Source organism: Maribellus luteus, assembly GCF_003576475.1.
Classification (GTDB): Bacteria; Bacteroidota; Bacteroidia; order Bacteroidales; family Prolixibacteraceae; genus Draconibacterium; species Draconibacterium luteum.
This window is the reverse complement of record NZ_QWGR01000001.1, coordinates 1-57,671: the sequence shown is the minus strand read 5'-3', so window position 1 is coordinate 57,671 and position 57,671 is coordinate 1. Positions and strand designations below refer to the sequence as shown.

Sequence of the window (57,671 nt, the reverse complement as noted above, 5' to 3'; positions counted from 1 at the left end):
ATGGCGTGCTGCAAAATCAATACAGGCATAAGCTCCTTTGGTCGTTAAGGTAACCTCTCTGATCACCTTGCCCGGCTTTATCCATGATGTATTTTCAATCTGGTTAGGCTCGTTGAGGTTTTGAATTAAATAATTGTTTTCGAGCAATTCCCCCGGACTACTTCCCACCATGACATACCTCCAGGGACTCTTATAATTGGCCTGTCTCAGATTTACCGTACCCGTTAAATCGATTTGAAGGCTATTCCCTTTGCCATTATTGATCCACTTCCCACGGGCATAATCCACCAGGGCAGCTTCTCCCAGAGCCAGAAATGTTGACTCATCTTGTTGGATCACCAGGGGTCTTTCTGCTGCTTTCTTTATGTCGCTGATTTTTATTTTTACAATGTGTCCCTGTGCTTTGTTAGTGGCCCAGGCAGAATGGTCACCGTTAAAATTAAACGTGGTTAATTCTTTTTGAATGATCCCGTCCTTTAAAGTTTCTGAATCGAACAAATAACGAAATGCAAAACCTTCGTCGTATAACCTGCACTCCAGCTTTACTTGTACATTTTCGGCATCCTTGTCCACAAGCGTCAGGATCATTTCATTGTAGTTATCCCGAATGGAACTTCTTTCACCATAAACAGGCTTCCACGATTCATCGGTCGAAGATCGCTCCACTTTTTCAATGGTGTATCCGTTCCCTACTACATCGCTCTCTAATGTAAACTTTCCGGCATCAGCCTGCAACAGGTTTTCATCATTCCTGGAAAGACCGATCTTAAGCTTTCCCTCTTCTACATACAGTTTGACCCTCAATTTCCCTGAAGGACTTTTCAATTCTGTGTTTCTATTCCCGCAGGCAAACAATGTTGACAACAGGAACAACATGAATAATAATTTAAATTGATTCATTTATCTCTATCTTTTTTATTCTCTATAAACTTGTCTATTATTCGATCGTTACGCTGGCTCCTTCAAAAGTTAGCTGCTACTAATCAATCAATCCTTTTAACAGATCAAAAGCAGTAGGATTTGCTTCCAAACGATTATTTAATTGTACCTGACAAATTCTGTACAGGCCTTTACCATGTTTCATTTCGGCAGCCGCAAAATATTCCCCTTTAATATCTTTCCAGGTGGTTTTACCTGTTCCCAAAATAGGCATCCAGCTTTTTTTTGCCACTATCATGGAATTCAAAAATGGTCTTACAGTGTTTTTAGATTGATCATACCAAAAATGAAAATCAAAGTCCTCATTGTTTTTTACCAATGAATGGCCCGTTTTAGGAGATACAAAATAATACTCGCCCATTATTGTTTTTTCAATCCCCACTTCACTATTACCCACTTTGTGTTTTCCTTCCGGTAGTTCAAGAAAAAGAAGGGTACTTCCATTTTCCACCAATTTATCCATTTGTGTTTTGTTCTCCAGGTAAAAAGAATGGTTTTCCACCACAATTGTTTGGGCTTCATCCATGGATTCGAGAACTACTGTGCCTATCTCGTTCAACAATTGTCGTACACGTCCATTATGAGAATCTGTGTATACTCCTTTTGCTGAGGGCTTCTGTGTTGGAAAAGCTTCCAGTTCAATCAATGATTCTGAGATTCCTTTGTCTTCTTCATTAAAAAGTGCCAGGCGCAGATCGTATTTTGTACGTTTTTTAACCTGTGGAAGGTCAAAATCTATGTAGCCCTGAAATTGTGATCCGTTTTTAATAAACTTAGGATCGGCCTGAGCTGAGTATATTACTTTACCATTTTTTTCTATCTGCCAGCGCAGTTCATATCCTTGAGGTATAGTGTTGGGATCGTTACAGATCCATGCCTCAACACTTGCTTTTTCTCCACCGTAATATTTGTAACGATCGGTACGCAAATTCACCATTACCGGAGCCAGCGCATCGCGATAGGCAAAGAAGGCTTTTTTGGGCGTACGGTCCACATCCATAATGGCTTTCATCCATCCGGCAGGCCAGGCATCAATAAACAGATGGATGGCAAAAGTAAGCATACGGTTATCACGGCGGAAGGCTTCGGTAACCAATCGTGTTGCCCAGGCCTGGTGGTCCTGACTGGCTTCGATCCAATCTTCCAGTTTATCTGGTGTTGGGTACCACATATAATGAAAACGGTGCGTTTGCGCTTTTGATACTTTATTCGGCATCCAGGCTTTGCTTTCATCTTGTGGCAACCAGCTTTCGGGCCAGTACTTTTTCATTACCTCATAACTATCGAAGGCTTCTGCTCCAAATTCGCCACAACCATATAACCAGCCCGGCTTTACCTTCATCCAATGCCCTTTGTGTAATTCTCCCAGACCTAAGCCATGCCCGTTGTACCAGGTATTGTAACAGTGATTATCCGGTAATCCGGGCGAAGGAGGATCGTAATCCCCATCACCGGCCTTTATCACGCGGTCGGGATTCCAGTGGTGTACCAATTGATCGCAGGCCTTGAACAACTTATAATAGTCTTCGGCATTGGGCATGTTTCGTTGCGGATGACCTTCGCCATTGGAGAAACGTTCGTTGATATAGGTTACCACCACATTGCTGGGGTGGTTGCGCACCAGGCGTTCCATTTCCCCTGCCTGTTTCACCGCTTCGTCCATAAGATGAGGACGTAAACTACCAAACAATGGCAAATCGGTTTGTAGCATCATTCCCAGTTGGTCGCAATACTCGTATATTTCGGGTTGAACCGGGCGTTGTGTCAAACGAATAAAGTTCATGTTACAGATCTTGGCCAGTAAAATGTCATCGATCAGTTGCTCCCAGTCTTTGTTCTTCACATCGTTCTGCAAAAAGCCCATGGTATTGGCGCCTCTTAAGCGGATCCGTTCTCCATTCAGATAAAAATGTCCTTTGGGCGTGTTTTTTGTATCCTGAGTAAACGTGCGCATTCCAAAACTGCTTGCCTGTTTATCCAGGAGATTTCCTTCTTCATCCTGAAGCTCAACTTGCAACTGGTACAACCAGGGTGTATCATTGTTCCATATTTTGGGAGACTTTACCGGAATTTTTACTTTAAAGAAGTTTACTCCATATCCAAGGTGTAACTTACTCTCCTGCCAGTCCTGTGGTTTTGCAAGGTCGCCCACACCGGGCACATAGGTTGTTGATGGTGTATATTTCAGGTTCTCAAATTCAGTGGCCTCAAAATTTTGACCGTATAAATTCAAGTCAAGTGTAATGTATTTAAAATCCGGATGGTAATTGTTGATCTCGAACCAAACTTCAGCGCTCTCCTCCTCTGGTAACGGACGAACAAAAATATCGTTAAAGTGTAGTGGGGCGCGCGATTCGATATAGCAATCCTGATAAATTCCCATTCCGGGCGGACAATGGTGCCATCCTCTTACGGGATCGTCCCATCCCAATCCGCTGGCTGCATAGATCTTATCTCCAATGCGTTTTTCTCCACCGCCATCAGGTGAGCCCAGTGTGCTAAAATCGTTTTTAACTTTTACCAGCAAGGTATTCGTGCCTTTTACTAAGTATTTTGTGATATCAAATTCGAAGGGAGCAAAAAATCCTGTGTGAGTTCCGGCAAGTGCACCGTTAACAAATACTTCTGCGATGTAATCTACACCCTTAAAACAAATAAACTGGTTTTCGTACTCCTGCATCTTTCCCGGCAACTCAAATTCCTTGTAATAGTAGGTTGTGGCTCTTCCTTCGGGTGGTCCGTAATGGGGAATCTGAACAGTTGTCCAGCTACCTTGGCCTTGAAGGGCTGATGCAAAATTTGTTCTGTCAGCTGCGGTCTCTTCTCTCCACTGAAACTCACTCAGCGGCAAACGTTCCCTAGTCTTTTCGATCTCTGGAGCATAGTTCTTCATAAAAGGGAGGAATTCCTTTCTCATTCTCGCCAGTTCTGCTTTTAATTCTTCTTCGGTATCCAGCTTCTCAATGGGAGAAAACCCTTTGTTTACCCTTTCCATTGCAAGAAGGTATTTCTCGGGTAAAACCGGAGGTAATTTGTCTTCCAGCAAATGCGTGCGTGTTGCCTGTACGCGGTTTCCTATTTGTGCAAAATGATCTTCTCCACCTTTTTTTTGTTGACCTAAGCTCGCCAAACCTGTAAAAAGAAGGAGTATACATACCAGCGATTTTATCTTTATTGCCATTCCTAATATTTTTTATTTCTATACTTAATAGTTTTACTATTCTTTCTGTGATCTATTTTTCCAAGAAACTAATCCGAAGTTTTTTCTATTCTTTTTGGTCTGGATTGACAGCAAGTAAAAATAATAACTACCTGTAGCAACAGCAGTATTTTACACAATATTCTTACCCGGGAAACAAGGTTTGTTTTCAAAACTAAAATTTCCTACTCAGTTAAAGTAGTTTCGAAAAAAAAGGGGGGGGGGAGAAATACTCCTCACCCCTTCATCTAACCAAACTAAATCTATCTATGCTTAAAAAACTATTCGTAACCTGGATTTTGTTCCAATACTGCGTCTTTGTTTGCTTCAATTTCACGCTGAGGGATTGGAAGTAACTCAAGGAAACCACCATCAGGATATGTTAAGTTTTGCACTTGAGTTGCATGGTGATACTTACGCAAGTATTCCTTCAACTTGCCCATTCTTAATAGTGTATTTACCCTAAATTCTTCACCATATAACTCTCTGGCACGTTCATCCAGAATTAAGTCTAAATCAACATCAGCAGCATCTACCGGATTTGCATTTGCACGTGACCTAACTACATTTATGTCAGCGGCAGCAAGTTCATTCCTACCATTTAGGTGGTGTGCTTCTGCTCTTAGAAGGTAGGTTTCAGCAACACGCATAAGATACACATCCTTCCATGTTCTTCCATTGTCGTGTTTTTGGCCCGAAGTTTTATCCACTTCTTGTCCATAATGAACTGCTTGGACAAACTTCATAAAGTATGGATATATAGACCTAAAGTAACTACTCCCCTGATCTATATAATCTTCTTTTTTAACCAACTGTCCATAATGATCACTTGCAGGATTGTTCCAATAAAAATCACGTTGAATATTGTACTTCGAGTTTCGGATATCTGTGTCCTTACTGTCTTTAAAGTTCCAAATATCTTCTGAGGCATATTTTGTAGGACGAATTACCCCTACCGGACGGCCCATTAAAGAGTCCATTAATAAATTTTGTACACCATCAGGAGCTTTTGCTCCCCAGCAGTATGGTCCCCACCATCTTTCGAATGTTAAAGGATAACCACTTCCTTCACCCAGGTAAACCAGGTTTGTATTCCAAATTGCTTCTTTATTCCCTTGACTTCTGTGAAAGTTTCCATCTCGGAATAAATCCCAATATACATCGCCCCATGGTTCTTGTTCTCCTTGATAGTCGTAACCATAGAAAGTAAAATCTTTGTACTTACCAAAACGTTCCGTCATTAATTCATAATTAGGATCATCAATTACTCCTGAAGCAGCTGTAACCGCTTCAGAATACTTACCCATAGCAATATATACTTCTGACAATAAATGATAGGCAGCACCTCTAGGTATTTGACCTCCTTTTATTTTGTCAACGGTTTTCATCCATTGTGTGGCAAAAGTAAGATCTTCAACACATTGTTCATATACTTCGCTTTGCGTTGAACGAACGTAATCAAACCTTGCCCCAGCAGTTTCTTCCAAGGTAATTGGAACTCCTCCCCACATATTAGCAAGAAAATGATAGGCAAAGGCTCTGATGAACTTAGCCTCTCCCACAATTTCATTTTTTTCTTCTTCTGAATTCCAAAAAACAACAGGATCATCGGCACGATTTATTATTGTATTTGCCCTAAAAATAAGGCTGTAATAGGTTCTCCACCATCCTAAAACTGTTTCGTCATCTGGTGTCATTGTATTCCACCTTATGGAATACCATAGTGCATCTTCTCCAAGACCTGAAACGGCAAGGTCAACATCCTGTCCAAAATGAACAAACTTTTGCCATTGATCGCTGCTACCAAAAATTGAACTGTGCATAGTAGAGTGCAAACTGGCCATTCCGGCTTCAAATCCCTCTTTTGTTGTAAATGAATTTTCAGGAGTTTGAAAATCCTTTGGTATTTCTGTTAATAAAGCATCTTCATCGCATGAAACGGCCACAAAGAATAGCAGAACACTAAATAATATATAATTTAACTTCTTCATGATTTACTAATTAAAATTTAATTGCTGTTGTAAAAATGAAACTCTGAAGAGAAGGAACAGCTGAATCATTAAGCCCTTGTCCTGTTTCCGGATCTAATCCAACCCAGTGCGGAGCATAGGTTGCCAAATTGTCGCCACTAACCGATAAGGTTAAACCTTTTATAAAAGATTTTGAGCTGATCCAATCGCTTGCATCATAGCTAACGGCTACTTTTTGCAGTTTAATAAAACTACGGTCGTAGTATTTTGTGCCTCTTACCGTTGCTTTACTGTTTTCATCAGGTCGCGGAAATTCCGCATCAGTATTATCCAATGCCCAGTAGTCATATACAACTTTATTTACATCTTCCCTATATGGAAACGGATCTCTTTGTGGCGTATTAGCTCCTGATAAGAACCAGTCGTTACCACCCCAAATGGAATATAGATATACCATTAGTGAGAAGTTTTTATATGTAAAATTGTTGTTTAAACTCCATCTGAAATTGGCCTTTGAATTACCAATATGCTGTCTGTCGTTTTCCGAAGTAATTTTATCATCGTACTCGCCATCTTCATTCGGAAGGTCTTCCAATTTGTAGGTTCCAGGATTCATTCCGGTTCTAATGGTTCCATTGTCAACATCTTCCTGTTGCCACATTCCAATTACACGGTAAGTATAAATCTGACCTAAACTCTTACCGATAAAGATATTGCTGGAAATCAGGTCGTCTTCAATTCCATCTCCATCATCATCTTCTCCGTAAATGGTAATAACTTTGTTTCGGTTTAGAGAAAATGCAAAATCAGAATTCCATTGAAAATCACCTTTTTGTACATTCACACTATGTAATTCAATTTCAATCCCCTTGTTTTCAATATCACCCAGGTTGTCTATAATACTAGATCCTCCGGTTATATAAGGTAAACTTAAACTAAATAACTGGTCGGTGGTGTTCGACTTGTACATATCAATTGCACCTGTTAAGCGATTATTTAACACACCAAAATTCAGCCCCAGGTTAAAACCAGTTGTTGTTTCCCAACTTAAGTCATTTAATGCAAAGCTTGTTATGCCTTGGGTAATACTGTATGTATCATCCCCTTCGTATAAGTATTTACCCGTACCAACTTTTGCTAAGGTACTATATGGGGTAATAGACTGGTTACCATTAGAACCATAAGAAGCTCTGATACCTAAATTATCTAAGAACGAAATATTTTCCATAAATGATTCTTTGGAAATATTCCAGTTTACCGCTACAGAAGGAAATACCCCCCATTTTTTGTTTTTACTAAAGGCCGAGAATCCATCGCGACGTACGGTTCCTGTAATCCCGTATTTTTCGTCGAAAGAATAGTTAACTCTAGCCATTTGTCCAATAGAACCTCTTTCTCCTCCACCGGTATCAATGGTTTGAACAACACCATTTCCCAGTTTATAATCGCGCAATACATCGTTATCAAACTGCGATGCTGAACCTCTAACAAATTCGTTATTATATTCTTCCCACGAATAAAGCAAGGTTGCACTAACACTGTGTCTATCTGCAAACAAACGATTATAGCTTAACATATTGTCAAACAACATATCTACATCTCGTCCAAAATATCTTGATCCTGTTGATTTTGCCAACAAACCTGTACGCGTATTTTTGTCCCAAAATTCATTTCTTTCCTGCCATCGCATAGACTTTGAATAGGTACTCGAGTAGGTTAATCCCTTTACCCATGGAACTTTTACAGTAGCTTTAACCACTGCATTTAGATTATGGCTGTGATCTACATCTGATGTTGCAATCATCCAAAAAGGACTTATATAAGATGTGGTTTGCTGAGGAAACTGAGTATAAGAACCATCTTCGTTATACACAGAAGCATATGGACTTATACCAACTGTAGAACTTTGGGCAGGTGATGACCCCGAGAAATCGCGAAAACTATACATGGTATTAATACTAAGATTTAACCAGTCTGTTAAATCGTTACTCATATTAATTCTTCCTGTAAAGTTTTTATACTTATCGTTAATAATTACCCCTTGTTGGTCTGTTAACGAAGTAGAAATATAGTAGCTACTGTTTTCAGTTCTGTTTGCAACACTAAAGTTGGCCTTCTTGTTAAATCCATTCTGACGAATCAAGCTGTATGGATCCGCCACGGTTGGCTTGTGGTCCGGAGTTGCCAAATAGTTGTCTCTCTCAACCTGATTCGCGAAATAATCAGCTACTTTGGAAGGATCAGCTTCGTCACCTCTTAATGCACGAATGTCTAGCATTCTTTTAATGTAACCTTCTGCATCATATACTTCCAAAGGTTTCATCTCGTTTATAATACCATAACTAAGGTTAGCATTAAATTGTGGTTTCCCATTAATCCCCTTACCTTTTTTTGTAGTAATAATAATAACACCGTTCGCAGAACGTGCACCATATACAGCAGCTGCACTAGCGTCTTTTAGCACCGTGAAACTTTCAATGTCTTCATTGGCGATATCTCCAATAGATCCATTATATATGGCATTATCAACCACAATTAAAGGATTATTTCCAGCACTTACAGAATTCTGACCTCTTACTGACAGACTTGCAACTTGCCCGGCACGGTTTGTAGATCCTACATTTAATCCGGGAACGGATCCTTTTACAGTTTCCAGAATGTTGTTAACTGGAACAGTTCGTAATTCACCTAAATCAGCCACAGCAATTGAGCCTGTAACATCTTTTCTCTTACTTGTTCCATAACCAATGGCTACTACCTCTTCCAGACCAATAACATCAGAAGCTAAAGTTACATTAATACTTGTTTGGGTACCAACTTGAACCTCCTCTGTTTTCATACCTATAAATGTGAATACAAGAATAGCTTCTTCGCCTGGCACGTTAATACTGTATGTTCCGTCAGTATTTGTAATTGTACCATTGGTTGTACCTTTTACCATTACAGTAACTCCGGGTAACGGAATGTTGGATTCATCCTTTACACTTCCGGTTACACTTTTTTGTTGAGCATAAATCATATTCATTCCTGCAAACAGGAAAAGAAACAGAATTAAAACTCCTTTTTTTAAAGATTTTTCCATAAAAGATTTGGTTTAAAAATTAATTTTATCGAATGCAATATAGATGGAGAAATCGTTGGGGACTGTTACTTTTCCAGGCTTGATTAAGACTATATCGGGACATGTAACACTAAATCGAAATATTGTGTTCCTTTTTCGGAAGCATGGTAAAAAGTAATTATTTCGATAATTTTACAGTACAAAATCAAATCGAATGACCAACAGAAAAAAGATAATATTGAGTGGTATAATCCTGCTGTTTTATCATTCAGTTTTTGCACAATTTCAATTTAAAAAGCTGACTACAGAAAATGGATTATCTATCGACAACATTGGTTGCATTGCACATGACAGCGGAGGCCTGCTTTATTTCGGAACCGATGCTTTAAATATTTACGATGGAAATTCGATTAAAGTATTAAATCCTTCAAACACAGAAGGATTTGGAACCCAAATTAAGTCAATAATTCCGGTCTCACCAACAAAAATGCTATTGGGGCTCGTCGACAAGGGACTGTTTCTCTATAATAAAGAGATAAATAAGATTCAAACAATACCTTTAAAATATAATTCAGATACCATAAATCTTCCGATACTTGCACTACATAACGACAATAAAGGCAAAATCTGGATAGGTACAGTCAAACAGGGGCTTTTCTCAATTAATGTAAACTCGCTACTTGAATATAAAACCAATTCTGTAATTAATTGTATAAAATACAGCCACAGCGACAACCACGAAATTACCTCATTATGTTCTTCGGAAGAAAAAATTTTGGTGGGCACAAGATTTAACGGCCTGCTGGAATTACCGCTTACTAATACAAATAATCAAGTTTTAAAACAATCAAATATTCCTCTTTCATCGCAAGGCATTTGGGTTGTAAAGTTATTTAACAACTCACTTTTTATTGGAACTGAGAATGGACTTAATATTTATGATTTGAGAAATAATACGCATAATATTTATTTCAGGAAACCAATTACACCCACCTTATCCAACAATATTATTAGGGCAATTTGCAAAGATAAATCAGGAACGTATTGGATAGGAACTCAGGAAGATGGCCTGTATTCTTTAAAATTCACAAACCATGTACCGGAGATCAATCATTATAAAAACATTCCTACCAATTCTAATACCCTGAATGTAAATAAGATTCTTGCATTACACATTGGTAAACAAAACAATTTGTGGATAGGTACCTGGAACGGGGGAGTAAATGTATTAAATTTTGAGGCCCAGCAATTTATTAATATCCGCAACAAAGGAAAAGAAAATGATTTGTCGGAAAACATGATATGGTCGATTATATACAAAGAAACAGGAAAATATTTGATTGGCACCCATGGCAGTGGAATATGTTCCTATGAATCAGAACAACGAACCTTTAAAGAGGAATTCCATTCTCAAACAATTAATTCGGTTGCAAACCTGCTTTTAGATAAAAAAAACAAAATACTCTGGACCGGCACATGGGGCAAAGGATTAAAGGCCTTCTCTTATCCTGAAATGATCCCGATACTTGGCAACATACTTGACACAGCTCTTTTTAGCAACGACAGGGTTTACCCAATGGTAATAGATAAAAATGGAATATTATGGATTGGTACGGTAACTCACGGTATTTTTAGTATCAACTTAAATAATCCGAAAAATCCTGTTAAGTTTTTTCGAATTAACAACTCCAATTCGGCTAATAATAAAGGAGAAAATGCCGAAGTACGATCTATTATTTTAGACAAAAATAATACACTATGGATTGGCAGTATAAAACATGGTCTTTTTAAGGCAACCGCTGATAACAATGGAAATATTACCAACATAAAGCCTATTTATAAGATCGTTGAAACAAACGAGGAATATGCACCTGTTCGTGGTATGTATTTACGAGATAATGGTGATTTATGGATTGGACAGGAAAATGGGAAAATTAAAATTTACAATATACATTCAGAATCTTGTAAAACTTTCTCAAATTCAACAAAGTATATTACGCAATGTTTTACCGAAGATAAAGATGGAAACATATGGTTAGGCACCTATACCGGTTTAATTAAATTTAATCAGAAAACAAAAGAACAGCGAATTTACCTCCCGGAAAACTGTTTTTACACCTTATTTTTTGATAAAGAATCTAATATTTTATTAGCAGGTTCCAATAAAGGAATCTTCACGTTCACCCCAAATCAACTGAAACAAGATCCATATTATCCTGAAATAATTTTCTCGGATCTAAAAGTATTTAATAAACCTGTTTTACCGGACGAAAAAATAAATGGAAAAGTATTACTAAAGAAATCAATTAACTATACGAACCAGATTTCGTTACCATATTCTTTAAATGTGTTTACAATAGATATCACTGCATTATCTTTTACATCGCAAGATGCTAACCTAATTTGTTATCAACTGGAAAATTTTGATGAATCGTGGAATAAACAAACAGGAGCGGCAATTTCCGTTAGCTACACTAATCTTTCGCCCGGAGAATATATTTTTAAAGTAAAGGCTGCCAATAAGGATAATGTTTGGAATCCGGAAATGCGACAAATTACCATTCAAATACTACCTCCCTGGTGGAGAACCTATTATGCTTATGGTGCATACTTACTTATTATTTTCATAATTAGCTATTTAGTGATTCGATTTATAAAATGGAGACTAAAAATCAGTCAGGAAGTAAAAGTTGAGAAAATAAAACAGGAGCAAAGTGAGAAACTCAATGATTTGAAGCTTTCGTTCTTTACCAATATATCCCATGAATTTAGAACACCCTTAACATTGATTATTGGTCCTCTTGAGGAGATCTTAAGAAAAGAAAATCGAGATTCAAAACTTCACAGACAGCTGAGCATGATGCAAAAAAATGCAACCATGCTGCTTGAACTGGTAAATGAATTACTGGATTTCAGAAAAGCAGAGAAAGAAAAAATCAATCTCAATGTAAGTCGTGTTAATTTAAACGATTATATTCTTCAGACAATTGGGCAGTTTGAAGGTAAAGCCGATCAGAAGAAAATTGCGATGGAGTTCCTTTCCAGGAAACAGAACATTGAACTTTGGGCCGATCAGAATCTGTTGCAAAAGATCATCTTTAACCTGCTTTCCAATGCTATAAAATACACACCTGAAAGTGGGATCGTGAAAGTAGCCATTGACGACAATGGGGGGCATATCCAAATCAGCATATCCGATAGTGGCCCGGGTATTGATAAAAAAGACCTGCCTCAAATATTTGAACGCTTCTATCAATCAAGAACCTCAAATAAAGAAGGTTCTGGCATTGGACTTTCATTGGTAAAAAAACTGGTTGAAATCCAAAAGGGTACAATCGAGGTGGACAGTAAGTTAGGGAAAGGCAGCGAATTCATTATTCAATTCAAAAAAGGAAACAAGCATTTTTCTTCTTCAGAAATGGCCCTTAATGATACGAATGCGGAAGAATCAGCCAACGAAATGCCGTTTCTTGAAGATACAACTGAGACAATGGGTGAAAAGACGGCACAGGCATCAAAAGACCGACACAGGATATTGGTAATTGATGATAATGACGACATAAGAACCTACGTTAAGAATAGTCTGGCACAAGAGTACAAAATAATTGACTACAACAATGCAGGAGATGGATTAACTGAAGCCCAGAAGGGAAAAATCTCTTTGATAATATGCGATGTAATGATGCCGGGAATGGATGGGCTGGAGTTTTGCAACCACATTAAATCCGACCTCAAAACCTCTCACATACCTGTTATACTTTTAACGGCCAAAACTTCAACCGAGAACAAAATCGAAGGATACGAGAAAGGTGCCGATGGTTATATCACTAAACCATTTAGCATGGGCTTGCTAAGAACCCGAATTGCAAACCTGCTAGCACAACGAGAGAAGCTTCAATCGCATATCCAGGCTCTAAATTTTGAACCTTCTCAAATTGCCCCAACTTCGATTGACGAGCAGTTCCTCGAAAAAACCATAGAGACCATTGAGGCCAATATATCAAATCATGAATATTCGCTTGATGAACTTTCTTCAGCACTTGGATTGAGTCATGATAATTTTTACCGCAAGATCAAGAATCTTTCGGGCATGAGCGCTGCCCAATTCCTTAGGATGATCCGTTTAAAAAGAGCCAAGCAGATGCTTGAAAATACCGACTATACCGTTTCAGAAATATTGTACGAGGTGGGCTTTACCAATCCCTCCTATTTTGCAAAGTGTTTTAAACAGCAGTTTGGGGTCTCGCCAACGGAGATTAAGAAATGAAGCAAGGCACATATTATTCTTTTCCTACTTGGTGTGCCTGTCAAGTGAATTCGATTCTACCCGGTGAAGCTGTTAGAGTTGGTTAGAATATGCGAAGGTGTTCTTTGCTTACACTTACTACCATAGTATAAGTTGCTATGATATCAATAATTTCAATATCGCGAATCTGCCCCACTCAAAAACAGCAGTTTAGCAAAACAACTGCCCTCATCCCAAATCGTAAACACCCCGAAATCAATTTAATCCAAATTGCAAAAGGAATCGGAATAAATGGAAGTAGCGCGATGGAGGCAAACCAATGGGCAAGTGTTTTTACTGCTTATTTGCAATGAATTTGCCTTTGGAAGAATGAGAAAGGTGTATTCATACAAATAGTATAATTCTCACAAATACTCTTGCCCATTGGTTTGCTGCGTTTATGCCGAAGTCTTTTGCAACCGCAGGCATGTTTGAGTTAAATTGAACACCTTTGTTTTTGATTTGGGGTTACCTTTAAACTAGAAACGATATTGAAGCTGTTACTGAGAAGAATCCGATTCTATATTGTTACTGATATTATTTGATGACAGTTCTTTTTTAGCTCTTAATTCATATTCTTCGATACCCTTACGGATTTTTTCAATTAGTTCCCTGTCTCTATGTACATGAAATATTGTTTCAAGATTGTGCAACCCAGTTGAATCTATTCCATGCTTCGCGTGAATATATCTGAATTTTATATCAATGTCTGCCAACCTTGAATTCTCAAATTTTAGTGCAAGCGCTGAAAAAAGGAGTAATACAGAAGCTATAATCAAGCTAATATTCCATAGTTTCAAATTACTGAAGCCAGTGTTTTTCTTACTCTTAATGCGATAACATTTCAATTTCTCAACAGTTAAACGCAAATGATTAACACTTTCCAAAAGCTCATTTTTAGTATCCTGACATTGAGGAGAAGCCTTTTGAAATTCTTTTTGGATTGAATAAATTATGGTCTTCTTCACAAGCCTCAAAAGCTCCTCGGCAGTAATTGGTCTACCTTTATCTTCGCTGCTAACCCGAGATTCTGGTTGGGCTGGGGCAACATGGTTCTTCTCCAACTTTTTCTCAATGGTAGAAATCTTACTTTTGATTTCTTCAAACATGGCACTAATAAAACTAATGTCCTTCATTTTTAAAATGATTTAATTATCGTCTAAAACCTTTCTTCCGTTTCCTTCGTCTTCGGGCTTCTTGTCTCATATGTTCTGCATAACCTTCATCGTAGTTAGATACATTTGGTGGATTAAACATCCCGCCCACTGTTGACAATGCTGCTCCAACAACAGATGAAAGCCCCGCTGCAACATCCTGCTTATTCCCATATCCAGGTTTTGATTTAATATTCTTAGCCCATTCATTTTGCTGCAAGCAATAGTTAATCTTGGAATAGCTAAATGCTCTGTCAACTTTAGAACCATTGAATTCATATCCGTTTTTCCCAAACCTTACTCCCTGAATTTTATCTGTGCTACCGTTTTTTACCAATTCAATGCTTATTCCCGATTTACGAAGCACAGCTTCTAATTCTTGCCAATTTCTGCATTTGGTGACTGCAGATTTGAGTACTCTATAAATTTCGTATTTGGTTTTATCGGGTTCTTTTAGCCGATGTTTATTTACATTCTCTTTTCCTGAAGAAATATACAGGCTGAACTTTTCAGTCAGTTCCCTGCAAACCTTAGTATTCCGCAATTTTTCATTTTTGTCAGAAATTCGGTTCCCATTATTGTCAATCCGGTTTATAACCAGGTGCAGGTGAGGGTGTCCGGCATCGAAATGACGAACCATTATGTATTGCGTATTTCCATATCCCATTTTACCAAGATATTCCTGAGCAACATCAACCATAAACTTATCGGTCAAGCGGTTTTTATCCAGTGCTGAAAAGTTGAGCGATATATGTGCCACCGGTTTTGAAACATTTGGTTTCATTTTACTTTGGGTGATAAAGTTTTTAACGATTGATGCCTTACCTTTTAACCTCACTCCTTTTCCGGCAAGCAAACGTGCATCTTTTTTATCCATCACATAGTTCACGGTGCCAGCAAAACCACTCCCCTGACTAATTTTAGCAATCATCTTCAATCAATGTAATAACCTTGTCTAACCTTTCATTCACAACCAGGTATTGCATGTGTACACCTGAATATCCAGCAGCATTTGCAGCACGTGCAATCTGGTTTATATTGTTCGCCATACCACTTAGCTGGCGAATATATCCTACCAACTCGGGGGTAAGTCGTTGCCTTACCTCACAGGTGCAAATACACTGACGAATAAATTCACTACGGTTAATCCCTGCAAAATTTGCTTTGGCTTTCAGTGAATAATATTCTTCCGTAGCCATTTTTACGGTTACTTTATACCCCTTCTTTTTCGAAGGTTCTTTAACTGGCCGTCCATTTGTATTTCTGTTTTTTATCGTTTTCATATCATTCCTTCAATTGTTAATTAATTAGACCGACGGGATATTTTTGCTTCGCAGGGCAAGGTTTTGGTCAGACCAAAACACAAACTTGCTCCCCTAAAAAATTAAGGGATGGTATAACTTCTAGTCTCTTCTGCTTTCACCGGGTAGAGTGATAAAGTTGAACATCGTTCTCAGGCGGTCGCCAATCATTCTTCCATAAAATTTTTCGCTCGAAAGTGTGTTCAAGGTAAAATTTGAAGTTCCATGAGTTAGTGTTCCCACATCACTTCTTAAACTCAATAATTCGGAAATTGGGCGAATAATATTTCCGTAATCCTGAATCGATTTTGATTCTCGTCCAAACTCATCAATAATCATTGGGCGTCTTACAAAGTGATTAACTGATTGTTTTCGAATTTGCTCCTGCAGCTCTACCGATTTGATAAACAATAATAGCGAATGATTCAAGCTAAATTTTCTCACGATATGATTGTGGAGCATTGAATATGTTTCAAGCAGAATGGTTTTTCCACATCCATATTTTCCCTGCAACAATATGCCTTTGCTCAAATCACCTGAAAAAGCAGAATCATGGGTTACATAATAGTAGAGCTGTTTTATTACTAGTTCATTATTTTCATCAATAACAAAACTTTTGCTTTGGCATCGTTTGTATAAACAGGCTGTTCCAAATTTGATTAACAAGTTCATAAAATCAGAATACGGGAATGGAAAAAGCAAGTGACGTTGCCGATTCTTTCCCTTCTCATTAGCGATAATTTCATTCGCATCATTTTGCAATGCCTCAACCAAATTTGGTTTAATCAAAATCGCTTCCTGAGTGTACAAATCCTTTCTTTTCTCCATTGGAATTAATCCTTGTGTTTTTGTCTTTAATACTATTATTGTAAGGTGAGAGTCTAGGTTTGGGCCTAGGTGTCAGAATCTGATACTTAGTTTTAACCCTATAACCACCACCAGAAACATAGCTGAGTAACTCCGCTTCTTTCAATCTTTCTCTGGCGGATTTCAAGACTTGTAACGAAATATTGGCATTAGCAACCATTCTTTTGTCCGCAAATTCAATCCATTCGGGCCAAAAAGAACGATTTGCCGTATGGATTAGAAAGAAATACAATCGGGTTTCGTTTCCGGTAAAATTCTTCTGTTCATCAATTCGCCAAAAATTCGCCAATAACTCAAACAGATTCATTTTCGCTTACCTTTAGGTTGCTTTTTAAAATCTGCCAATGCTTCTTTTTCAATTTCCTGCAGCGTTTTCTTTTTGCCATTGGTAATCCACTCCAATAGTTCATCTTCAAAAAAGTAGAGTTTCTTACCATTTTTATAACAAGGGAGTACTCGCTTACGGACAAGCGTATAGACAGTAGGCTTGGCCTTTCCAATAATTCGGCAGGCCACTTCAATTCCAATAGGAACACGTTTTTGAGGTGAAACAGGTGCCTGGCCTTTTTCTACCAGAAGTTTCAATTCTTCCACTTCACTAACCAGGTGGGCAACTGCTTTTGGAAGATTTTCAAAAGATATTTCATTTACATCCATAACGATTGTTTTTAATTGTTATGACGCAAATAAAAGATGTGTTTTAGCTGTGATTAGCAACACTGAAAAAACACAAAGGAAACACGAGAAATAATAATTGTTACTTGTTATTATTGTTCCGAGAGACTTTTTCGGATTTTAATGATGCCTTTTAATTCATCATCCTTTAGATGGCTTTTTATGGTATCAGTCTCAACATCCTTTAGAAAATTTACAAATACGCTTTTGAGAAAAAAAGCAACCTCTTCTTGTTTACCAACCTTGAAGTGCTTCCAGATATTCCATCCAAAATGATAAAAATCAAGATTCGACAATCCCTCAACATTTATAGGTTTAACATCCTGAAAAGATTTCTTCTCGGAATAAAGCTCTACATACTTACAAAGCAAATCCAGGTCTTTATCCGAACAATATGCAGCAAACTCTTTTTGAGTGTACCTGAGGGCAACGTCTTTTTTATCCTGCTCAGCTTTATCATTGAATTGCTGTTGCTCTGCCCTTATTTTTTCAAGTTTATCTGAAACATCTGATTTCTCATCGGGTAGTTTTAATTTTTTTCTCGGAAAAAACCACCTAACAGTGGCAGAATAAAGTCCATCAATTAATAGCGTAAGAATAGCATAAGCTAAAATGCCCAATAAAACAACTATCCAGAATACTATGCCGGCGGTAAAATCATCTGCTCCCATATTGATTACAAACATTCTTGCAAGAATGCCCAGCAATAAGCACCCAACGATAACAGCTGAATAAACTACGATATATTCAAAATATTTGGAGTTCATTTTCTAATGGCTACTATTTATCCGGATTCTGTATCTTATCAATTCTTATGGCTTGTGCCGCTTTATTTTTCTTTTCGTCCACCACTTTAGCATAAATCTGTGTTGTTTTCACATCAGTGTGCCCAAGCATCTTGCTAACGGTATAAATATCGGTACCGCTTGATAGTTGCAAGGTAGCAAATGTATGACGAAAGCAATGAAAGGTAATTTTCTTTTTAATCCCTGCTGCCTCAATCCACTGTTTTAACGGTCGTGAAATCCAAGAAGGATTGGGTAAATCTTCAAATACTAATTGTTCCGGTCTACCTGGCTCTCCGCATAACTGCAAAGCTTGTTCCGAAATGGGCATATATTCTACACCTTTAGTTTTTTGCTGGGTAAAATGCAGCTTTGCCTGATTGCCCTCAATACTAATCTCGCTCCATTTTAGCTTTTGAATATCGATATGTCTCAATCCAGTAAGCGCAGAAAAAAGTGCCGCACGTTTTAGCACATCACGTTCACAAGGCGTTGCTACAAGTTTATTTAGTTCTTCAACTGTGAGATACTCTCTACGCGATTCTTTTTCCTGAATCCCCTTAAGCTTAGCAGATAAATCACTTTGCAAATATCCATCAATAAAAGCCTGCTTTAGTACAGCTTTAAAAATGGAGAAATAGGTTGAGGCTGTATTTTGTGAGATAATTCCACTTTTATTACCTCCCTGAGGTGCCGACATTAGGTAAAGCCTAAAATTTTCTGCTAATGCAACATTTATTTGAGAAAACAAAAGTGTATCCCCTGCAAAAAGCTTTATTAATTCATTTGTGCGCTGCCAATTAACAATAATAGACGAAGAACTATTTCCATGCCGTTTAATCGTTACCTTTTCAAAATATTCGACAAAATTATGCTGTAAACGTTCTTTTTGTTCAGCCTGAGCAGTTTCCGTGTCACTGTACAAATCTGCATTGTCATATTCCCGTTGGCGAAGCTTGCGCACACCATCGGCATACAACATGCTTTCTCTATCCAGTTCGCTCTTGCAGATAATTACCCCATTATCATCACGCTTTGGTTTGTATGTTTTTTCACCGTTTGCATTGGTTCGGGCTGCTCTTTTCTTGTCCCATGTTACCGTGGTAATGCTTCTGTTTAAATATTCGCGAATGCGTTGAGGTTTGGTTTTACCCGGAACCAATACAGGATAACTTTCCAAGTATATATACCATTCGTTTCGGTCTTCAGCTTTACGAAGTCTTACTGTTACTTTAGTTTTTGATAATTGTTTCATGGGGTGTTAGATTTGTTAGTTGAAAATAGCGTTTCTATCTGTTCTTTAGGCACATATACATATTTCCCAATCTGCCTTCTGGGTATGCTATATTTTCGAATCGTTTTGTTAACAGTTGAAGGAGATACTCCAAATTTTTCGGATACTTCAGCTATATTATAGCATTCACTTTTGTCGTAGTGCATTTTTACCGGTTCTTCGTCGGGCTCTTCCGGTAAATTAACAGCAGTAAACATTGCCTCAATATGCACTCGACTAACCCTTGTCAAGCGTTGTCCTAAGTTATAAGCAGGAATTTTACCTGCTTTAATAAGGCGGCGAATAGTATCTTTTGAAATACCAAAAAGAACAGTTGCTTCTGAAACAGAAATAAATGGTCGAGATTGAATTTCGACAATCATATCAATCGACTCTTCCAGCAATACTTGTTTTTGCTCTGCCTCTTTTGCCCGTCTTTTTTTCTCTCTTCCTGATTTATTGACACAGTAGGGACTACAAAAGCGAGTGGCTACGGTTTTAGCCTCAAAAGGCTTCCCACATTGCTCACAAATCTTCGGTAATTTCAATTGACTTTTTGCCATACTTTCATCAGTTTTTAGCCTCGTTATGCAAAACAAGCATGCATAAGACCTATTAAGACCGTTTAAGGCGCACATTAACATCAAATAGCGCGCGGCACAGATATGGTACAAATATATGACAAAAAATAATGAGAAACCATTTAATTAAATAATTTCTCACAAATAAAAAACGCAGTAAGTCAGAAACTTACTGCGTTTTGCTAATTATTGATTATTGTTAATAATCGCTATCTATTTGACTTCCTCAAAATCCACGTCGGTTACTTCACCGTCGTTTTTCGGTTGGCTTTGTGCACCGCCGTCAGCCTGCGGACCTCCTTGCGGGCCACCTTGCTGTCCACCCTGTGCCTGCGAAGCATTGTACATTTCCTGCGAAGCCGCCTGGAAAACTGTATTCAGTTCGTTCATGGCTGTATCAATGGCAGCAAGGTCTTTGCTGGCATGCGCTTCTTTCAGTTTTTTCAGTGCATCTTCAATCGGCTGTTTTTTATCGGCCGGAATTTTATCACCGTATTCTTTCAGCTGCTTTTCTGTCTGGAAAATCAAACTGTCAGCCTGGTTAACTTTGTCAGCCGTTTCTTTCGCCGTTTTGTCAGCTTCTGCATTGGCTTCAGCTTCCGCTTTCATTCTCTTGATCTCGTCGTCGCTCAAGCCTGAAGAAGCCTCGATACGAATCGACTGCGATTTTCCGGTAGCTTTGTCTTTTGCGTTTACATGCAAAATACCGTTGGCATCAATGTCGAAAGTAACTTCAATTTGCGGAATACCACGTGGTGACGGCGGAATGCCATCGAGGTGGAACCTACCGATTGTTTTGTTACCTGAAGCGATCGGACGTTCGCCCTGCAGCACATGAATTTCAACAGAAGGCTGGTTATCAGCAGCCGTCGTAAAGGTTTCCGACTTTTTAGTCGGGATCGTTGTGTTGGCTTCAATCAACTTGGTCATTACACCACCCATGGTTTCAATACCCAACGAAAGCGGAGTAACATCGAGCAACAACACGTCTTTTACTTCACCGGTTAAAACACCTCCCTGAATGGCAGCACCTACAGCCACTACCTCATCCGGGTTAACACCTTTTGAAGGCTCTTTCCCGAAGAATTCTTTTACCTTGGTCTGAATAGCCGGAATACGTGTTGAACCACCTACCAGGATTACTTCGTCAATTTCGCTTGCCGAGATACCGGCATTTTTCAACGATTTACGGCAAGGTTCGATAATTGCATTTATCAGGCTGTCAGCCAACTGTTCGAATTTTGCACGGGTCAAAGTTTTTACCAAGTGCTTTGGAATACCGTTTACCGGCATAATGTATGGCAGGTTGATCTCGGTTTGAGAAGAACTTGACAACTCGATTTTTGCTTTCTCAGCAGCTTCTTTCAAACGTTGCAAAGCCATTGGGTCTTTGCGCAAATCAATACCTTCTTCGCTGTTGAATTCTGCTGCCAGCCAGTCGATAATTACCTGGTCGAAATCGTCACCTCCCAGGTGAGTATCTCCGTCGGTTGATTTTACTTCGAACACACCGTCACCCAGTTCCAGAATAGAAATATCGAAAGTACCGCCACCAAGGTCGAATACCGCGATTTTCATGTCTTTGTGCATTTTATCCAGACCGTAAGCCAACGATGCAGCTGTAGGTTCGTTGATGATACGACGCACTTTTAAACCTGCAATCTCACCGGCTTCTTTGGTTGCCTGACGCTGAGAGTCGTTAAAATAGGCTGGCACAGTAATTACTGCTTCGGTCACTTCTTGTCCGAGGTAATCTTCTGCCGTTTTCTTCATTTTCTGAAGAACCATGGCCGAAATTTCCTGCGGAGAATATTTCCGGTCGTCAATCTGGACGCGCGGAGTATTGTTGTCGCCTTTTACCACCTGGTATGGCATACGCGAAACTTCTTTTGTTACACGGTCGAAAGTTTCACCCATAAAACGTTTGATCGAAAAGATCGTTTTGGTTGGGTTGGTAATTGCCTGACGTTTGGCAGGATCACCTACTTTACGCTCTCCGTTTTCCACGAAAGCTACAATTGAAGGAGTCGTACGTTTTCCCTCGCTGTTGGGGATTACTACGGGTTCGTTTCCTTCCATTACAGAAACACAAGAGTTTGTGGTTCCTAAGTCAATTCCGATTATTTTTCCCATTGTTATATGTTTTAATTTTTATTGTTCTGAAAATTTTACGCTTCAGAATAATCAATCATTGTGCCATTGGGAAATCGGGAAAATTAGACGCAAAACTGACACATATTTACTTTTGAAAGAACTTTATTCTGTCAAATGCGGTGACAAAACGACAGAATCCGGAAACTGATTCGGTGAAACAGGGTTTAAAATATGGCGTAATTTAAAGTCAAATTATAAAGAAGACGATTCGTTTCTGCGTGCCCCCATTTGCTATTGAATATACCCGCATAATCATTATTTAGTGTCAACAGTCCTTCTACTCTCAGCCTTTCCGAGATATAATAGTAGGCATTCAAAGAAAACCGACATCTAAAACTATATCTATCCTTATCGAATATTTTATCTTCGTTAAAACTTTGATTTAGCAAATTAAAACTGCTGCTTAAACGCAAAAATGTTCGGGTATTGGGATAAAAACCCAGAGCTCCGGCTACATACGTTGCAGATAAATAATGCTTTTGCGGAAAGTTGAAAAGATTCTGCAATTCGTTGGTGTAAATATGCTGTACTCCGATATTGTAATCAGCTTGCCATTTTATAGAAAGAGGATTAAATGAAGAAAAACTCACGTCGTATATCATCCTAAAATCTTCTTCAATCCGGTCAACATCGTTAGGCTCGGAGTTAAAATCCAAATCGGCATACGAATATCCGGGAGTAATGTTTAAACTGATTCGGTTACCGCTTTCCCGCGGCTGCAAATCTCCGTATCGCCACATGTCAAGCAACCCGTTGAAATATCTTACATCCGAAACATCCACCACTCCCTGAGTTTTTAAGAGTGAATCAACCGCCGTCAAATCAGACTCCATTTTTCTACGGCTATCAAAAAAACGTTCATTTTTTAACTGCGATATCAAAGCGGCAAGTTCGTACAGTTCATTTTCGTTCAAATTCTTTTTTGTGAGTCCTCTTTTGTTCAACTCCTCAAGAATAAGCACTGCATGTCGAAAATCCTGAACTTGTTCAATCCTTCCCTTCCCTATCCCAAAAGTGAATGATTCTGCAGTTGATAAATACTTCCTATCATAATTGTCCTGAGTGTGATCAGTATACGAAAATTGAACAGCAGGTACGCCACGCACAAACCAATTCGCGTCATTCAGAAAATAATTCAAATCATATCTCCCTGAAAAATCAATTTTAAATGTACCGTTATCATATCCATCTGATCCGGTAGCTTTACGTTCTGAAAGCCCATAACTGGACGAAAACAGAACATTGGAAGATGACTGTATTTTAGTTGAGTTTTTGTAAAAAGTATAGAGCAAATTAGCTTTTCCGCTAACAGTATTATCCCGGGAGCGGGAAGTATCCTTCAGGAATTCATTGTCGTTTAAAATGTATACGTGCTGGAAGTCCCCGTTTGAATCGAAATAAAAATCGAGCTGGTGCCGCTTCATTTCAGGCAATTTGTATTTCGACAAATCAAAGTTTTCGTACTGGGCAAAAGCAAATTGAAAGGCAAAGAAAGTTGCGGCTAAAAGGAGTAACTTTTTCATGACATTAGTTTTATGGATTCGCGTTGAAAGCTCAAATCTTATGCCATTGAACAAAATGTAGAATCCTTCTAATATGGCCTCTTACTGCTGAAACCTAAAACAATAAGCATGAAGAATAAAAAACTTTCCTAATTTTAGCGCAATAATCACAAAAATTATGACGACTAAACCATTAAGAACTGAACCAGAAAAGAGATTGCAATCATTGGATGCACTTCGCGGTTTCGATATGTTTTGGATAACCGGCGGCGGTTACCTGGCAACCGTTATAGCTCAAATGACCGGCGCTGAATGGCTTGGAAACCAGATGCACCACGTTGAATGGGCCGGTTTTCGTTTCGAAGACCTGATCTTCCCCCTTTTTATGTTTATTGCCGGTGTGGCAGTTCCGTTTTCGGTAGGAAGTAAACTGGAAAAAAATGTTCCGAAACGAAGGCTGTTTATCAAAATATTTAACCGGCTACTTCTTTTGATTGTACTCGGGATCCTTTACAACGGAGTTTTCAAAAATGGTTTTGCTGACGGAAGAATTGCCAGTGTTTTAGGGCAAATCGGTATCGGCTATTTCTTTGCAGCACTGATTTACCTGTACTTTCCGGCTTTAAAAAGCAGAATTTTCTGGCTCGCTGGCATCCTCGTAGGTTTTGGTGTCATTCAGCTTTTGATCCCGGTTCCCGGAGTGGGCGCCGGCGTGCTTACTCCTGAAGGCTGTATCAACGGTTACATCGACCGCCTGTTTTTACCCGGGCGCCTGTACGGCGGAGTGTACGACCCCGAAGGCATTCTTTGCAGCCTGTCAGCTACCGGAGTAACTTTGATGGGAACCATCGCCGGAAACATTCTTCGTCATAAAAAAACAAGCGACTGGCAAAAAATTGGCTACCTGACAGCCACCGGTGTTGGACTGATTGTACTTGCACTTGCATTTTCAACCTTCTACCCGATCATCAAAAAATGCTGGACTTCAACTTTCAATATGATGGCCGGCGGAGTCAGCTTTATCCTGATGGCCTTGTTCTTTTTGATTATCGACCACTGGAAATTCAGGGGTTGGGCCTTTTATTTCAAAGTAATTGGGATGAACTCGATCTTTGTGTACCTGTTTACGCGGATCATTGACACGCAAAATCTCACCCAGTTTTTTGTGGGCTGGATTATAAAACCAATGGGCGATGCAAGTGCGCTGGCGCTGGCCATATCAACATTGACTGTTATTTGGCTGCTGCTTTATTATATGTACAAAAAGAAAATCTTTTTACGCGTTTAATAAGAACTTCGGTAAATACCCAGGCTAAACTCGGGGCCGGACACCATAAATTGCTCGCCGTCGGCGATGCGCCACGAGAAGTCGAGCCGGATACGCGATTTGGAACTAAGCTGGGAGAAATACCCCAGGTAAGGAACAAAATTATGGCTTAGTGTGCCTAAGTCTTTAAAACCGTTCAAATCGATACCGGGAACGTATTTCACGCCAAAATTAAACCGGCTTCTGAGTTGGGAGTAATAACTCCAGCCCAGGTCAATTTCTGCCGTCATCCAGTCGCGGTAAGAATTCTGAAATACCGGATGTAAACCGCCTTCAGAACTTGCCACCTTTTCATCTGGTTTTTTATACCGGTTGTAGGTAAGCATGGCGCTAAAATTACGGTTCCAGTTTACGTTTTTGTAGCGGGCATCTTCGTATTGAATGTATCCGCCCCAGATGAAATCCGGTTCCTGGTTAAAATACTTAAAGAACGGCCCCATTTCAAACCGTTTCCCTTCATAGCGCGGGTCAAATTCTGCATACGGCCAGTCGGCAAGCATGGCATCAGCTGGTTCCAGCAGAAACTTGCCATTCAGGAATTGATTGAGGGCAGCCATTTCTTTTTCAGTATCATGCCCTTTTTTAAAATCGCGGTCGTTTTTCATTTGCGCAATTACCTGTGCAAACTGAGCAATTTCATAATCCGAGAACAATCTTCCCGGGTAATATTTTTCCAGCAAAAAATGAGCAGCCATCAGGTGGTTCATTGGGCTCAAACGCCCGATTCCAAAACCTCCGCGCGCCTGGAAACCGTAACGAAAACGATCTTCGGTCTGCGTTCTGTCAATGTCAGTTACGGCACCCAGCGAATCAATGCTTGTTCCGTCAAGACTTTGACGGAAAACCTCGTATCTCCCCCATCCAGAAAACTCAAAAGCTGTATAGTTTTTGGCATCGTAATAATAACGGTACCGGTAATTTAAGTTGGCAGAAGTTCTTAATCCATACAAATACTGATCGGCTTTCAGGTTACTTACTTTCGAGCTGTCAATCCAGTTCCCGTAGGCCCCGAAAGGTCCGAGATCAAACGAAAAATTCAATTCATCCTGCCGGTAATCCCCGATATTCCAGAAAGTATTCTCAATTCTGTAGCCACCGTTCAAAGAAGTCTGGTCTTCATAAAACCGGGAAACATCCGTCCGCACTTCCTCCCGGTCCTTACCAAGCTGAAAAATCCACCCGTTATTCAGTTCCCGTTTTTTAAACGACACTACCTCTCTGTTGATATCCTGTGCTGACAAATGAAAAGATAAAAGAAGAAACGCTATGATGATCAGCATGCTTAAACCTTGACTGTATGGATTTTTCATTGTTTGTTGTTCATGTTGTAAGTAGCGCAAAGAAAATAAACCTTGCTGAATTTATAACTACCCGGCGGTTAATAAACGTTAACACAAAATGATTCAGTTACGATAAAATCTGCGACTTTTGTCCAACACAAAAGCTTTGTCTAATTTTGTATCCTAATTTTGAAAGAAACAAATATGTCAGTACATAACGAAATACGAAGAGTTACCACCCACCGCCTTTCTGAAATGAAACTGCGCGGTGAAAAAATTGCCATGTTAACTGCCTACGATTACAGCATGGCTCAACTGGTGGATGAAGCAGGAATTGACATTATTTTGGTGGGCGATTCGGCTTCCAACGTAATGGCCGGACATACGACCACGCTTCCGATTACGCTCAACGAAATGATTTACCACGGAGCATCAGTAGTCAGGGCGGTAAACCGCGCATTGGTGGTAGTTGACCTTCCGTTTGGAACCTACCAGGGAAATTCACGCGAGGCCCTGCATTCGGCCATCCGGATTATGAAAGAAACAGCTGCCGATGCTGTAAAACTGGAAGGTGGCGAAGAAGTGCTGGAATCGGTAAAACGTATTTTGTCGGCCGGAATACCTGTAATGGGACACCTTGGTTTGATGCCCCAGTCTATCCACAAATTCGGAACCTATACTGTAAGAGCCAAAGAAGAAGCCGAAGCGGAAAAACTTTTGAAAGACTCGAAACTTTTGGAAGAAGCCGGTTGCTTTGGTATTGTACTGGAAAAAATTCCGGCTTCGCTCGGAGAGCAGGTCGCCAGGGAAGTAAGAATTCCGGTTATTGGTATTGGTGCCGGTGGCGGCGTTGACGGACAGGTACTGGTTTTGCATGACATGCTGGGAATTACGCAACAGTTTTCTCCCCGTTTTTTAAGGCGCTACCACAACCTGGCAGCTGAAATCAAAGGTGCCGTGGGAAATTATATCAACGATGTGAAATCAACTGATTTCCCGAACGAGAAAGAACAGTACTAGTTTAGAGTTCAATGTTCAGAGTTTAAAGTTTAAAAAGCTCAAAGCTTGCGGCTCATAGCTTCTAATCATGAAAGTAATCTACGAGGACAACCATATTATTGCGATCAACAAAGCCTGCGGCGAAGTGGTACAAAGCGACAAAACAGGTGATGAAACGGTTATGGACCGGGTGAAACAATACCTGAAAGAGAAGTACAACAAACCGGGAAATGTTTACCTGGGGCTTCCTCACCGGCTCGACCGACCGACCAGCGGGATTCTGATTCTGGCCAAAACCAGTAAGGTATTGCCACGCCTTAACAATTTGTTCCAGACCCGCGGAGAAGTAAAGAAAATTTACTGGGCCGTGGTTGATAAACGACCGCCCAAGCACCAGGATACCCTGGTTCACTACCTGGCCAAAAACCAGGAACGCAACCGAAGCTATGCCTATACCGAACCCGTGGAAGGTGCCAAAATGGCCAAGCTTAGCTACCGGCATGTTGCCAGTATCGATCGATATCATTTACTGGAAGTGGAATTACAAACCGGCCGCCATCATCAAATCCGGGTACAGCTAAAGCAATTGGGGCTTCATATAAAAGGTGATTTGAAATACGGCTTCCCGCGTTCGAACCAGGACAAAGGCATTCATTTACATGCCCGAAAAGTGGAACTGATGCACCCGGTAAAAAAAGAAATGCTGACAATTGTTGCTGATCCGCCGGATGATCCGGTATGGAATGAGTTTATCAATCTTTTTCACGCGGGGCGATTCAGTCCAGTGCAACCGGCTTAAAAGCCAGCGGCAAAAGACTTTCGGCACCATTTAACACTTGTATACTGTTTTTTCCGTCCAGGATGATTCGTATCGGGTTTTTAAACCGAAATTCGGTTTCAACCAAAACCTGACGACAGGATCCGCAAGGTTGTGCAGGTTCAGCCAAAAAGCCATTTTTGTTTTTGGCAGTTACGGCAATCGCTTTCACTCCCTCTCCCGGATAAGTTGCATGTGCATAAAACAAGGCTACCCGCTCGGCACACAAACCATCGGTAAAATCAGCATTTTCCTGGTTGTTGCCGGCAATGATTTCTCCGTTCTCCAACAATACCGCGGCCCCCACATTAAAACGAGAGTAGGGTGCATACGCGTTTTCAGAAGCTTTTCGCGCTGCCTGAAGTAATATTTGATCGCTCTCAGGAAGTTCCTCTGACCGGTCAAATTCCTGAACAAGAATTTTGAGTTCTTTTATCCTCATCCTGCATATTTTGTTCAAATGTAACATTTTAAAAACAATATATACAGCGAAAGGCACCAAACTCCCTGCACAAGAACAACGGGAAAACCTCAGGAAACGCAAGGCATTAAAGGTATCGGGAGGTAGAACTAAAACGGTGTTTCAATCAGGAACCCAAAACGGAAACGGCTATTTTAACTTTGCCTCATCGGGCTTGATCCTTACCGCCAGATTTTTAGCTGACTCTCGCCTGAAAATAAGCATTGGCGCCGAAACTCCGAGCGATAGAGCTGCCAACACAAAAAAGGCTTTCAATCCGTTGTCAATGGTTTCTTCCATCAATTTCAGAAAAGTTTCGTGATCAATTTTCTCGGTTAAATGGATCACCCCCAGCATGGCACGGTAGGCAAATGCCCCCGGAACCATCGGAATAACAGCCGGAATGGCTAAAACAAAAGGCGGCGTATGCCGGTAATGAGCAGCAAAAAGACTGGCAAAGCCAACCAACACAGCGCCAAAAAATGACCCAAGAATAATTCCCCCACCGGCTGCCAGTACAATAAATTTTAAGCTACCACCAAATGCTCCCAGCAAAAAGATGGTAAAGATGGTTCTTTTGGGCACATTAAAAAGGATGGCAAAACCAATAGCTCCCATGCCCAGCCAAAACCAACGATCGATAAAATGTAACCACTCTTGCATAATCACACGTTTTTACGTTCAAATACCATAAATCAATACTGCCCCCAGCATTCCCAGGGCAATGGACAAGGAGATCATCAAACCGTTCACCCCGCGAACAATGCCGTTCATAATGTTCCCGTCGAGTAAATCGGAAAGAGAGTTGATCAACGGAACTCCCGGAATTAAATACAACACCGAAGTGGCAAAAGCATATTCAGGATTCGGGCCAATTTTTAGTTTGAGCGCCAAACCCGCGATCATCGACGAAACAAAAGCTGCAAAGAAAATGGCGAGATAGGGATTAAATGCTCTTTTGACGGCTTCCTGCCGAACATACAAACCAATAAAAGTAGCTACAAAAGTAACAAGCAGTTCGAGGTAAACCCCACCAAACACGCGGCAAAACCCAGCACCGGCAGCTCCTACCATTGCCAGAATTACGATTCGCGGATAATGCGGCAGCGACTTTAAACGGTCCAGTTCTTTTTTTACCTGGTCCATTCCCCAGTTCTCTTCCACAATCCGCCAACTCATCCGGCTGATACCGCTCACCATTTTAAAGTTGACCCCATGCGGAGAAGTCCTCTTCAAACGGCTGAAAAAATAGTCGCGCTCTTCGTTGTAGATGGTCAGCATCAGTGCCCGGTGGGTAATCAGCAGGTCCACATCGTAATCATACGCACCGGCAATCCGACTAACGGTCATGCGAATTCTGGAAGAATTGGCGCCGGAACTCATCAGCAACGAGCCAACCTCTAACAATATCTTGCTCAACTCATTAACTTTTTCTTCACCCGACTGATTCATTCTCGAATTAATTTGAAACCGCGAATTAAGTTAAAACAAAATGCTCACACGAAAAAGTAGTACAATTGTTTTCGAACATTAAGTAAGTTTAAAGTTCGATCATTCCAAATCACTCAAAAATACGGGCTACCAACATACGCATCCAATAAAGTATCCTTACTCACGTTCGTTTGTTTATAAATTCTATACAGAACCATTAGGAAATTCATTTACTGCATCTATTTTTAAGCGAATTTATTTTTGACACAAATGGCCATGAAATATTACCTGATAGCAATTATTCTACTATCCATCTCACTTTCAAGCTTTTCACAGAAAATAACCCGACAGGAATATATTAATCGTTACCAGCTATTGTCCATCGAAGAAATGAACAGAAGCGGTATTCCGGCGAGTATTACCATGGCACAGGGCATTCTGGAATCGGGCAGCGGTAATAGCGAGCTGGCAAAGCGTTCCAACAATCACTTTGGAATTAAATGTAAAAAGGGATGGAAAGGAAAAAAGGTTTATTACGATGATGACCACAAAGATGAATGTTTCCGGAAATATACTTCGGTTGAGGAGTCGTACATCGACCACACGAATTTTTTGATGGACAATCCGCGCTATGCTTTTCTTTTTCAGCTAAAACACACCGATTATAAAGGTTGGGCAAAAGGGCTGAAAAAAGCCGGATATGCAACCGCGCACGACTACGACAAACGACTGATAAAGATTATTGAAGACCATAAGCTGCACCGCCTCGATCTGAAAATGACCTTTAACGAAATCTCCAGCTTCGAACAGCGCAGCATGGGACGGAGCGGTATTTCCAATTCGCTTACCATAAATGCTTACCGCTCGCACGAAGTAATGAAGATGAACCGTGTAAAAGCAGTAATTGCACGCCAGGGAGATACTTTTGAAATGCTGGCGCAGGAGTTTGGACTCAACGACTGGGAGTTGTACAAGTTCAACGATCACCGTCCGGGCTATCGTCCGGTACCCAACGAGATTGTATATATTCAAGCCAAAAAAAGCAAATCGAAAGACAAAACCACACACCGGGTACAGGAAGGCGAAAGCATGCATTACATTTCGCAGATGTATGGAATAAAACTGAAAACATTGTGCAGAAAGAACGGAATGAATCCGGGACAAATGCCACAGATCGGGCAAATCGTTAAGTTGCGCTAGTGCTTTGACGTCGTTTTAATGCTGCGATACTTTGTAGGTAAAATAACGCAGCAACACCCGGTCGGCAAAAAGAATAAAAACGGCTAATAGATTGATTCCGGCTACCCAGGTAAGATTGGCAAGCAAGAAGTTCCACCATTTCTGCCAGTCGGCATCGAACCAAATGAGCACAATGCCTGCCGAAACCGCTGCTATTCCCACAATAGCGGCCAGGTAAATAAGGAATTCGCGTATGTATTGATTCCAGGCAAACCTGCGCCCCATTTTATGGGCCACAACTTCCACAAAGTTATCAGGCAAAAAGAAGCCCGGTTCTTCGGCAAGAACTTCCTCCAGTAATTTTTGTGAATCCAATGGTTTCTGTTCGTCAAACATAATCTGCAAATATATTGGTTTGTTCCAAACGGGCAATTTTTTCCATCTTACCCTTCAAAATCATACGGGCGCGGTTCAGGTAACTTTTTATCGTTCCTTCGGGCATACCCGTAATGTCCACAATTTCGCGGTACGAAAACTCTTCCAGGTGATACAGTGTAAGCACCGTTCGGTAATGTACCGGCAACGTTTCAATCAGCTTCAACAGGTGTTTCTTTATCTCTTCTTTTTCAACTACCTGCTGGTTCAGGCCAGTGTCGGCCTCCATTCCAATCAGTTTGGGTTCTTCGTTGTACGACAACTCCCCTCTCCGGCTTCTTTTTCGCAAATGTGTAATGGCCGTATTGTAGGCGATGGTAGCAATCCAGGTCGACAGTTTTGATTCGCCTCTGAACTTACCCAGCGTTTTAAAGACTTTGATAAACACTTCCTGGCAAATGTCCTCCATTTCATCCTGCTGCTGAACAATTCGCCCCACAACATGAACAACCAGTCGCTGGTATTTTGATACCAGAAACCGAAACGCATTGCTGTTTCCGTTTATAACCTGTTGAACCAGTTGTCCGTCTTCCATACTATCCCATCAGACGGGGCAAGGTATAAAAAGGTTGCAATTATTTTCATTTGCAACCCATTTTTACACCAACTGCCTTATTGCGAGGCGAAGAGGCACATTACCCGGACGTACAAGCGATTTGATCTCCGGCTGACCAAGCGGACAGGAGTTCAACTAAACGTTTTTGTATCCAAAATCATCGTCTCACTGATTTAACCTTAATTTCCCATCCGTTACAGCTGCATTTTATATATTTGCGCAAATTTCGATCAAAGGATCACAAAACGGAAGTGTTTTTTACTTCTGCCCCAAAAACAGGGGATTGAATCCATTTGAAAATGTAAAATTTGGTAGAAAAAAATAGATAAAATGAACTTTGTAGAAGAGCTTAGATGGAGGGGCATGTTGCATGATATTATGCCCGGAACTGAAGAACAACTGTTAAAAGAAATCACCAGTGCTTATGTGGGTATCGACCCAACTGCCGATTCACTGCACATCGGTCACCTGGTGGGCGTAATGATGTTGAAACATCTTCAGATTGCCGGACACAAGCCCATTGCACTCATTGGTGGCGCCACAGGGATGATTGGAGACCCATCGGGCAAATCGCAGGAAAGAAACCTTTTGGACGAGGATACTCTGCGCCACAACCAGGCATGCATAAAAAAACAGCTTGCCAGGTTCCTGGATTTTGAAAGTGGTGAAAAAAACCAGGCAATCCTGGTCAACAACTACGACTGGATGAAAGAATTTTCATTCCTTGCTTTTATCCGCGATGTGGGAAAACGCATCACCGTTAACTACATGATGTCGAAAGACAGCGTAAAAAAACGTCTGGGAGAAGAGTCAAAAGTAGGAATGTCATTTACCGAATTCACATACCAGCTTGTTCAGGGTTACGACTTCTACCATTTGTACAAAAACCTGGGCTGTAAACTGCAGATGGGTGGCTCCGACCAGTGGGGAAATATCACCACCGGAACCGAGTTGATTCGCAGAATGGACTCTGGTGAGGCTTTTGCCTTGACTTGCCCGCTGATTACCAAAGCTGATGGCACCAAATTCGGAAAAACCGAATCAGGAAATGTGTGGCTCGATGCAGAGCGTACTTCGCCTTATGCTTTCTTCCAGTTCTGGCTGAATACATCGGATGAAGATGCCGAACGCTACATAAAGATTTTCACCCTGCTTTCGAAAAACGAGATCGATGCATTGGTAGCTGCCCACAAAGAAGCACCGCACGAGCGTATGCTTCAGAAAAAACTGGCGGAAGAACTCACAATAATGGTTCACTCGCGTGAAGATTACGAGATGGCCGTTGAAGCTTCTCAAATCCTGTTCGGAAAAGGAACTGCCGACCAACTGCGTAAACTCAACGAAAGTACTTTCTTAGCTGTGTTCGAAGGTGTTCCTCAGTTTCAGATCAGTAAAGCAGAACTGGAAGCGGGCATCAATATCTTTGATCTGCTGGCCGAAAAAACAGAAGTTTTCCCGTCGAAAGGAGAACTGAGAAGGACCTTGCAGGGAAATGGGCTCAGCATTAACAAAGACAAGGTTTCTGATCCGGAATTGGTAATTAACGCAAATTACCTGATCGGCGGCAAATACATTCTGGCTCAAAAAGGGAAAAAGAACTACTACCTGATTATTGCAGGATAGTCATCAAAAAACAGCAGGACAAATACTAAAAACCATTCGGGTTCGTTGAAAATACACGATCGAATAGAAACCACTTTTTATGGATAGTTTTTTTAACAACCAGCGTATTCTTGAAATTATCTGGAAACGCAAAATGCACTTTGTGATCATCGGAATTGTTGCAATTCTTTTGTCTGCTGTTTTTTCCAGTCCCACTTTTATCCGGCCGAAGTTTAAGTCGGTGGCACGGGTTTACCCCACCAATATCTGGACATTGAGCAACGAGTCGGAAACAGAGCAAATGATCGAGGTACTGAATTCAAACGACATCAAATTTAAGATGTTCGAAGCTTTCAACCTTGCCGATGTATATGAGATTAACAAAGAGGATCCGAAGTTTATTACCTACATGCTCGACAAATACAGCAAAAATGTTTCGGTAAGCAAAACTGAATTTGAAACGGCTGAAATCAAGGTGATGGATTACGATCCGCAACGTGCTTCCAATATGTGCGATTCTATTATTTTGTACTACAACAAGAAAGTAAGATCGTTGCATAAACAGAAGGACAAGGAAATGGTGATCATTACCCAAAGTGCACTGGATAAGAAATATACAGAACTTGCTGGTGTTGAACAGCAACTGGATAGTTTGAGAACCGCTACGGGCATTATCAGCTTCAATGAGCAGGTTCCGGAGCTAACCCGGGGATACATGACTGCCCTGGCAAACGGAAGAGGCAATGCACCTGACACCAAAAAAATTGATCAGTTGTACAACAGCTTTTCAAAAGACGGTGCAAAGGCCACCCTTCTCGAAGCCAGGTATAACCGGACCTTGAATGTTATTGACTCCTTGACCATTTTGCACGACATGCATGTGACGGAGTATGAGAAGGACATTACTTACAGCCATGTTGTTGAATACCCTTTTCCTGCTGACAAGAAATCGTACCCGGTTCGCTGGCTGATTGTATTGTTGTCAACCGTTTCGGCCGTGTTCCTCGGATTATTGGTATTTCTGGTACTCGATTATCAAAAAGAATAGTGCGGGTGTTAAAAAGCAAGCAGATAAAGCTTTCTCTTTTTTACTTCATTTCCATTGGTTTTATACTTCTGAATCTTTGGTTTGTCGTAAAAAAAGACATGCTGTACCTGAATGCACTCCCGCTGGTAGCTGCACTCTTGCTGGCAGCGGTATATTCTTTCGACAAGATCATTTACCTCATTGTTTTTTTCTCGCCTTTATCGTTGCCGCTTAGCGAGTTGTCTTCGGGTTTTGGGTTCGACATGTACCTGCCCACCGAACCATTGATTTTTGGCTTGCTCATCATCTTTTTTCTGAAAATACTACAGGAACGAAAATTCGACAGACGGATACTTTTGCACCCCGTATCTTTGGTGATTTACCTGAATCTGTTCTGGATTCTGATTACCAGCATCACCAGTACAATGCCATTGGTTTCCTTCAAGTTTCTTTTAATGCGCATCTGGTTCCTGGCGGTACTTTATTTCCTTACCGCCAAGCTTTTTTCGCAGGGGAAAAACATGGAGAAATATGTTTGGCTGTATGTCATTCCGTTTATGATGGTGATTTTTTATGCCACATTTCGCCACCTGGTATATGGACTATGGGACAAGCAAGCTTCTCATTTTGTGGTAATGCCTTTTTTTAACGACCATACCTCTTACGGAGCGTCGCTGGCATTTTACCTGCCGTTCCTGCTTATGTTTGTATTCGATAAAAGCCAGTCGAAAAGGTGGCGGACTTTTGCCACGTTTGCCTTTTTTGTGGTTCTGATGGGTTTTGTTCTTTCATACAGCCGGGCAGCCTGGTTAAGCTTGCTTGCAGCTATCGGTGTTTGGGGAATATTGCTTCTGAAAATCCGCTTCAAAACCATTTTTATCACGGTTGTCACCGTTGGGACTCTTTTCTTTGCTTTTCAGCAGCAAATTTTAATGAAGCTGGAACAAAACTCGCAGGAATCTTCGGCCCACCTAGGTACGCATATTTCTTCGATGTCAAATATTTCGACGGATGCCTCCAACCTGGAACGCATCAATCGCTGGAGTTGTGCCATACGAATGTTCCAGGACAAGCCTGTCTTCGGGTTTGGCCCCGGCACTTACATGTTCCAGTATGCTCCCTATCAATTAACAAAGGAGCGCACCATTATTAGCACCAATGCCGCAGACGGAGGCAATGCACACAGCGAATACCTGGGGCCCTTGTCTGAATCAGGCGTATTGGGTCTGCTCACCTTTTTACTGATTATTGGAGTTGTACTATACACGGCTATCAACACGTATACACGCACAACCGATCCACGCTTAAAGAAGATTGTGCTGGTTGCCCTACTCGGCCTAATTACCTATTATGTTCATGGATTTCTCAACAATTTCCTGGACACCGACAAGCTTTCTGTTCCTTTCTGGGGATTTACTGCTATGATAGTAGCCATCGATATTATTTCCAGGGAAAATCCGATCCGAAAATCATCAATTAATTTAACTAACGCAGATTAGTTTAATTCAGAATTGAATGTCCGTTTTGTATCATGGTTATCAGTAACACGTCATGCTGAACTTGTTTCAGCATCTATTACTCAATAGGATCAGTGGTTTGCAAATGAGACCCTGAAATAAATTCAGGGTGACGCCCTAATTGTGATTGATTTCGGACATTCGGATTCAGAATCGTCAATGCTTCATTTTTCCTTTTTCCAAAATTATTGGGATTCTGAACAAAACCCATCTTCCGTTTAACAAAACAAAATGCAATATTATTTATTTATTCACTGAATTCCAGCACTATACATTATTAAATAGGACAGCGGGATAAATACGTTGCAGGGATTCGGGCAAAATGAAAAGGGCAGTTCAACAACTGCCCTCTTAAATGTTAACCCCCAAACACACAATAGGTCAGAACGACCTATGACACAAAGCTAAATAAATTTGAATACTATGCAAAGTTTTTTTTTATTTTTTTTGGTTCAGTCAGCAGTCAATTGCAGGACAGGAGTTTATCTAAAAAAGTGTTGTTAGGAAAAATCGAATGGTAAGCTTACTCTTCAATCAATAAGAAAAAAAGAGACGGTTTCGTCCAAATTAAAACAATACTGCACTTACACATCTCTTCAGGCAAGTGCAGCATTGAATTTACAGTTTTAGTAGCCTATATTTCATTTAGCATGCCTCGGACTGAGGCGACATCTCCATCGCTTTCTGATTTAAAAGCGCAACTGCTTCAGAATACGTTTTTACATCACGGTTAACCTGCAAAATGTGGTACACAGGATTTGGCTTATCGACCATTTCGCTATATACCGGGTAACGAGTTTGTGTTTTGGGAACGAGCTTTTCCGTGTCGTAATCAAAGAAGAACTCGTCGTGTTCTGCAAATACAAATTCCAGATCGGTTTTTTCAGGTCTTACGATACAAAACCGCGCATACAGTAGATACACTTTCCCGTCCGGCAATCCAAAAAACTTAACCGGAAGGTTCGTCGGAATATATGTCATGTTGGATTGGTGGATTAACTTGGCAATAGCTTTCATATTGAACAAGTTAAACAGATTTGCTAGGCCCCTAATTTAAACAAAAAAAATAGTCAGCAGTCCTTTTTATTAACAGAAAATTGTTAAAAACTGTCAATATCTTATGTTATACAACAGAAATAACCCCGGAGACTTACCAGACCTGAAACCTCTCTGCAACTTCGTAAGAATAAGGCGATAACCTCTTTTTACTTCCTGGCAAGATAATGAATAGCCTGTAGAATCAACTTCTGATAATCGGGGTCAGAATAAGTGCGCTTGTCATGTCCAGGCTGAATATATACAACCCGTGCATTTTTATACCGGTTTTCCCAGGCAACATACTCCATGCTTTTGGGATGCCGCGTGCTAAGTAGCGGCAATACCTTCTCATCAATTCTTACATTTCCGTATACTTCATCAAAAAAACGAAGCTCCCGAAAACCGCGGGTTACCGGCGTATAGTTTTCCACTTTACAATACACCCACACATCGTGTTCGTAGGTCGATTGTTCTCCGTCATCAACTCCTTTACCCTTCTCCACATATTTACCTCCAATAATTCTCTCGAACTCCGGCCACTCCTGATACGAGGCCAAAGAGTGATGCAAAAACAACAATGGTTTGCCTTGTTCCCCCATCTGGCGGTAAGCTTCCCGCTCTCCTACTCCAACCTTATCCCACATATCGTAAAACACGATCAAATCGAAATCTTTGGCAAGATCTTTCGCAATTTTCTGATTGGCGGCAGGCTGCTCAAAATGCTCGTACTCAACCTCACTCATTGCATCGAACAGCTGAAAAAACTGCAAAGTATCGTACGAATGACCACCGGTAACCAGCATTACTTTAATTGGCTGCCCAACAACAGAAAAACACAATGAAGCAAAAAACAGGATAAGTAAAGATTTTCTCATAATACTTCCTTTAACAGATAAACGTTTGGTTCAATGGAAATAAAAATAAGAAAATCAGACCAAAGCGGGCATCTTCTTCAGAAAATTACACAATTCATTTTTCACAAAATACTTCCTTATCCTTCCGCTGACTTCCTTAACACAATATTTTAGCCTATTTTTGGTTTAACCTATTGAAAATATTTTGCCATGAAAGAACTTTTAAAACCCTTTTTCTTATTCTGCCTTTTAACCATCACTTTTTATGCCTGCGACGACTTTGACGATGAAAAGGTTGACGGCAATGAAAACGAATACCTGGTAGAACAAGACCTGGTCACTAGTCATGACCAAGGCATTATCAATTTGACAATTAATTTTCTGGCCACACAAAACCCGGCCCTGAATGAAATCAAAGACAAGTTCACTTCAGGAGTAGATGTATATAAAATTACCTACAATACAACTTTTGATGGAGAAACGGTAGTCGCTTCCGGTCTTGTATGTGTTCCCAAAACACCGGGCGAATACCCCCTGATGAGTTTTCAGAATGGTACTAATACCCTGCACGACGCAGCGCCTACGGAAGCTCCAGACTCCGATTTATTTAAAGTGCTTGAAATGATGGCCTCTTCCGGTTTTGTGATTGCTATTCCCGATTACCTGGGCTTTGGCGCCTCCGACGATATGTTTCATCCCTACCTCCATGCCGAATCTACGGTTCAGTCGGTGATGGATATGCTTCGGGCGGTAAAAGAATTTGTGGAAGAGAAAGGCGCTGTTACGCTCAACAACGACCTTTACATCACCGGTTATTCGCAGGGAGGATGGTCGACCATGCAACTACAGAAAACGATTGAAACCCAATACTCCGGTGAGTTTAATCTGAAAGCCAGTGCCTGTGGTGCCGGACCTTACAACATCTCAACAGTAACTGAAGTTGTAACGACAGAAACGGAATATCCAATGCCTTATTTTCTGGCTTACCTGTATAACAGCTATGCAGAACTGAATATGGAAACTCCCATGGATTCGGTATTTATGGAAGTTTATGCCGATAAAATTCCAGGATTGTTTGATGGGAATCACTCAGGGGCTCAAATCAACGATTCACTGACCACCGTTGTTGCCGATCTTTTTCAGCCCAATTTTATTGCCAACTGGAAAACAGGTGCAACGTTTGCCTCGCTACGCGAAATGCTAAGCGAAAACAGCATTGAAGGCTACAACACCAAGGTGCCTACCTTGCTTCTTCATGGCACTGCCGACACCTATGTTCCGGCAATTTTAAGTTCTAATTTACACCAGCAATTTATGGACAAAGGTGTGAACGCCGAATTGGTTAAACTGGCACCGCTTTCCGGTTTAGACCACTCGGGTGCGATTATGCCGGCCGAGCTGGCTGCCATTGCCTGGTTTATTCAACTGCGGGATGGAGAACTTTAACAATCACATCAACCCTTTTTTTTCCAGCGATTCTTTCACCTCGTTGTGAAACTGCTTGAAATTGACTTTGATTTGTTTGAAGGTTCCGGAATACCCCGGTTGATCTCTCACTGCATCCATAATGGGATCGATGGGCAGAAACAAAACAATCCAATACTGAAAGTTCTTTTGCCCGGCAAATAACTTCAGCTGGTTCAATGCCTCCTCGTTTTGCCCGGTGGCGGCGTAATACGTGCTTAAATTCAGCGAACGATAAATGGAGCGGTCATTATCAGCGAAGTGCTTGTACGACGCTAAGAACTGTTCCGCTTCCTGTGTTTTGCCCAGTTGCTGACAGGTAAAAGCAATTTTGATGTCTTCCTGCGGATACACCGAAAGCTGCAACATCTTTTTTATCCCCAGGTATTTTTGATAGTATTTGTAAGCACTTTCATAATCACGCTGGTAATAACAAATCTTGGCCACTTCCTGAATAATATCGAGCCGCGTCGTATCTTTCCGCGCAGCCTCCAGCAACAGTTCTTTTGTTTGCTGCAGGTTGTTGTCGCGGGCAAATAAGATATACGCTTTTACATATTCCGAATACAAATTCCCCGGGAAATAATCGAGCGAAACATTGATGTACTTCTCCGCCTCATCCACAAAACCTGCCTGAATAAACGCATTGCTGATGTGCAGAAAATTAAAACTCATGGTCACCGGATCAAATCGGGCCGGATCGATCTGCAGACCACGCAAGGTGTACTCCAGGTATTTTCGGGTATCCGGCAGATAGTTGGCGTACAAATCTACCAGGAAAACATACACCAGGTCGTAATTCGGGTTGTACTCCAGGGCCTTTTCAAAATAAGGGACCGCCAGCTGGTATTCGGCGTGCGCCATGTAAAAAAGCGCTTTGGCAATCAGGCTTTGGGGCAATTGCGGATCAAGAAACATGGCCTGATCAGCAAAATAATTGATAGAATCTGCCAAAAGCCGCTCCGAATGATTTTGTTCCAAAAAATAATACGACATGGCCAGTGCGGCGTTTGCCCGGGCAAATTTGGGGTCGAGCACCAGGGCTTCCCGCAGCAATCCGATCGACTTCCGAAGGTTGCCTTTTGCCTCGGTTTGCCGGCTGAGCAAATCAATGCCCTGTAAAAAAAGATCATAAGCCTCCAGGCTCTCCGTCGGAATTTTCTCGATTCTGGATTGTTCTTCCGGAGTCACAATTACCTTGATCTCGTCGGTAATGTCTTTTGCAATCTCATTCTGAAGCGCAAAAATATCGCTGGTATTTCGTTGGTACTGCCGGCTCCAAACCTGGTTGTCGGCACTGGCTTCGATCAGCTGAACATTCAGCAGCAGCTTGTCTCCGATTTTTTGCCCGCTTCCTTCCACCAGGTAGGTCACATTCAACTCCTTTGCAATTTCCCGGATGGTCTTCGTGTGTTTCCGGTATTTCTCCGCCGATGTGCGGCTAATCACCCTCAGTCCTTCAATGCTCTGGAGTTTATTCAGCGTCGACTCCATCAATCCGTTTATGATGTACACATTGCTCGAATCGTTGCTATCGTTAATAAACGGCAATACCGCAATCGATTTTACCGGCTCCGGACTTTCGGCTCCGGGATCCAGAAAATAAACGATAACGACTGCCATCGTCACCAAGAGAAACAAGGAAACAAACAGTACCGGCATACGGAACTTGCGTTTCGGCTTCTCCGAAGTTTCTTCCTCCTCCTGTTCTGCCTGGTATGCGTCCATATTTCCCGGGGAGTATCCGTACTCTTCGCGAAAGCACTTGATGAAATACGACGGACTTCCAAACCCAACCCGGTACGAAATCTCGGACACCGAATAAGCACCTTCCTGAAGCATTTCCAGTGCCTTTCCCAAACGAACTTTCCGGATAAAAAGACTCACCGAAACTCCCTGCAGTTTCGAAACCTTGCGCAACAAATTCGAGCGGCTCATGCCTACAATCTGTGCCAGCTCGTTCACACCAAACTGTTCGTTCGAAAGATTCTCCTCCACAATCTGAGTAAGTCGGCTAATAAATTCTTCGTCGTTACGGCGGGAAGTCGGCATAGTTTATTCGTTTACAACCATCGAAATTAGGACTTTTTTCCTAGAAACGCGAACAAAAAAATCCGGCGCTTTTTCGCCACGAAAGCATCGCTTGCGTCATAATTTACAGGCTTGCGTCATAGCTTTTATTCGCGCGTAAAACTTCATACACCTTGCTGCATACCTGATTAGACCTGCGTCAGCATTTGCCGGAACTTTACATCATCAAAAATCGGGTGACCGGCAAAAACAAAACGATATAAAATGAGCATGAGAATGGAATTCAGACCAAGCGATATGATTATCCGTCACATCATGAACATGCGAATTCCATCTGTCGCCAAAAAAAATTAAAATTTAAACAGATGAAAACACGAATTTATTTCCTCGACAACCTGCGAACCTTCCTGATCCTGTTAGTAGTAGTTCTTCATTCAGGATTGGTTTATGAATCGGTACTTGAAAACAGCTGGATCGTGACTGATCCGGTAAAAAATAACAACATCGGACTGATTCGCATGTACCTCGACCTCTTTGTTATGTTCTGTATCTTTTTTATTTCGGGCTACTTTGTGCCTTCGTCAGCGCAAAAACAGAACAGCTTCAGCTTTGTACGATCAAAGTTCAAACGAATTATGGTGCCGTGGTTCCTGGCTGTTTTTACACTGATTCCGGCCTACAAATTCATCTTTCTGTATTCACGCGGGCTGCCGCAGGAAGAATGGTTCTCGTACTTTCATTTTTTTGAACGTGCCGGAAGCGACCTCTCTTCCTTTGCCAACAACCCGGTCCAAAACTGGCTTTGGTTTTTACCCGTGTTGTTCCTCTTCCAGCTGGCGTACCTTGCCATGTACAAAACCAGGATTCTACAGGTAAATATTTCACTGAAAACCGCTGTTGTACTCACCTTTGCAATCGGAGTTTTTTATGGTGTCACCATCTCTACCCTGGGTTTAAGCGGATGGTACCACTCCTTCCTGTTGCATTTTCAGCGCGAGCGGTTGTTGGTGTATTTTCTGGCCTTTTTGCTCGGAAGCCTTTGCTACAAGCTAAAAGTATTCGAACGCCCCACCCGAAACCGGAAACTGTACATCGCTTCGAATGTGGTTGTTACTTTCTCTCTCGGAATTTTTACCGCAGTGGCGCTGAATACATTTTTTAATCTGATTGATCCGCAACGCCAATACTATTTTATTTCTGAATTTGCCGACCGCGTACTTTATTTCAGTTCGGGCCTTCTGTCGATGCTCACCCTTCTTCACATCTTTCTGTATTCGTTCCAAACCAGCTTGAATAAAACAAACGCCGTTTTAAGCGAACTCAGTCGCAATTCGTACCCGGTTTACATTTTGCACATGGTGGTGATGGGTGTAATCGCCCTTACCCTTACCGGTCTTCCTATCCCTGCAATGCTGAAATTTCTGATTCTGTCTATCGTAACTTTTGTTGTTTCAAACATGATCATTTACACCTGGAGAACAACTTTACAAAAACAAATAAATATGAAAACAATTACCACCTTCGTTTTAGTTGTGCTGATTACGGGAGCTGCCTTTCGCGGATATCCCGAAGCAATTAACGCAGCAGAACCCCTTACCGAAACCCAGCCTCAAAGCCAAAGTTTGCATGCCGCCGTTATCAACAACGATCTGGCTTCTGTCGAAATGCTGATTCAATCGGGAGCCAACGTTGATGAGCGGGAACCGGCCAGTGGTTCCAGTCCGCTAATGACAGCCGCTTTGTTCGGACGAGCAGAGATTGCCCAAAAGCTTTTGGACGCAGGTGCCGACATCGATTACCAAAACAACGACGGTTCTACGGCACTTCACACCGCTGCCTTTTTTTGCCATCCCGAAATTACCAAAAGCTTACTGGCCGCCAGTGCCGACCGTTCCATTCGCAACAAGGCGGGATCTACCGCGCTTGAGTCAGTTCTGGTGCCCTTCGAAATGGTAAAACCCATTTACGACTACATGCAGAAAATTTACGAACCGCTGGGACTTACCATCGACCAGGAACGCATTCAGAAAACCCGCCCTGAAATTGCGAAGCTGCTGACCGAAGAATAGTGATCTGCACACAAATAAAAAAGGAGGTGAATTCACCTCCTTTTCTATTTATAGATTGCAACACGGTACACTACTTTTATACTCTATGCTTTTGAAATGTATCGCAGAAGCTTTGTGTCTTAATAGCTTATCCTGTTTTAAGATTTCAGAAAAATAGGATTTGTCCACGCAGTCTTTCCATTTTCATCGCTTACTTCGCACCTCACCCATCTTGGTTTCTTCTTGCTCAGGTCCCACTCCGCGCTTTGTAAATCCTCTCCTTCCTGAGCATGAAAAACTCTACCGTTACCGGCACCATCTATCCTGAAAGCGATCTTTTTTACCGACGAGCATTCTATTTTTATTTTCATATCCTCACCCAGTTGGAAATCTTTAATTTCAGGTCCGCTGGAGGCATAAAAACAACCGTTTTCCAATGCATCGAGAATACTGCTTTCATCCAATTTTTCAGCTTTTATCATGGTCCAGGCTTTTCCCACTTCTGAGCTCTGGTGTACATCGTCGGTTGCCAAACCCGATAAAACATGTCCCTTGTTCAGCATCTGGTCCCAGTACACATTCCCGTAAGCACTGTCATTCTCCTCGCAACTCTGGTTATACACCTCAACACCAAGGTACCCGTTTACTTCGGTCATCTCCTCGTAGGTATGACCGGTCCAGTACGGATGCGCATAAAATACTTTTGCCCCCTTGCTTTTGATGTCATTGATCATCTCCTGCGCGGGCAAATCGTTGTTGTATTCGTAAGGATGTGGTAAGCCCAGCCCCAGGAAATGGTGCGTTGGCGCTCCCGAGTATGTCTTGGGATGAAACTCAATACTGCTCAAAGCCATAAAGCCGGGTACTGAAAAACCGGATAAATCGTTGGTTTTCCGGTGGTCGGTAATGGCAACAATATCAAAGCCCTTGTCGCGGTATTGTTGAATACGTGTTGGGACATCCACATCTCCATCGCTGTTGGTAGTGTGCACATGAAGCGCGGCTTTGTACCATTTTCCTTTTGCAGCAAAAGGATTCGCCAGGTCTTTTTTATTGGAAACATTTACTTTGGGTTCTCCGGCAAAGGCTTTTGGAACCAGGGCACTTGCAAGCCCTACGCCTGCCAGGCTAAAAAAACTTCTTCGTTTCATGATTTGTTGGTTTTGATTATTTTATTGACTTAATGCCCTGAAAATAGTATAAAATGTTTAATCTGTGAACAAAAAAAAATATTACCAAACAACCCCGCGAGAGGACTCGCGCGGAAGCTGGGGCACTTCACACGGCCGCCTTCTTTTGCCATCCCAAAATTACGAAACGCTTGCTGGCCGCCAGCGCCGACCGTTCCATTCGCAACAAGGCGGGATCTACTGCGCTTGAGTCGGTTCTGGTTCCCTTTGAAATAGTAAAACCCATTTACGACTACATGCAGAAAATTTACGAACCGCTGGGACTTACCATCAACCAGGAACGCATTCAGAAAACCCGCCCCGAAATTGCAAAGCTGCTGACCGAAGAATAGTGATCTGCACACAAATAAAAAAGGAGGTGAATTTGCCTCCTTTTTTATTACGTGGATTGAATTACATAACTTTCTAGAAATTCAAATATGAAACTTGTATTTCCAACTCATTTATTTTCAGTTTAAAGTAAACTATTGATAATTTGTATTACCTGTTATAACTTCTTTGGTCTTACAACAAAGGTTAGGATTGCAAATCCGCTTCAGTAGGGGCTATGTTTCAGCATTTAGCCACTTGAAAATTCCAATGGTTTTTACAACGTTATCAACCAACATAAGAGTGCTTTAACGGATACTAGTTGACTTATTTATATTATAATTCAAGTGCTTCCCATGCACTACCGCTTTTGCAATACCGCTTTACCCTCTTGAATAAGTATTGTATCATTAACAGATAAATTTCTTAAAAAATTCTCATTGACTAGATTACAAATTTTACCCTGACTCCAACTAATCTGTTGGGGAGAATTGTGCCAATGAGCATGTATTAAAATTGGCACTGATATCTCATCATCTTCTATGATAAAAGGAAAGTTATATCTTTTTGGAAATTTCCAATTATCCAAAATTGGAGGTACGGGAGTAGTGACTCTTATCATCTCTTTAATTTTAGGAAATTCAGTTGTATTATAATAGTCGGCTATGTCGTCAGGTTTTTCCATATACTCTGTTCCAGCACTAGCTGTTAAAATCATTAACGGATCTAATCTAATGACTTCTGCATCTAATGTTTTACCAAATGTATTAATCGTGATCAATCGAGCATTTATTGTAGCTTTATCATCAGTAATTTGAATATTGCAGTACGAATCGGCATCAATAGGCATAGCTGAACTATTAAGGCAAAAAATAGTGGATAAGTCTGTTTCTTGTACAGGAATTTCAAAAAAAGTAGAAAACTGTTTTGATCTATTTATAAAATCAGTGATTTTCTCTCCATCCAAAACTTCACCAGTAGATGTAAACATATGTATTGCTCCCATGTTGGCATAAGTCGGTAATTGATAAGTACCTTCTAGAATAAAATCATCATCTTTCGAACATCTTGTAAATAATAATAGCCAAATTGACACTAAAATAAAAATTCGCCTTTTCATTGTCTTACTTATTGCTTTAGTCTTTATCTAATAATTATTCAATTTCTCATAGTAATGTCTTTAACCAAACTCCCATTCTTACGTACCAAGAAGAGTTCATCACAACCTACATCGAAATGCTGGATACATTTACTTCTCAAGTATTACTTTAATTTATACTCCTGAATGGGATGTATAAACTAACTTTTCCGACATCACTCATTTTGGGATAAAAAAGCTTCTATTTTTTAATTGCATTTGGAGTTGTTTCTGGCTTACGATGTATGGGAGTTGAGTCATCTTTCAATTTTTGTTATAGTTTTCTAAAGATAAACATTAAACCAATTCAATAAGTATATCTTTTAATGAAATGTAGAAAATCCGCTGGTGCGGATTTATAATCCGTACCTCAGCCACAGGCTGATAAGTTTATTTCAATTCTATCGAATTGCAAATCGGCGCGAGCTGGGGGCAACTTATTCATTTGCTTAGCACCAATTCCCAACACCCAACGTCAATCCATCTACCGAATTTAAAACCAACTTCCTTAAATTGTGCGACTTTCTCAAAACCAAGCTTTTCGTGCAGAGCCACACTTGGGTCGTTGGGCAAGGCTATTCCTCCAATTACAGCGTGAATATTGCTTTTGGCTATCCGGTTTAATAATTCCCGGTACAGTATTGTTCCAATTCCTTTTCCCTGGCTACCCTGTTTTAGGTATACGGTGCTTTCAACCGAAAACTTATAGGCACTTCTCGATTTCCATTCTGTGGCATAAGCATATCCCACAATTTCGCCGTTTTCTTCGTAAACAATCCAGGGGAGATTTAAATTGTGCGACTGAATTCTATCCTTAATGTCATTTTCAGTCACCGGAATTTCTTCGAACGTAATACAGGTATGGCTGATATAGTAGTTATAAATGGCTGCAAGCGCTTTCGAATCATTGATATGAATATCCCTAATCATTTTCTTATTTCGTTTTTAAGTTAGAGAATGCTGTTTTGTAAGTTTCGTTAACGGTAAACTGTATAAGCATCGGCATATTGCACGGCAAATTTCGTTGTTTCAATGCTTTTTCAAACACCCATGCGAAGAGACTCGCACGGAAGTAGGGTTTATCTGATAATCATTTTATCTCCGAGAATTACCTTTAATCGTTTTATTATGGTATTCATCTTTATTCGGTCATCCGCAGTTAATGCAATATATTCACAATCACCATTCCTTTCTATCTCAATCCCTTCATCACTGATCAATAGTTTGTCAACAGTGCGGTACGACCATGTATTCCACCAAAATTTCCTACCAAACTGAATGTTCGTTTTTTTAAAAAGAACCAGGTAGTTTTCAAAATGGAAGAAAGCTGCAGGTATAAACAGTAACCCTGTCAGCATCGTCACAGTAACTTCTCCTGAAAAATATGAATCTGATTCATTGTTAAACCCGACGACAAAAAGCATTAAACCACCTAAAAACCACAGCAGCGACACCCAATAGCCAAACCGTCTTTCTCCAATTTTTATAATCTTTCCGGTTCTAATATTATTAAATATATACAGCAGATTCAACGCGAGAACAATAAGAGCGACACATGTCAGGATCAATTGATAAGTTAAGCTGTTGTTGTATTGAAAAAGTATGAATTGAAGCAATGCATATGCAATGTATCCGATAACTGTATAGGTTTTATTCATAAGGTTGGTTATTATTATTTGGGATAATTTATTTACAGTACACTTATAATTCGTTTGTCGTTGTTTGTGTAACTTTCTGTTTCCCTTTTATATATTTTCCCGAATGTAGTGTAATGTGCTTTGCATTCTGTTCTGCGTTATTTTCAATGTATTGGGTAATGATTGATTTTTTGATTTCTAAAATAAACATAATTTCTTATCCTTGCTTTCAAGGCATCAAAAAGATTCCGCTGACTGTATGCCATTTCAGGCATGGTGAATCACCAAAGCTTGTCCGGATTTTCACTCACGCTTTGTCTGACAGACATGAGCTCACCGACCAGTTTTTCATCTTATTGACACGGTCAACGGGCCGCCGGAACAATTTCTCATGCCATTGACACAGTCAAAAGCTTGTCCGACGATTTTTTCGGGTCGTTGACACGGTCAAAAGCCCCACCGACCAATTTTTCATCTTATTGACACGGTCAACGGATTGCCGGAACAATTTTTCGGCTCGTGGTGAATCACCAAAGGCTGTCAGAATGATTTTTCATGCGTTGTCTGCTTGACACGAGCCAACCGAACAGTTTTTCATCCTTTGTCTGATAGACACGAGGTGAAAAATCATTTTTTCATGGCTTGTCTGGCTGACGAGAGGTGACAAATCAATTTTTTATGCTTTGTCTGGCTGACACGGGCTGACCAAACAGTTTTTCATCCTTTGTCCGGCTGACGTTTTAAGGAACCGTTCTCTTAAAAAAAGAACGGTTCCTACTTCATTGTAGAAAGCCTGTCCATAACGAATGAAAATACACCAACTTTTCGTCCGGAACTGCTACATGCGCTTTTAACCATCCATTCCGCCGGACGAGGATTCATCTACCACTCCCACCCCTGCACTAGGTACCGGGCTATTAAGCTCCGACATATTCAGCGTCGGGAAACCCTGATTCGATACTGAGGAATCGTTCTATAAAAAGAATGGTTCCCTGCTCCTATCTTGCCTCCCGGAACAGGCGCTAAGCGCGTAAAATAATCAATGCTTTTATTCTATGCCGCAAAAACTATCGCTTGCAAAAGCAGAATTACCACGGATGCAATCGTAGCACGCCCCATCAATCCCATAGAGATTGGCTTATAGTAACATACCAAATGACAACGGAAAACAGAACCCGGTACGCCTACCCGTCACAGACAAGGGTTCGAAAGAAACGGGGCTTTTAACTACTGAATAACGGAATCATCAGATGATCGCGGGCTAACACAGACCTTCAAGGTTTTCGAAACCTTGAAGGTCTTGTTTTTATTCCTTTGTTACACGGTTGCTACCGGTTTCGGGATACCAACTTCTGACTTCAAACTGCCGGCTTCCACCAGCTCCCCTTCCATCGAGAAATCGGAAGCGGAAGTGATTTTAACGTCCACAAACTGCCCGACGAGGTTTTCATCATCAGCCGCAAAACGAACGATCAGTTTTCCTTCGGTATGTCCCGACAGGAACCCTTCTTTCCGGTCGGCGCCTTTTACCAGTACGCGAACGGTTTTTCCCACCAAACTGTTGTTATACGGAAAGTTGTGTTTGCGCAGTTCTTCGGTAAGTATATGCAGGCGGCGCTTTTTCTCTTCGAGCGCAACATCATCGTCCCAGCGGTGACTGGTTGCTCCCGGCCGCGGCGAATAAATGGCGGTGTACGACATGTTGAATTTGAATTCCTCCATCGCCTTGCGCGTGTTGTCGAACTGCTCGTCGGTTTCGCCCGTGAAGCCAACAATAATATCAGTAAACAAAGTTGCCTGCGGAATAATGCGGCGAATGCTTTCCACAATGTGCCGGTATTTTTCCATGTTGTGCTTGCGGTTCATGCGCATCAGCACTTTGTCGTCGCCACTTTGCATGGGCAGGTGAATCTGCTTGGCCAGCACCGGGTATTCGGCAATTACTTCAATTACTTCATCGGTCATATCGCGTGGGTGAGGCGAAGTAAAATACACCCAGAAATCCTTTTTCAGGCGCTTGCCCAATTCACCAATTTCGCGCAGCAACTGCGGGAAGGTAATCTCCTCTCCTTTTTTATCAAGGCCGTACGAATTTACATTCTGCCCCAGCAAGGTGATCGATTTATATCCCTGTGCTGCCAGCAATGCCACTTCGCTTATGATATCGCGCGAAGGCCGCGAAACCTCCCTGCCACGCGTGTAAGGTACCGCACAGAACGAACAAAACTTATCGCACCCGTTCTGAATCGGGATGAATGCTTCGAAATTCGATTGGTAATTGGGTTTTACATCCCAGAACTGCTCGATGTTCTCGTTATGCGGATCGATCCCCACTTTTAAATGAAGCGGAGTGGTAATTCCGTAATTGCTGATCATTTCAGGCAGTTTCGGCAGATCTTTCATCTGGAAAGTGATGTCGAAAAGCTTGAGGAACTTCTCGTGATCGTCGGGCAAAATACATCCGGAAATAAAAGTGATCAGGTTTTTATGATTCTTCCATTTGTTCCATTTGTGAATGCGCGAATACACCTTATCGATGGCTTTCTGCCGCACCGAACAAGCAAGAATTCCAATCAGGTTGGCCTCCTCCTCGTTGTCGGTCCACTGGTAACCGGCTTTATCCAGCACCGAAATCACCCGCTCTCCGTCAGATAAATTCATCTGACACCCCAATGTTATTACGTGATATTTCATGAAAACATGTTCAAAGTTTAAAGTTCAAAGTTCAGTGTACGCTTTGAACTTCCATTTCATTCTATCTTCTATTAAAAGTAAACTTCGGAATAAATGTTCGAGACCGGGATTCCTTTTCCGGTTAAAATATCGAACATCTCGAATATCATCTCACTGTTTCCGCAAAGAAAACAGTTGGTTCCAAGGTCCAATTTCTGCTCTGCCACAAACGCAGTAACGCGGCCTTCAAAATCGCCGTTTTTATCCGCTGAGGTACACAATGTAATTCGCTTTGGATCAAAATCGTTGTGATCGTAGGCTTCTTCCACATAGCGCACACCGTGAATCAATTGATAATCGAGACCGGGATGTGTTTTTACAAAACTGTGAAACGGACTGATACCGGTTCCGGTGGCGATAAACAGAAACTTTTGCGGCGAAAACATATCGGGCGAAAATTTAAAGAAGCCAAAAGGCCCGTCTACATCCAGCTGGTCGCCGGGTTTCAGTCGTTTCAATTTTGCGGAGACTTTTCCGCCTTCCACTTCCCGCACCAGTACTTCCAGGAAATCGTCGTTTTCTCCGCTGTAAACCGAATATTCGCGGCGGTCGATTTGTCCCTTCAGGCTTAAAATCAGGAACTGCCCGGTTTGAAACGGCATTCCGTTTCGCTCCATCCGGATCACAAAAGATGAATCGCTTAAATGTCTTAACTGTATGACTTTATGTTTCTTCAATTTTCTGAAATATTGTTTTCAAAACCGCGACAAAAGTATAAAATATCGGCAAAGTATTTGGGAATGAAGTGCAAAAAAAGACTAATTAGTCTATAATAAACATCTTTCATTACTGCTGTTACAGAATGTTCCGCCCCGATGGGGCTCATTTTTTCTCACCTGGAATTTTCTATTAATATTACCGCAACGCTGTTGCTAGAAAATCAGCTGCGGAGCAGCAAAATATTTATAGAAAAACAGATAATAAGAACCGTTAAGCTGCAGCGCTGCGTAATCGATTTAATTGTTAAAATAGCTACCTTTTCCTGGACAGCAATGAAATATGAATTTTAAAAAAGCCAGAGAATAAGGAATAAAAAAGTGTTGAAAATTGAATAATTTGAGCCAATATTTTCTGATTTCTTATTCCTTATTCCATGTTTCTTATTAAAAAAACATTTATCCTTTTTTTCAAATTCCAGAAAGAAAAAGATGAGCATGCAGGGAAGTTGCATACAAGACAGGAAAAGAGAATGGGTATATACGTATGATAGGAACAGCTTTGACGACCAACAAAAAAGGGCCTCTTACGAAGCCCTGCTCAAATTTTCCTATCCTTCCTCTATTTATAAACCTCCTCTTCTTTCTGATACCCTTCAGAGATTACAGTGAGTTTCAGGTTTTCCTTGTTTACGATCATCCCGTTAAAGAAAACCGTGGGAACCAGCTTTTCTCCGTTGCTTACGGTTTGAAAGGTATTTTCAAAACCTCCGTTTTCCACAAGCTGGGAAGCAAGTTCAGCGGTTGCCGAAGCCATCTTTTCATAAGGTTTATACACCGTACAGGTTTGATGCCCGGCTACAATTTCCTGAAGGTTGGGTAAGTTCGCATCCATCCCGGCCAATAAAACATCGTTTCGGTTGACCTCCTGCAATGCTTTGATCACCCCCATTGCAATACCATCATTGGCTGCAATAATGGCATCCACTTTTTGCGGAAGAGCCAGGATTTTTTTTGCATGTTCATACCCTTCTTCTTCTCCCCAATGATCTGTAAACTCATTGTAAATAATATTGATATCTCCTTTCTCAACCAGGGGCTGCAGCACATTTCGCTGGCCGAGGTACAAAAGCTGACTGTTATTGTCCCCCATTGCCCCACCAATCAAAGCGTAATTACCCGTAGGTTTAATACTGGTAAGATAAGTTGCCTGCAAAGAACCAATCTCAATATTATCCGTCGACACATAATAGTCGAGCTTGCAATTCTTAATCAGACGGTCGTAAGAAATAACTTTAACATTGCGTGCATGGGCTTCTTCTACTATTGCCGCGGCTGCAAACTGATCAACAGGAACAACCACCAAAACATTAACACCATTGGCAAGCACCTCTTTTGCCTGCGCCAGTTGCTTATCAGAATTGTTATCGGCAACTTTTACGATCACCGTTCCTCCCAGTTCCTCTACTTTTTGAACCAGAAAATCACGGTCATTTTTCCACCTCTCCTGATCTAAGGCGTGAATTAAAAATCCAACTTTTACTTTTTCATTTTTCTGTAATGAACAACCTCCGATCAGAAACAAAGCGAAAAAAAACAATGAAATTAATTTAATCGGACGATTCATAACATTGATTTTAGTTCTGTTTCTATTCAATTTACGAATTATCGACGAAATATGTTAACTATATATTTTTTTAACGCTCTGTTTAATAACAGCCTGAATAATGAAACCTTTTCGGGGAAGGAATTAAAAACTTTGAATGTATTCGTATAATTTTTGAATGGGGAGACCCATCACGTTGTAAAAAGATCCTTCGATGTGTGTAATGCCAATGGAACCTATCCATTCCTGGATGCCATAAGCCCCGGCTTTGTCGTAAGGTTTGAAATTTGTAACATAATGTTCAATTTCTTCACGGGTAAGTATTTTGAATTCAACATTGGTTACCGAGTAGAAAGATTCCTGTTTATGAGCTGATGTCAGACACACGCCGGTTATTACCTGGTGTTCTTTTCCACCTAGTCGTTGCAGTATCTCACAGGCTTCATCAAAACTCCCTGGCTTGCCCAATACTTCTTTTCCCAGGCAAACCACGGTATCGGCCGTAATCAGCAACTCATTATCTTTTAGATCATCTTTAAAAGCCTGGGCCTTTAATTCTGCGAGGTATACCGGAATTTCCTCTGTTTCCAGACCATCCGGCCACACTTCCTCCACGTCCTTTGTTCGCACGGTAAATTCGATTCCGAGCGAGTGTAACAACTGCTGGCGCCTGGGTGATTGGGAGGCAAGAATAAAATTGTATTTCGGAAACCACTTCATATCAGAAAGCTCGGGAGTTCAACATTTCAGGAGTAAACCACTTTCCCTGGGCTTTCATGGTTTGTTCAATCACATCGCGTACACAACCTTCGCCTCCATTTTTATCAGAAATGTATTGGGAAATTTTCTTGATTTCCTGAACGGCATCTTTCGGGCACACTGCAAGTCCTACCTCGTTCATCACCCGGTAATCCACCAAATCGTCGCCCATAAACATAACTTCGGCAGCTGTCAGGTTTGTTTTTGCCAGAAAATCATTGAGTGCTTCCACTTTATCGCGCACCTTGTCGTAATAATGTTCCACTCCCAGTTTTTCGTAACGCAGCCTCACACGCTCAATAAAACCACCGGTAATAATCGCCACCGGATAACCGGCTTTTACCGCGCTCCGAATGGCAAATCCATCCTTTACGTTGGCTGTGCGCACCGGATCGCCGTCCTCGTTTAAAGGCGAGATATCTTTTGATAACACTCCATCCACATCAAACACAAATCCTTTAACGTTTAATAACTCGTCCTTAAAAAAGCCCATATTTATTTTTTTTGATGATGGTCAAAAATACTTCTAGAAATTAAATTATACAACGGTTGCATCTCCGGGTATTCAGCCAGTGCCTGCAGATGATCATTGATAATGTTCTCATCGAAACGAACAGCAGGTCCGGTTTGTGCTTCTTTCGGGGGCATTTCCTGTGCTTTTCTGGCGGTTTCCAAAATCAAAGGATGAAGTACCTCGAACGGAATATCCTGCGATTCAAGGAAACCGGCGGCAAGTGCATAAAAATGATTTACAAAATTGCAGGCAAAAACAGCGGCAATGTGCAAGCTTTTCCTTCGTGCAGAATCCAGTATTGTCACTTTTCCTGATATTTTACGTGCCAGGGTGTATAAGAGCTCCTCATTGTTGAGATTATTGGCTTCCACAAAAACCGGAATATCCGTGAAATCTACGATTCGCGTTTTCGAAAAGGTTTGCAGCGGGTAAAGTACTCCGTAATTGGAAGAAAAATCTTTTAGCACCGACATGGGCAAACTACCCGAACAATGTACCACCAGTTTATCCTGAAAATCAATTTCTGCCAATACTTCAGAAACGGCAGAATCTTTTAAAGCAACGAAATAAATATCTGCTTTACTGGTAATTTCTTTGATTGACGTGGTATAAGAGGCATTCAGCTTTTGGGCCAGTAACCTGGCTGAATCTTCGGTCCGGCTGTAAACCTGGGTTACCTTGCCGGCTTTTTCGTTCAGCGCAGTAGCCAAATGAGTAGCCAGATTTCCGGCACCTATGAAGCAAAAATTAAGGCTCATTATTTTTAAATTTTGTCAAAAATAATGAGCCTTACCCACAGTGCCAAAAACTGTTTATGCTAATGCTTTTGTCAACCGGTCGTTTACAACTTCCCAGTTTACAACATTCCAGAAATTGTCGACGTAATCTGCTCTTTTGTTTTGGTAGTGCAGGTAATAAGCATGTTCCCAAACATCGAGTCCCAACAATGGAGTTCCCTTAACTTCAACAACATCCATCAACGGGTTATCCTGGTTTGCTGTAGAAGAAACCACCAACTTTCCTGATTTATCTACCGACAACCAGGCCCAACCACTACCAAAGCGGGTTTTGGCGGCTTTTCCGAATTGCTCCCTAAAAGATTCAACCGAACCAAAGTCTTTTTCGATGGCTTTTTTCAATTCAGCCGGTATTTCGCCCTGCGACGGAGTCATGTTCTCCCAAAAAAGTGTGTGATTGTAATAACCTCCACCGTTGTTTCTGATCCCTTCGGGCTGCTTGCTTATTTCAGCAAAAATTTGTTCCATTGGGGTATTCAGCAATTCAGTTCCTTCGGCCGCAGCCATAAACTTGGTATAATATCCTTTGTGATGTTTCGAATAGTGAAGCTCCATGGTTTGCGCGTCAATGTAGGGTTCCAGGGCGTCGTATCCGTAACCCAGCTCCGGAAAAGTATGTCCTTCAAATGCCTTTGTTTCCGAAGCACACGATGCGAAAGTTCCCAACATTGGAGCAGCAACAGCAGCAACTCCTGCTGTGATAATAAATTTTCTTCTTTCCATAGTTCTTTTTTTGTTCTATTTGTTAAAAGAACATCGGGAAATACAAAAGGTTCGGATAAGTTGATCGATTTCTTCTATACAGGTTTTGGATTCGAGACATCCAGCAAAAGATAATCCTTTGGTACTAAAATAAACAGGGAATAAAAAAAGAAGAAAAATGAGCTGCCCATATGAGCTTCCAGGTTAGAATCGGCAAAATTGGCGACAAACATAAAAACCAGGAAAACCATAAAATACGGATCGCGGTAACTTCTTGTTTTTACAATGGGGTAAATCAGCGCAAACATGATGAAAATAAAACCAAGCACTCCAAATTTCACCATGTAATTCAGATACTGGTTATGAGCCGAAGCATACAAACTCTCACTCAATTTTGAATTGTTCTCCTTAAAAGCATTGGCAAACTCCTGTTTCCAATTTCCGGTACCTACGCCAAAAAACAAATTCTTTTTTATGATGGTGATGGCGGCCCTGGCAAATTCTATTCGTTGGGAAAAAGACTGATGATTGGAATTTCCGGTTTGAGAAAAAACGTAGTATTCCCAGATTGTCTGATAAATCCTCGGATAAAGAGTAAAACGTTTTTCAAAAATATAATTGGCCATGCCCGATTCCACATTTCTTACATCTTGTTCGGTCAAAGCCTTTACTCCCTCAGCATCTTTCCGCAAATTTTTGGAAGTAAGGTAACGGATTAAAGTAGATGATATGCTGTAGCCGTTCGCACCAAGGGAATCATATTTTATTGCTGAAATTTTGTTCCATTCCTCCCGCATTTCCGCCGGGCAAAGATAAAGATTTACATAATGGCCATTTTCAACCATCGGATCTTTGGGGTAATGCTTATAAGGGTTTCCCTGCGAAGTTACCCTATCGAGGCTGTCAACTTCAATTTGATCGATGTCATAAAAAGTATTAACAGCATTTACTACATACAAAACCGGGAATAACACGGCAAGTCCCAAAACGACTGTACCTGCCAATCGCCATTTCTTATTTACATGAATTAAAAGGTAGAATATAAAATAAATGATGCTGGCACTTAAGGCCAATATTCCGGTTAACGATTGCTGTAAAAACAAATATCCAAGAAGAACAGCAATGAGGGAACCGATTAAAACCTTTTTGTTTAAGTCGATACTAATGAAATTCTTTAGTAACAGAAATACAAAAAACCACGCCAGCAGTACTAGTTGAAAGCTAAAACGAATATGTGAAATCAGGCTGATTTTATGGATGGCAAAGCCTCCGGTATTTTTCATGAATGGCCACTGAATCAAGGCGATTATGATTGCCAGTAGAACAGAACAGGTAAAAGTATAAAAAACATATCGAACCTGCTTTGAATTTAATTCCTTTCCCAACATAAAAGCGAAAGGAATCACCAGATAAAACAGTGTTTTTTGAACATCGTAGAACGAAGTATCTCGTGTAATAAACGTACTTACCACGTACATCACAAAGATCAGAGGGACCAGTAAAAGCACTTTCCGTTCGCTTAAACGATTTATCTTGTTCCGGAAGGAATCTTCAAGAAGGGCAACCAAAAGCATTACTCCGCTAAAAACAGAAACCAATGCCTGCGATAAAGGCAATGCTACAACAAAAGCAATGAGTGATACAAAAAACCAGTTTGAGTCGATTAGTTCGGTTAAGAATTTCTTCATTCAAGAATAGCTTTTGATAATGCCAAAACGGTAATTGGATAAGTTTATTGCATAAAAAAAACCTGGCTCCTTATGGAACCAGGTTTTAATAAAGTTGGCAGCGACCTACTCTCCCACTGTTACGCAGTACC

Annotated in this window: 47 protein-coding genes (1 of these 47 running past the window's edge); 11 read left to right on the top strand and 36 right to left on the bottom strand. The window is 41.0% G+C overall.

Going from position 1 to position 57,671, the window contains the following annotated elements; genetic code table 11:
• From D1614_RS00245 to D1614_RS00230, 4 genes are all read right to left on the bottom strand, one after another.
• A protein-coding gene (locus D1614_RS00245) for a glycoside hydrolase family 97 protein (RefSeq protein WP_119435877.1) crosses the window boundary here: on the bottom strand, positions 1–900 show its start. The gene continues 993 nt to the left of window position 1, outside the view; 900 of the gene's 1,893 nt are visible here — the first part of the coding sequence; the start codon lies at positions 898–900; its stop codon lies off the left edge, out of view.
• Positions 901–979: 79 nt separating this feature from the next.
• Complete coding sequence (locus D1614_RS00240) at positions 980–4,120, bottom strand: glycoside hydrolase family 2 protein (protein ID WP_119435876.1); 3,141 nt, start codon at positions 4,118–4,120, stop codon at positions 980–982.
• Positions 4,121–4,419: 299 nt separating this feature from the next.
• Positions 4,420–6,129 carry a RagB/SusD family nutrient uptake outer membrane protein gene (locus D1614_RS00235; RefSeq protein WP_119435875.1) on the bottom strand — a complete coding sequence of 570 codons (1,710 nt, stop codon included), beginning with the start codon at positions 6,127–6,129 and terminating at the stop codon, positions 4,420–4,422.
• A gap of 10 nt (positions 6,130–6,139) precedes the next feature.
• Positions 6,140–9,190, bottom strand: coding sequence for a SusC/RagA family TonB-linked outer membrane protein (locus tag D1614_RS00230; RefSeq protein WP_119435874.1), 3,051 nt, complete (start codon positions 9,188–9,190; stop codon positions 6,140–6,142).
• 193 nt (positions 9,191–9,383) lie between these two features.
• On the opposite strand from D1614_RS00230, the gene D1614_RS00225 reads away from it, so the two are divergent.
• Entirely contained in the window at positions 9,384–13,436 is a 4,053-nt protein-coding gene (locus D1614_RS00225; protein ID WP_119435873.1) for a hybrid sensor histidine kinase/response regulator transcription factor, read from the top strand.
• Between the two features lie 518 nt (positions 13,437–13,954).
• On the opposite strand, the gene D1614_RS00215 is transcribed toward D1614_RS00225, so the two are convergent.
• The 11 genes from D1614_RS00215 to D1614_RS00165 form a co-directional block, all read right to left on the bottom strand.
• Positions 13,955–14,590 (bottom strand): hypothetical protein, encoded by a 636-nt coding sequence (locus tag D1614_RS00215; RefSeq protein ID WP_119435871.1) that lies wholly within the window; start codon positions 14,588–14,590, stop codon positions 13,955–13,957.
• Between the two features lie 16 nt (positions 14,591–14,606).
• Positions 14,607–15,539, bottom strand: a complete 933-nt coding sequence (locus D1614_RS00210) for a relaxase/mobilization nuclease domain-containing protein (RefSeq protein ID WP_119435870.1) — start codon at positions 15,537–15,539, stop codon at positions 14,607–14,609.
• The gene (locus D1614_RS00205; protein ID WP_119435869.1) at positions 15,529–15,891 is read right to left on the bottom strand and encodes a plasmid mobilization protein; all 363 of its coding nucleotides are present in this window, start codon (positions 15,889–15,891) and stop codon (positions 15,529–15,531) included. The genes D1614_RS00210 and D1614_RS00205 overlap by 11 nt, the downstream gene beginning before the upstream one ends.
• A gap of 120 nt (positions 15,892–16,011) precedes the next feature.
• Positions 16,012–16,737 carry a hypothetical protein gene (locus tag D1614_RS00200; RefSeq protein WP_147383940.1) on the bottom strand — a complete coding sequence of 242 codons (726 nt, stop codon included), beginning with the start codon at positions 16,735–16,737 and terminating at the stop codon, positions 16,012–16,014.
• A complete protein-coding gene (locus tag D1614_RS00195) occupies positions 16,691–17,083 on the bottom strand; it encodes a hypothetical protein (RefSeq protein WP_119435867.1) in 393 nt (130 codons plus the stop codon). The genes D1614_RS00200 and D1614_RS00195 overlap by 47 nt, the downstream gene beginning before the upstream one ends.
• Positions 17,080–17,433 carry a helix-turn-helix domain-containing protein gene (locus D1614_RS00190; RefSeq protein ID WP_119435866.1) on the bottom strand — a complete coding sequence of 118 codons (354 nt, stop codon included), beginning with the start codon at positions 17,431–17,433 and terminating at the stop codon, positions 17,080–17,082. Before D1614_RS00190 ends, D1614_RS00195 begins: the two co-directional genes overlap by 4 nt.
• Before the next feature lie 110 nt (positions 17,434–17,543).
• Positions 17,544–18,218 carry a mobilization protein gene (locus tag D1614_RS00185; RefSeq protein WP_119435865.1) on the bottom strand — a complete coding sequence of 225 codons (675 nt, stop codon included), beginning with the start codon at positions 18,216–18,218 and terminating at the stop codon, positions 17,544–17,546.
• A 13-nt stretch (positions 18,219–18,231) separates the two neighbouring features.
• Complete coding sequence (locus D1614_RS00180) at positions 18,232–19,491, bottom strand: site-specific integrase (RefSeq protein WP_119435864.1); 1,260 nt, start codon at positions 19,489–19,491, stop codon at positions 18,232–18,234.
• Complete coding sequence (locus D1614_RS00175; RefSeq protein ID WP_119436332.1) at positions 19,488–20,072, bottom strand: helix-turn-helix domain-containing protein; 585 nt, start codon at positions 20,070–20,072, stop codon at positions 19,488–19,490. Before D1614_RS00175 ends, D1614_RS00180 begins: the two co-directional genes overlap by 4 nt.
• A 231-nt stretch (positions 20,073–20,303) precedes the next feature.
• Positions 20,304–22,223, bottom strand: a complete 1,920-nt coding sequence (dnaK, locus tag D1614_RS00170) for a molecular chaperone DnaK (protein WP_119435863.1) — start codon at positions 22,221–22,223, stop codon at positions 20,304–20,306.
• Positions 22,224–22,408: 185 nt separating this feature from the next.
• Complete coding sequence (locus D1614_RS00165) at positions 22,409–23,767, bottom strand: hypothetical protein (RefSeq protein ID WP_119435862.1); 1,359 nt, start codon at positions 23,765–23,767, stop codon at positions 22,409–22,411.
• A 157-nt stretch (positions 23,768–23,924) separates the two neighbouring features.
• Between D1614_RS00165 and D1614_RS00160 the strand changes: the two genes are divergently transcribed.
• Positions 23,925–25,034, top strand: coding sequence for an acyltransferase family protein (locus tag D1614_RS00160; RefSeq protein ID WP_119435861.1), 1,110 nt, complete (start codon positions 23,925–23,927; stop codon positions 25,032–25,034).
• Here D1614_RS00160 and D1614_RS00155 read toward each other — a convergent pair.
• On the bottom strand, positions 25,031–26,383 hold the full coding sequence (locus tag D1614_RS00155; RefSeq protein WP_119435860.1) for a hypothetical protein: 1,353 nt from the start codon (positions 26,381–26,383) through the stop codon (positions 25,031–25,033). The genes D1614_RS00160 and D1614_RS00155 overlap by 4 nt on opposite strands.
• 174 nt (positions 26,384–26,557) lie before the next feature.
• On the opposite strand from D1614_RS00155, the gene panB reads away from it, so the two are divergent.
• Together panB and D1614_RS00145 are read left to right on the top strand one after the other, a co-directional pair.
• Positions 26,558–27,373, top strand: coding sequence for a 3-methyl-2-oxobutanoate hydroxymethyltransferase (gene panB / locus D1614_RS00150; protein ID WP_119435859.1), 816 nt, complete (start codon positions 26,558–26,560; stop codon positions 27,371–27,373).
• 67 nt (positions 27,374–27,440) lie between these two features.
• Positions 27,441–28,151 carry an RluA family pseudouridine synthase gene (locus tag D1614_RS00145; protein ID WP_119435858.1) on the top strand — a complete coding sequence of 237 codons (711 nt, stop codon included), beginning with the start codon at positions 27,441–27,443 and terminating at the stop codon, positions 28,149–28,151.
• Here D1614_RS00145 and D1614_RS00140 read toward each other — a convergent pair.
• The 3 genes from D1614_RS00140 to D1614_RS00130 all read right to left on the bottom strand — a co-directional run bounded on the left by D1614_RS00140 (position 28,129) and on the right by D1614_RS00130 (position 30,081).
• The gene (locus tag D1614_RS00140; protein WP_119435857.1) at positions 28,129–28,611 is read right to left on the bottom strand and encodes a cytidine deaminase; all 483 of its coding nucleotides are present in this window, start codon (positions 28,609–28,611) and stop codon (positions 28,129–28,131) included. The two genes, D1614_RS00145 and D1614_RS00140, sit on opposite strands and share 23 nt — an antisense overlap.
• Before the next feature lie 168 nt (positions 28,612–28,779).
• Entirely contained in the window at positions 28,780–29,292 is a 513-nt protein-coding gene (locus D1614_RS00135) for a threonine/serine exporter family protein (RefSeq protein ID WP_119435856.1), read from the bottom strand.
• Between the two features lie 18 nt (positions 29,293–29,310).
• On the bottom strand, positions 29,311–30,081 hold the full coding sequence (locus D1614_RS00130; protein ID WP_119435855.1) for a threonine/serine exporter family protein: 771 nt from the start codon (positions 30,079–30,081) through the stop codon (positions 29,311–29,313).
• Between the two features lie 255 nt (positions 30,082–30,336).
• On the opposite strand from D1614_RS00130, the gene D1614_RS00125 reads away from it, so the two are divergent.
• Positions 30,337–31,260, top strand: a complete 924-nt coding sequence (locus D1614_RS00125) for a glucosaminidase domain-containing protein (RefSeq protein ID WP_162304353.1) — start codon at positions 30,337–30,339, stop codon at positions 31,258–31,260.
• 15 nt (positions 31,261–31,275) lie between these two features.
• Here D1614_RS00125 and D1614_RS00120 read toward each other — a convergent pair whose 3' ends face one another.
• A complete protein-coding gene (locus D1614_RS00120; RefSeq protein WP_119435853.1) occupies positions 31,276–31,635 on the bottom strand; it encodes a hypothetical protein in 360 nt (119 codons plus the stop codon).
• The gene (locus tag D1614_RS00115) at positions 31,628–32,209 is read right to left on the bottom strand and encodes an RNA polymerase sigma factor (RefSeq protein ID WP_119435852.1); all 582 of its coding nucleotides are present in this window, start codon (positions 32,207–32,209) and stop codon (positions 31,628–31,630) included. The genes D1614_RS00120 and D1614_RS00115 overlap by 8 nt, the downstream gene beginning before the upstream one ends.
• Before the next feature lie 351 nt (positions 32,210–32,560).
• Here D1614_RS00115 and tyrS point away from each other — a divergent pair, with 351 nt between their 5' ends.
• From tyrS to D1614_RS00100, 3 genes are all read left to right on the top strand, one after another.
• Positions 32,561–33,853, top strand: a complete 1,293-nt coding sequence (gene tyrS, locus D1614_RS00110; RefSeq protein ID WP_119435851.1) for a tyrosine--tRNA ligase — start codon at positions 32,561–32,563, stop codon at positions 33,851–33,853.
• Between the two features lie 79 nt (positions 33,854–33,932).
• The gene (locus D1614_RS00105; RefSeq protein ID WP_119435850.1) at positions 33,933–34,880 is read left to right on the top strand and encodes a Wzz/FepE/Etk N-terminal domain-containing protein; all 948 of its coding nucleotides are present in this window, start codon (positions 33,933–33,935) and stop codon (positions 34,878–34,880) included.
• A 5-nt stretch (positions 34,881–34,885) separates the two neighbouring features.
• Positions 34,886–36,358, top strand: coding sequence for an O-antigen ligase family protein (locus tag D1614_RS00100; RefSeq protein ID WP_147383936.1), 1,473 nt, complete (start codon positions 34,886–34,888; stop codon positions 36,356–36,358).
• A gap of 663 nt (positions 36,359–37,021) precedes the next feature.
• On the opposite strand, the gene D1614_RS00095 is transcribed toward D1614_RS00100, so the two are convergent.
• Positions 37,022–37,393, bottom strand: coding sequence for a hypothetical protein (locus tag D1614_RS00095; RefSeq protein WP_119435848.1), 372 nt, complete (start codon positions 37,391–37,393; stop codon positions 37,022–37,024).
• A 188-nt stretch (positions 37,394–37,581) separates the two neighbouring features.
• On the bottom strand, positions 37,582–38,289 hold the full coding sequence (locus D1614_RS00090) for a ThuA domain-containing protein (protein ID WP_119435847.1): 708 nt from the start codon (positions 38,287–38,289) through the stop codon (positions 37,582–37,584).
• A 189-nt stretch (positions 38,290–38,478) separates the two neighbouring features.
• Here D1614_RS00090 and D1614_RS00085 point away from each other — a divergent pair, with 189 nt between their 5' ends.
• Complete coding sequence (locus tag D1614_RS00085; RefSeq protein WP_119435846.1) at positions 38,479–39,714, top strand: alpha/beta hydrolase family protein; 1,236 nt, start codon at positions 38,479–38,481, stop codon at positions 39,712–39,714.
• A 3-nt stretch (positions 39,715–39,717) separates the two neighbouring features.
• Here D1614_RS00085 and D1614_RS00080 read toward each other — a convergent pair whose 3' ends face one another.
• Positions 39,718–41,784: a helix-turn-helix domain-containing protein gene (locus D1614_RS00080; protein ID WP_119435845.1), complete on the bottom strand. Its 2,067-nt coding sequence runs from the start codon at positions 41,782–41,784 to the stop codon at positions 39,718–39,720.
• Between the two features lie 344 nt (positions 41,785–42,128).
• On the opposite strand from D1614_RS00080, the gene D1614_RS00075 reads away from it, so the two are divergent.
• Positions 42,129–43,832 (top strand): acyltransferase family protein, encoded by a 1,704-nt coding sequence (locus D1614_RS00075; protein ID WP_119435844.1) that lies wholly within the window; start codon positions 42,129–42,131, stop codon positions 43,830–43,832.
• A gap of 137 nt (positions 43,833–43,969) precedes the next feature.
• On the opposite strand, the gene D1614_RS00070 is transcribed toward D1614_RS00075, so the two are convergent.
• On the bottom strand, positions 43,970–44,962 hold the full coding sequence (locus tag D1614_RS00070; protein WP_119435843.1) for a CehA/McbA family metallohydrolase: 993 nt from the start codon (positions 44,960–44,962) through the stop codon (positions 43,970–43,972).
• Between the two features lie 170 nt (positions 44,963–45,132).
• On the opposite strand from D1614_RS00070, the gene D1614_RS00065 reads away from it, so the two are divergent.
• The gene (locus D1614_RS00065) at positions 45,133–45,333 is read left to right on the top strand and encodes a hypothetical protein (RefSeq protein ID WP_119435842.1); all 201 of its coding nucleotides are present in this window, start codon (positions 45,133–45,135) and stop codon (positions 45,331–45,333) included.
• 338 nt (positions 45,334–45,671) lie between these two features.
• Here D1614_RS00065 and D1614_RS00060 read toward each other — a convergent pair whose 3' ends face one another.
• The 11 genes from D1614_RS00060 to D1614_RS00005 all read right to left on the bottom strand — a co-directional run bounded on the left by D1614_RS00060 (position 45,672) and on the right by D1614_RS00005 (position 57,540).
• Positions 45,672–46,430 (bottom strand): hypothetical protein, encoded by a 759-nt coding sequence (locus D1614_RS00060; RefSeq protein ID WP_119435841.1) that lies wholly within the window; start codon positions 46,428–46,430, stop codon positions 45,672–45,674.
• 459 nt (positions 46,431–46,889) lie between these two features.
• Entirely contained in the window at positions 46,890–47,378 is a 489-nt protein-coding gene (locus D1614_RS00055; protein WP_119435840.1) for an arsinothricin resistance N-acetyltransferase ArsN1 family B, read from the bottom strand.
• 149 nt (positions 47,379–47,527) lie between these two features.
• A complete protein-coding gene (locus D1614_RS00050; protein ID WP_119435839.1) occupies positions 47,528–48,106 on the bottom strand; it encodes a hypothetical protein in 579 nt (192 codons plus the stop codon).
• 1,296 nt (positions 48,107–49,402) lie between these two features.
• On the bottom strand, positions 49,403–50,779 hold the full coding sequence (gene miaB / locus D1614_RS00045; protein ID WP_119435838.1) for a tRNA (N6-isopentenyl adenosine(37)-C2)-methylthiotransferase MiaB: 1,377 nt from the start codon (positions 50,777–50,779) through the stop codon (positions 49,403–49,405).
• Between the two features lie 71 nt (positions 50,780–50,850).
• Positions 50,851–51,495, bottom strand: coding sequence for a ferredoxin--NADP reductase (locus D1614_RS00040; protein ID WP_147383935.1), 645 nt, complete (start codon positions 51,493–51,495; stop codon positions 50,851–50,853).
• 601 nt (positions 51,496–52,096) lie between these two features.
• Complete coding sequence (locus D1614_RS00030; RefSeq protein ID WP_119435835.1) at positions 52,097–53,101, bottom strand: sugar ABC transporter substrate-binding protein; 1,005 nt, start codon at positions 53,099–53,101, stop codon at positions 52,097–52,099.
• Between the two features lie 123 nt (positions 53,102–53,224).
• Complete coding sequence (locus D1614_RS00025; protein WP_119435834.1) at positions 53,225–53,800, bottom strand: Maf family nucleotide pyrophosphatase; 576 nt, start codon at positions 53,798–53,800, stop codon at positions 53,225–53,227.
• A gap of 1 nt (position 53,801) precedes the next feature.
• Positions 53,802–54,332, bottom strand: coding sequence for a KdsC family phosphatase (locus tag D1614_RS00020; protein WP_119435833.1), 531 nt, complete (start codon positions 54,330–54,332; stop codon positions 53,802–53,804).
• Positions 54,333–54,334: 2 nt separating this feature from the next.
• Positions 54,335–55,111: a Rossmann-like and DUF2520 domain-containing protein gene (locus D1614_RS00015; protein WP_119435832.1), complete on the bottom strand. Its 777-nt coding sequence runs from the start codon at positions 55,109–55,111 to the stop codon at positions 54,335–54,337.
• 54 nt (positions 55,112–55,165) lie between these two features.
• Positions 55,166–55,873 (bottom strand): superoxide dismutase, encoded by a 708-nt coding sequence (locus D1614_RS00010; RefSeq protein ID WP_119435831.1) that lies wholly within the window; start codon positions 55,871–55,873, stop codon positions 55,166–55,168.
• A 74-nt stretch (positions 55,874–55,947) separates the two neighbouring features.
• Entirely contained in the window at positions 55,948–57,540 is a 1,593-nt protein-coding gene (locus D1614_RS00005) for an O-antigen ligase family protein (RefSeq protein WP_119435830.1), read from the bottom strand.
• Positions 57,541–57,671: the final 131 nt, after the last annotated feature.

What these genes read in the sequence shown, in the direction of transcription:
- D1614_RS00240 (WP_119435876.1), bottom strand. Translation starts at nt 4,120, where the DNA reads ATGGCAATAAAGATAAAATCGCTGGTATGTATACTCCTTCTTTTTACA.
- D1614_RS00235 (WP_119435875.1), bottom strand. Translation starts at nt 6,129, where the DNA reads ATGAAGAAGTTAAATTATATATTATTTAGTGTTCTGCTATTCTTTGTG.
- D1614_RS00230 (WP_119435874.1), bottom strand. Translation starts at nt 9,190, where the DNA reads ATGGAAAAATCTTTAAAAAAAGGAGTTTTAATTCTGTTTCTTTTCCTG.
- D1614_RS00225 (WP_119435873.1), top strand. Translation starts at nt 9,384, where the DNA reads ATGACCAACAGAAAAAAGATAATATTGAGTGGTATAATCCTGCTGTTT.
- D1614_RS00215 (WP_119435871.1), bottom strand. Translation starts at nt 14,590, where the DNA reads ATGAAGGACATTAGTTTTATTAGTGCCATGTTTGAAGAAATCAAAAGT.
- D1614_RS00210 (WP_119435870.1), bottom strand. Translation starts at nt 15,539, where the DNA reads ATGATTGCTAAAATTAGTCAGGGGAGTGGTTTTGCTGGCACCGTGAAC.
- D1614_RS00205 (WP_119435869.1), bottom strand. Translation starts at nt 15,891, where the DNA reads ATGAAAACGATAAAAAACAGAAATACAAATGGACGGCCAGTTAAAGAA.
- D1614_RS00200 (WP_147383940.1), bottom strand. Translation starts at nt 16,737, where the DNA reads ATGGAGAAAAGAAAGGATTTGTACACTCAGGAAGCGATTTTGATTAAA.
- D1614_RS00195 (WP_119435867.1), bottom strand. Translation starts at nt 17,083, where the DNA reads ATGAATCTGTTTGAGTTATTGGCGAATTTTTGGCGAATTGATGAACAG.
- D1614_RS00190 (WP_119435866.1), bottom strand. Translation starts at nt 17,433, where the DNA reads ATGGATGTAAATGAAATATCTTTTGAAAATCTTCCAAAAGCAGTTGCC.
- D1614_RS00185 (WP_119435865.1), bottom strand. Translation starts at nt 18,218, where the DNA reads ATGAACTCCAAATATTTTGAATATATCGTAGTTTATTCAGCTGTTATC.
- D1614_RS00180 (WP_119435864.1), bottom strand. Translation starts at nt 19,491, where the DNA reads ATGAAACAATTATCAAAAACTAAAGTAACAGTAAGACTTCGTAAAGCT.
- D1614_RS00175 (WP_119436332.1), bottom strand. Translation starts at nt 20,072, where the DNA reads ATGGCAAAAAGTCAATTGAAATTACCGAAGATTTGTGAGCAATGTGGG.
- dnaK (WP_119435863.1), bottom strand. Translation starts at nt 22,223, where the DNA reads ATGGGAAAAATAATCGGAATTGACTTAGGAACCACAAACTCTTGTGTT.
- D1614_RS00165 (WP_119435862.1), bottom strand. Translation starts at nt 23,767, where the DNA reads ATGAAAAAGTTACTCCTTTTAGCCGCAACTTTCTTTGCCTTTCAATTT.
- D1614_RS00160 (WP_119435861.1), top strand. Translation starts at nt 23,925, where the DNA reads ATGACGACTAAACCATTAAGAACTGAACCAGAAAAGAGATTGCAATCA.
- D1614_RS00155 (WP_119435860.1), bottom strand. Translation starts at nt 26,383, where the DNA reads ATGAAAAATCCATACAGTCAAGGTTTAAGCATGCTGATCATCATAGCG.
- panB (WP_119435859.1), top strand. Translation starts at nt 26,558, where the DNA reads ATGTCAGTACATAACGAAATACGAAGAGTTACCACCCACCGCCTTTCT.
- D1614_RS00145 (WP_119435858.1), top strand. Translation starts at nt 27,441, where the DNA reads ATGAAAGTAATCTACGAGGACAACCATATTATTGCGATCAACAAAGCC.
- D1614_RS00140 (WP_119435857.1), bottom strand. Translation starts at nt 28,611, where the DNA reads ATGAGGATAAAAGAACTCAAAATTCTTGTTCAGGAATTTGACCGGTCA.
- D1614_RS00135 (WP_119435856.1), bottom strand. Translation starts at nt 29,292, where the DNA reads ATGCAAGAGTGGTTACATTTTATCGATCGTTGGTTTTGGCTGGGCATG.
- D1614_RS00130 (WP_119435855.1), bottom strand. Translation starts at nt 30,081, where the DNA reads ATGAATCAGTCGGGTGAAGAAAAAGTTAATGAGTTGAGCAAGATATTG.
- D1614_RS00125 (WP_162304353.1), top strand. Translation starts at nt 30,337, where the DNA reads ATGAAATATTACCTGATAGCAATTATTCTACTATCCATCTCACTTTCA.
- D1614_RS00120 (WP_119435853.1), bottom strand. Translation starts at nt 31,635, where the DNA reads ATGTTTGACGAACAGAAACCATTGGATTCACAAAAATTACTGGAGGAA.
- D1614_RS00115 (WP_119435852.1), bottom strand. Translation starts at nt 32,209, where the DNA reads ATGGAAGACGGACAACTGGTTCAACAGGTTATAAACGGAAACAGCAAT.
- tyrS (WP_119435851.1), top strand. Translation starts at nt 32,561, where the DNA reads ATGAACTTTGTAGAAGAGCTTAGATGGAGGGGCATGTTGCATGATATT.
- D1614_RS00105 (WP_119435850.1), top strand. Translation starts at nt 33,933, where the DNA reads ATGGATAGTTTTTTTAACAACCAGCGTATTCTTGAAATTATCTGGAAA.
- D1614_RS00095 (WP_119435848.1), bottom strand. Translation starts at nt 37,393, where the DNA reads ATGAAAGCTATTGCCAAGTTAATCCACCAATCCAACATGACATATATT.
- D1614_RS00090 (WP_119435847.1), bottom strand. Translation starts at nt 38,289, where the DNA reads ATGAGAAAATCTTTACTTATCCTGTTTTTTGCTTCATTGTGTTTTTCT.
- D1614_RS00085 (WP_119435846.1), top strand. Translation starts at nt 38,479, where the DNA reads ATGAAAGAACTTTTAAAACCCTTTTTCTTATTCTGCCTTTTAACCATC.
- D1614_RS00080 (WP_119435845.1), bottom strand. Translation starts at nt 41,784, where the DNA reads ATGCCGACTTCCCGCCGTAACGACGAAGAATTTATTAGCCGACTTACT.
- D1614_RS00075 (WP_119435844.1), top strand. Translation starts at nt 42,129, where the DNA reads ATGAAAACACGAATTTATTTCCTCGACAACCTGCGAACCTTCCTGATC.
- D1614_RS00070 (WP_119435843.1), bottom strand. Translation starts at nt 44,962, where the DNA reads ATGAAACGAAGAAGTTTTTTTAGCCTGGCAGGCGTAGGGCTTGCAAGT.
- D1614_RS00060 (WP_119435841.1), bottom strand. Translation starts at nt 46,430, where the DNA reads ATGAAAAGGCGAATTTTTATTTTAGTGTCAATTTGGCTATTATTATTT.
- D1614_RS00055 (WP_119435840.1), bottom strand. Translation starts at nt 47,378, where the DNA reads ATGATTAGGGATATTCATATCAATGATTCGAAAGCGCTTGCAGCCATT.
- D1614_RS00050 (WP_119435839.1), bottom strand. Translation starts at nt 48,106, where the DNA reads ATGAATAAAACCTATACAGTTATCGGATACATTGCATATGCATTGCTT.
- miaB (WP_119435838.1), bottom strand. Translation starts at nt 50,779, where the DNA reads ATGAAATATCACGTAATAACATTGGGGTGTCAGATGAATTTATCTGAC.
- D1614_RS00030 (WP_119435835.1), bottom strand. Translation starts at nt 53,101, where the DNA reads ATGAATCGTCCGATTAAATTAATTTCATTGTTTTTTTTCGCTTTGTTT.
- D1614_RS00025 (WP_119435834.1), bottom strand. Translation starts at nt 53,800, where the DNA reads ATGAAGTGGTTTCCGAAATACAATTTTATTCTTGCCTCCCAATCACCC.
- D1614_RS00020 (WP_119435833.1), bottom strand. Translation starts at nt 54,332, where the DNA reads ATGGGCTTTTTTAAGGACGAGTTATTAAACGTTAAAGGATTTGTGTTT.
- D1614_RS00015 (WP_119435832.1), bottom strand. Translation starts at nt 55,111, where the DNA reads ATGAGCCTTAATTTTTGCTTCATAGGTGCCGGAAATCTGGCTACTCAT.
- D1614_RS00010 (WP_119435831.1), bottom strand. Translation starts at nt 55,873, where the DNA reads ATGGAAAGAAGAAAATTTATTATCACAGCAGGAGTTGCTGCTGTTGCT.
- D1614_RS00005 (WP_119435830.1), bottom strand. Translation starts at nt 57,540, where the DNA reads ATGAAGAAATTCTTAACCGAACTAATCGACTCAAACTGGTTTTTTGTA.